Here is a 57,671-nt window from a genome sequence, read left to right on the forward strand (position 1 = left end):
TTTTCTGGTTCGTCTTCTGGCTCCTCTGTCGGGTTTTTTTTCTGTTCTCTCCCCGCCGTGGTGGGGGTCGTTGGGGCCCCGCGCGCTGGGGGGGGCCAGCGCCGCGCTGGCCCCCTCCGGCCCTCCGGGCCACCTCCCCCAGAGGGGGAGGATCTAAGAAGATGAGCCGCCGCAGGCGGCCGAGGGAGCACTCCATGCGCCGTGTCGCGCCGATCCTGCTGGCCGCCGTGATGGCCACGCCCGCCGCCGCCCAGGGGCCGCTGCTGAACGGCCTGTTCGCCGACCATGCGGTGGTGCAGCGCGATCGGCCGCTGCCGGTGTTCGGCCGCGCTAGGCCCGGCGAGGCGGTGACCGTCACGCTCGGCGACAGGACCGCGACCGCCACGGCCGGCGCCGACGGCGCCTGGCGCGCGGACCTGCCGGCGCTGGCGGCGGGCGGGCCCTATACGCTGGAGGCCAAGGCCGCCTCGGGCGCGGCGCAGACGGTCAAGGACGTGCTGGTCGGCGACGTCTGGCTGTGTTCGGGCCAGTCGAACATGGAGCTGCCGGTCGAGCGCGGGAACAACAGCTGGTCGGAGATCCGCTCGGCCAACGACGACGGCCTGCGCCTGGCCTATGTCGACCACGCCGACAGCCGCACGCCCCTGGCCGCCTTTTCCAAGCCCCCCGCCTGGAAGGCGGCCAAGCCCGACGCCGTCGGCTCGTTCTCGGCCGCCTGCTACTACATGGCCCGCGAGCTGCGGAAGACCGACAGGACGCCGCTGGGCCTGGTCCACGCCTCGTGGGGCGGTTCAGCGATCGAGGCCTGGCTGAGCCCGGCCGCCCTGCGCAAGGCCGGCGACTACGAGGACGGCCTGCAGACCCTGGAGCTGTCGCTGAAGGACCGCCCGGCCGCCGACCGCCGCTGGGGCGAGACGATCAAGGCCTGGTGGAGCAAGGGTCATGGCGGAACGGCCGCCGGTCCTTGGGCGGGCTCGGGCGACTGGACGCCCGCGCCGCAGGGCCTGGGCGTCTGGGAAAGCTGGGGCGTGCCGGCCCTGGCCGCCTTCGACGGCGTGGTGTGGTTCGAGACCTCGGTGACGCTCACCGCCGCTCAGGCTAAAGGTGCTGCCAGCCTCGAGATCGGCATGGTCGACGAGGTCGACACCACCTTCGTCAACGGCGTCGGCATCGGCTCGACCTCCGGCGCGGGCACGGCGCGGACCTATCCGTTGGCGGCGGGGTCCTTGAAGGCCGGCGCCAACCGTATCGTCGTCTCGGCCTTCGACACCTACGCCAACGGCGGGATGTACGGCGACGCCGCCCGCGCGCTCTTCCTGGCCGACGGGACGCGGATCCCGCTGACCGCCTGGCGCTATCAGGTCGAGCCCAAGGCGACCGGCGAGCCGCCGCGCGCGCCGTGGGACACGCTGTCGGGCCTGTCGACCCTCTATAACGGCATGCTGGCGCCGATCGGCCCCTACGCCTTCAAGGGCTTCGCCTGGTATCAGGGCGAGAGCAACGCCGGCCGGCCGCAGACCTACCAGGCTCTGCTGACCCAGCTGTTCGCCGAACGCCGCGCGGGCCAGGCCGCCGACATGCCGGCCCTGGTCGTGCAACTGGCCAACTACGGCAAGCCGCAGCTGGCGCCAGAAAACTCCGGCTGGGCGCAACTGCGCGAGGCCCAGCGCGTCGCCGTGGCCAAGGACGGCCACGCGGCCCTGGCCGTGATCACCGACATCGGCGACCCGTCCGACATCCACCCGACCAACAAGCAGGACGTCGGCAAGCGCCTGGCCCGGGGCGCGCGGCGCCTGGCCGGCCAGGCTGTGACAAGCGGCCCGTCGCCAGTTTCGGCCCGCCGCGTAGGCGAGACAGTCGAGGTCAGGTTCGAGCAGGTGGCCGAGCGGCTGGCGGCGCGCGGTTCCGACCACGCCATCGGCTTCGAGCTGTGCGATGCCGTCGCCTGCCGTTTCGCCGACGCCAAGGTCGAGGGCGACAAGGCGGTGGTCGCCGTGCCGGCCGGCCTGACGCCGACCCGCGTGCGGTTCGCCTGGGCCGACGCGCCCACCTTCAACGTCTTCGACCTGTCGGGCTTGCCGCTGGGGCCGTTCGAGATCGCGGTCGCGCCGTGAGCCTGACCGGTCTTCGCGGCGCGGTTTCCGCCCTGGCCCTGGCCGCCGCCGTGGCGGCCGCGGCGGCCCTGGCCGCGCCGACCGCCGCGCGCTCGGCCGAGCCGGCGGCGGTTTCGGAAAAACCCGCGGCTGGCGGCTTTCCGCTGATCGCGGCCGGCCGACCGGCGCAAGTCGAGGCCGACGTCACCGACTGGCCCGGCGTGCTGCGCGCCGTGCAAGGCCTGCGCGGCGACCTCTCCAAGCTTTCCGGCGGCGGCCAGCCGGCCAAGGACGCGCCGCTGGTCATCGTCGGGACCCTGGGCAGGAGCGCGCAGATCGACGCCCTGGTCGCGGCCGGCAAGCTGGACGTCTCGGGCCTGAAGGGCCGCTGGGAAGGCTTCGTCCAGCAGGTGGTGGAGAGCCCGCGTCCGGGCGTCGCGCGCGCCCTGGTCATCGCCGGGGCCGACAAGCGCGGGACGATCTTCGGGGCCTACGACCTGTCCGAACGGGCCGGCGTCTCGCCCTGGACCTGGTGGGCCGACGTGCCCGTGCCGGTGCGCCGCGACCTCTCCGTCGCGCCCGGCGCCAACCTGCAGGCCCCGAAGATCAAGTACCGGGGCATCTTCCTGAACGACGAGAACCCGGCCCTCTACGGCTGGGCCAACGACACCTTCGGCGGCTTCAATCACGGCTTCTACGAGCGGGTCTACGAGCTGATCCTGCGGCTGAAGGGCGACTATCTGTGGCCGGCCATGTGGGGCAAGGCGCTGTATGACGACGACCCGCTGAACGCCGTGCTGGCCGACGAGATGGGCGTGGTGATCGGAACCTCACACCACGAGCCGATGATGCGGGCCCATGTGGAGTGGGAGCGCTACGGCCAGGGGCCGTGGGACTACGCCAAGAACCCCGACGCCCTGCGCCGCTTCTGGCGCGAGGGGATCGCGCGGATGGGTTCGAACGAGAGCCTGGTCACGGTCGGCATGCGCGGCGACGGCGACGAGCCGATGACGCAGGGCACGGCCACCAAGCTGCTGGAGACCATCGTCGCCGACCAGCGCAAGATCATCGGCGAGGTCACGGGCAAGGACCCGTCGGCGACGCCCCAGGTCTGGGCCCTCTACAAGGAGGTGCAGGACTATTACGACGCCGGGATGCGGGTTCCGGACGACGTGACCCTGCTGTTCGCCGACGACAACTGGGGCAACATCCGGCGTCTGCCGAAAGCGGGTGAGGCGCGGCCGGGCGGCTACGGCGTCTATTATCATTTCGACTATGTGGGCGGGCCGCGGAACTACAAGTGGCTCAACACCAACCAGGTCGAGCGCACCTGGGAGCAGATGAAGCGCGCCGACGAGGCGGGCGCCGACCGGCTGTGGATCGTCAATGTCGGCGACCTCAAGCCGATGGAGCTGCCGACCGAGTTCTTCCTCGACATGGCCTGGGACCCCGCCGCCATGCCGGTCGAGAAGCTCTCGACCTATACCCGCGACTGGGCGGGCCAGCAGTTCGGGGCCGAGCACGCGGTCGAGATCGCGGCGCTGCTGGACGGCTACACGCGGCTGAACGCGCGCCGGAAGCCGGAGCTGATCGACGGGGCGACCTTCAGCCTGGTGAACTTCCGCGAGGCCGAGAAGGTGGAAGCCGAGTGGTCCGACCTGGAGCGCAGGGCCGACGTCCTGCGCAAGAGCCTACCGAAAGCCCAGGACGACGCCTTCTTCCAGTTGGTCTGGTTCCCGATCATGGCCGGCGCCAACCACAACCGGCTCTACATCGCCGTCGGGCGCAACCGGCTCTACGCCGAGCAGGGGCGGGCGGCGGCGGGCGTCGAGGCCGAGAAGGCGAAGGCGGCCTTCGCCCGCGACGCCGAACTGACCCGCCAGTTCCACGAGGACCTGGCCGGCGGCAAGTGGCGGCACATGATGAGCCAGACCCACATCGGCTACACCGGCTGGCAGCAGCCGGAGACGAACGTGCTGCCGGACCTCGCGCCGGCTCCGGCGGGCGAAGGCTTCGGCGTCGCCGTGGAAGGGCGTCAGGCGCCGGTTGGCGAGGGCGGGGCCGACCTGCCGGTGCTGCACCGCTGGGGTACGCACAGCCGCTGGATCGACGTCTTTGGGCGCGGCGCGACGCCGTCAGAGTTCACGGTGAAGGCCGACGCGCCCTGGCTGGCGATTGCGCGACCGTCGGGCGCCGGCGACGCGCGGCTGGAGGTCTCGGTCGACTGGACGCGGGCGCCGAAGGGCGAGAGCCGGGTTCCGATCAGCATTTCCGGCGGCGGTCGCGGGGTGGTGGTCACCGCCGTGGTGGTCAATCCCGCCCGCAAGCCGGCCAAGGGCGCCTTCGTCGAGGCCGGCGGGCCGCTGGCCATCGAGGCCGAGCACCATGCCAAGGCCACCGGCGCGGACGGCGTCGTCTGGAAGACCATCCCCAATCTCGGCCGCACCCTGTCGGGCGTGACCAGCTACCCCACCACGGCGCCGGCGAGCGTTCCGGGCCAGGGTCCGGTGCTGGACTATCTCGTCGACTTCGAAAAGGCGGGGCCGATGGACCTGTCGGTGTTCGTCTCGCCGGGGCTGGACGTCACGGGCGGCGGCGGGCCGCGCTTCGCGGTCTCGATCGACGATGGCGCGCCGGTGGTGGTCAACACCATTCCCGACCCGTCGGAGAAGGCCTGGGATAGGGCGGTGGCGGATAATATCCGTATACTGATGATGTCGCTGAGCGTGCCGTCTGCGGGCGCGCATCGGGTGCGGCTGTGGCGGGTGGACCCGGGCGTCGTGTTCCAGCGGCTGGTGATTTCGCGGGGCGCGGTGGCGGGGAGCTATCTGGGGCCGGTGGAGGGGACTAAAGCGCCCTGATCCTTCCACGAAGCGCTCTATTCCAAGACGTCATCGCCCGCTTCATGCGGGCGACCCAAGCTGACTTTGAAAATCCTGACAGGCCGCTTGGGTCGCCCGGACAAGCCGGGCGATGACTTCCTAAAAGGATAGCGGGAGACTCGTCTGTCCGCCGCCCCTAATTCGCCAGCGAAAACTCCACCGGCGCATCCATCTCGATCCTTTCCCCCTTCACCGTGTGCGGCGGCGCCGGGAACGGATCGGACCGCGCGACCATGGCGCGGACCTCGGCGTCGAGCAGGGCGTGGCCGGTGGGGCCGGTCAGGCGGCAGTCCAGCACGTGGCCGGCGCGGTCGATGACGAAGGTCACCTGGGCCACGCCCTGCTGTTTCCGCATCCGGGCGGCCTTGGGATAGGTCTTGTGGGCCTCCAGCCAGGCGCGGACGCGAGCGGCGTAGCTGTTGCTGGAGCCGGCGTGGGCCTGGACGCTGTCGGCGTCGCGCTGGCCGGCGGGCGGCTTGGCGGCAGAGGCCTCCATGGCGCGGGCGGCGGCCGGCACGGCGGCTTGGGCCGCGGCGGGTGGCGTCGGGCGGGACGGGGCTTCCGAAGGTGGCGCAGGGGAGGGCGGCGCGGGCTTCGGCGCGGCCTGGGTCAGCCAGCCGTCGGGACGCGGCGGCAGGGGCTTGGGCGTCGGCTTTTCGGGCTGGGCCGGCTCGGGCGGCGTCGGCTCGGTCTCCGGCGTCGGGGCCGGATCGGCGTCCGGCGAGGCGGCGTTGTCGGTCCGGTCGAGGGCCGGGTCGCCCAGCGAGATCAGCATGGCCGTCTCGTCCATGACGGCGAGGACGGGCTTCTGGTCCCACTGGATCACGGCAAGGCCAAGGGCGCCGTTGATGATCAACGACGCCCCCGTCGCCCAGGCTCGAACGTGCCAGGGCGTTCTCATGATTAGAACGTCTTGCCGAGGGTCAGCTTGAAGGTGCGGCCTTCGGCGTCCAGCGACAGCAGGTGCCGCTGGAAGGTCTTGTCGAACAGGTTGTCTACGCCGGCCTGGACCTCGAGCCCTTGCAGCAGGCCGTCCTGCGGCTTCCAGGTCAGGAACAGGTTGTGGACCGCGTAGCCCGGCGTCGCCAGCGTGCTGGACGTCACATGGGTCTGGTCGTCGGCGAACTCGCCGCGCCAGCCGGCCGTCAGGTTCTGGGCCGGGAAGATGTAGCCCAGGGTCAGGTTCAGGGTGTCGGCTGGGATGGTGTTGAGATAGGCGCCGGTCTGGCGGTTCTCGCCGTCGATCACCGACACCGAACCACGGGCGAAGAAGCGCTTGGCGCCGTATTCGGCCTCGACCTCGACGCCCGAATAGCGCGCCTCGCCGACATTGACGAAGTAGCTCGAGGTCGAGGTGCCGCGCGTGATCAGGTTCTTCACGTCGTTGCGGAAGGCGGTGGTCTTGAAGCGGAACTGGTCGCCTTGGCCAAACAGGTTGCGGAACTGCAGGGTGCCGCCGACCTCGATGTTGTCGGACTCTTCGGGCTTGAGGTTCAGGCTGTAGTTGGTCGAGGCCGTCGCGGTGCGGCTGTAGATCTCGTCCAGCACCGGCATGCGCACGGTGTGGGCGACCGAGCCGAACACCGAGGCCCATTCGGTCAGGCTGTAGAGGGCGGCGATCTTCGGCGAGACGCCGTTGTCCTTGACCACGGTGGTGGTGGTGACGCCTTCGCCCGGCTGCAGCTTGGTCCAGTCGACGCGGACGCCGGGGATCAGGGTCAGCTTGCCGAGGATGACCTCGCCCTGGGCGAACAGGCCGTACTTCTCCATGTCGCCTTCGGGGTGGGTGGCGGCGCCGTGGTTTGTGCCGGTGGCCGTGCGGCGCGGGTTGCGGCGCTCCTGCTTGTAGGCCTGGGCGCCGATCGTCAGGAAGGCCACGTTGTCGCCGCCGAGGCTGAACTCCGAGATGTTCTGGGCGCGGCCCTGCAGGGTCTTGTACGAGAACTCGGACTCCAGAACGCCCGACAGGAAGGTGGTGTCGGTCTGGTTGACCTTGGTGTTGGCGTAGGAGACCTGCGCCGAGACGTCGAGCAGGTCATTGCCGGCGAAGTCGTTGTTGTAGCCGATGACGGCGGTGTCGTCGGTGGTCTTGCGGCGCACCGGCGTCGTGGCCAGGGCTTCGGACTGGTCGTAGATCTGGGTGCTGTCGTTCTTCCAGTTCTGGTACGAGGCCCAGACGTTGTGGCCCTTCTCGCCGCCGATGAAGTAGCGGCCCTTCAGCAGGTAGCTGTCGGAAGTGGCTTCCGAGGCCGGCACGACCACGCCGTCGCCGTTCTCGTAATTGTCGCTGCGGCGCACGGTGTACATGCCCAGCAGTTCGGAATTGGCGGTCGGCTTCACGGCCAGGATGCCCGAGGCCAGGCGGGCGTCGGCGTTGCTTTCCAGGCCGCCGCGCAGGCGCACGGCGAAGCGGTCGTCGCCCTTCAGGAAGTCGCCGGCGTCCTTGCTGGTGAAGTTGACCACGCCGGCCAGGGCGCCCGCGCCGTACAGGGTCGAGGAGGCCGGGCCGCGCAGCACTTCGACGCGCTTGTAGAGCTCGGGATCGCTGAAGAACGAGCCCATCCGGTACTGCTCGTAGAACTTGGTGACGCCGTCGATCTGCATCAGGATGCGGCTGTCGCTGTCGGCCAGGCCCGTGCCCATGCCGCGGATGTTGAAGCCTTGGCCCAGGGCGCCGACGCCGCCCATGGTGTTGACGCCGGGGATGCCGGCCAGCAGGTCGCCGATGGTCGAGGCCTGGGTGTTGTCGATGGCTTCCTGGTCGAGGGTGGTCACGGCCTGGGGCGTGTCGATCGCCACCTTCTCCTGACCGGCCGAGACGACGACCTTGCCCAGCGACAGCTTGCTGGCGGTCACCACTTCGTCGGACGCGTCAGCGGCGGCCGGGGCCTGGGCGTGGGCGAGGCTCACGAGGGCGAGGTTGGCGACGCCGGCCAGCAGCAGGCCGCGCGTACGGTTGGAAAGGCGCATCGAATATCCCCGTTAATAAGCGAATAAGAATCATTCGCACACTATGGGCAGGCGACTCCCGACAGAGCGCCTCGCCGAACGGCGACGCTTCTGGCCGCCTTTTCGCCTAAATGCAAGTGACTCTCAATAACGAGTGATTGCGGCGATGAAAATGTGGGGGGAGGGTGTGTGCGACGGGAACGTCGCCGCCGGCTTCGGGCGCTGCTGGGAATATCCGAGTGGGCGGGCAGTTCGTTACCGATCCACGCCGCTCCGCAGATGTTCAAGCTCTATCGTCCGTTGGGCCGATAGTGGCGCTTTGTCGCCTTTCAGGCCGAGACGGAGGCTTTCGCCCAGCCCTACGGCTCGCCCTTACCCCCACTGAACTTGAAGATCCCCACGCCCAGCGCGATCCCCAGCAGGATGCCGATCGCCATGTTGTGGATGATGGCGCCGAAGATCACGCCGACGATCAGCCCCAGGGGCAGGCCCAGCACACCGGTCTTGTTCATCGCGTATCCTTCGAAGGTCGTTCAGGTCTGCACGCCGGACGCCTAGGCGCCCGTCCATTCGTCGAGCATGTCGGCCAGCACGTCGAGCGGCATGGTGCCGGCGGTCAGGCCCGCGTCGTGGAAGCTCTTGAGGCTGAAGCGCGCGCCCAGGCGCTTTTGCGCGCGGGCGCGGCTGTCGGTCCAGGTGCGCCAGCCGAGCATGTAGCTCGAGGCCTGGCCGGGCTGGACGCAGTAACGCTCGACCTCGCGGGTGACAGAGGTCTCGGCGTCGCCCAGGGTCTGCGACATGTAGGCGATGGCCTGCTCGCGGCTCCAGCGCTTGGCGTGGATGCCGGAATCGAGCACCAGGCGGCTGGCGCGAAACAGCATCGAGGCCACATAGCCCAGCTGGCCCAGCGGATCGCCTTCATGGGCCCCCATCTCGTCGGCCAGCTGCTCGGCATAGAGCGCCCAGCCCTCGGAATAGCCCGAAAAGATCGGCAGGCGGCGCAGGGTGGGGATGCCCGGGGCCTCCATCATCAGGGCGTTCTGCAGGTGGTGGCCGGGGATGGCCTCGTGGAACACCAGGGTCGGCAGGTCGAAGCACGGCTGCTCGGCCGTGTCGCGCAGATTGATCGAGAACAGGCCGGGCCGCGAGCCGTCCAGGCTGGGCGGGCTGTAATAGGCGCCGGGCGCGCCGGCCTCGATCGACGGCGGCACGCGCTGGATCTTCACCCCGGCCTTGGGCAAGCGGCCGAAATAGCCGGGCAGGCGTTCGCGCATGGCCGCGATCTTGGCCTCCAGTTCGGCCAGCAGGGCCGCGCGCCCGGCGTCGTCGTTGGGATAGAGATTGGCCGGGTCGCGGCGCAGGGCGGCGATGCGGGCCCCGACCGAGCCCTCGGTCAGGCCGCGGGCCTTGAGAATGGCGTCGGCGCGGGCGGAGAAGCGGGCGACCAGCTCCAGCCCCAGGCGATGGATCTCGTCGCCGCCAAGGTCGGTGGTCGTCGCCGCGCGCACGGCGAAGCGGTAATAGGCCTCGCCGCCCGGCAGCCGCCAGACGCCGGCGTCGTGGACGGCCGTCGGCAGGGCGGCGGTCAACAGTTCGGCCTGACGGCGCAGGGCCGGATAGACCTCGGCCTCGACGATCTTGGTGGCCCGCGCGTCCCAGTCGCCGGCGATGGCCTTGGCGCCGGTGCGCCGGGTCAGGCCAACGACCAGCTCTGACTGGGCGGGGGTGGGCGCCAGCATGGCGGCGAATTGCGAGAGGGTGGTGCGCAGCACGAAATCGGGCGGCGTCGCGCCCCGGGCGAAGTCGGCGCGGGCGCGGGCCGTCTCCTGGTCGAGCAGCACGGCGAAGGCCGACAGGCGCGACAGATAGGCCTGCGCGTCGGCGGCGTCGTTCACCGGGTGGGTGTCGGCCAGGAAGCTCGGCACGCTGCGATAGGCGCCGGTTAGCTGCGAGATCACATAGGGCGCGGCGACGCCGACATCGGGATTGCCGTACGGCGTGTCGAAGCTCTGCAGGGTGGTGTCGGCCATGTAGGCGGCCGAGCGGTAGTTGACCCGGTCCATGCCGGTCAGGGCCTTGGCGTCGAAGGTCGCCAGGTCCTTGCGCAGGTCTTCGAAGATCTGGCGGGTGCGCAGGAGGCCGGCCGGGGAGCGGTCGTCCAGCTTGCCGCGGGCGGCGGCGTTCGGGCCGGCGTCCAGGCCCGTCAGGGTCATCAGCTGCGGCGAGTCGAGCATCGCCTTCTGGATCAGCCCTTCGAGCACGGCGGAGAGGCGTTCGCCCTCGGTCTCGCGGGCCAAGGCGGGCAGGGGCGCTGCGGCGAGGGCGGCGGCGGACAGCACGAAAGAACGACGGTTTGTCATTCTGTGGTTGTAGCGCGCCTCGCGTTTCGCGCCAGAGGCGGCATTGGGCGCGCGAGAACCTCGCCCTTCGACAGGCTCAGGGTGAGGTTCTCTACTGCGAGGCTCTGCAATGGTCCTCAACCTGAGCTTGTCGAAGGGCGAGGGCCACGCACGACGCTTAAAACTCCGGAGTTTACGGCCGCAGCAGCACCTTGCCGGTCTTGCCCGGGGTCAGCGAGGCCCTCACCGCGTCGGCCACCTGGTCGAGGCCGTAGACGCCGTCGGTCGGCAGCTTCAGCTTGCCGGTCGCCACCTGGGTCAGCAGCTCGCCGATCAGCTTGCGGCGCAGGTCGGGCGCCATGGTCGCCGAGACGGTCGAGCCCCAGAAGCCCTTCACGGTCAACTGCTTGAAGATCACCGTGCCCGAGGAGATCTGCATCGGCTCGCCGGTCATCGAGCCGAACGAGACCAGCAGGCCGTTCTCGCCCAGCAGGTCGGCCATGTCGCCCGAGGCGGTTCCGCCGATGGAGTCGACGGCGGCCTTGATCGGCGCGCCGCCGGTCAGTTCGGCGACCTTGGCCTTCCAGTCCGCGTCGGCGGTGGAGACGGCGTTGTCGATGCCCAGCTCGGCCAGTTCGGCCACGCCGGCGTCGCGGCGCACCAGGTTGATCACGTTGACGCCGCGGGCCTTGGCCAGCATGGCCAGGGTCTTGCCGACCGCGCCGTTGGCGGTGTTCTGGGCGACCCAGTCGCCGGCCTCGACACCGAGCGTCTCGAGCAGGGTGATGGCGCTGAACGGCATGGCGATCAGCTGGGCGGCGGCTTCGTCGGGGATGGCGTCGGGCACGGGCACCAGGCCGGCTGCCGAGGCGATGAAGTATTCGGCCCAGCTGCCGTGCACGCCGGCCACGGCGAAACGCTGGCCGACCAGGGCGGCGTCGACGCCGTCGCCCACGGCGTCGACGATCCCGACCGCCTCGCTGCCGCCGATGGCGGGCAGGGCGGGCTTGTAGCCGTAGTTGCCGCGCACGGTCCAAAGGTCGTGATTGTGGATCGGCGACAGCAGGGTGCGAATGCGCACCTTGCCGGGGCCGGGCTCGGGGATCGGGCTGTCGGCCAGGGCCAGGACTTCGGCCGGGTCGCCGAACACGTCGTGGATCGCGCTGCGCATGGGGTCTTCCTTCTTGTTATCGGGCTTGTTGTCGGGGGAGGGCGGCCTCAGGCGGCCGCGAGCATCTGTTCGGTGGTTCGCAGGGCCTCGCGCAGCGGGCCCTGGTCCTTGGAAAGCTTGGCCAGGATGGCCGCGCCCAGCCACAGGGCGTACATCGCCCGGGCCGTAGCGACCGGGTCGCCGGACCCGGGCAGCGAGCCGTCGTCGCGGCCCTCGACGATGACGGCGGCGATGCGGCGCACCAGGCGCTCGACGCCGGTGTTGAGGATCAGCCGCATGTCTTCGGACAGGTCGGAGATCTCGGCCGCCAGCTTCACCACCAGGCAGCGGTCGGCCATGCCGCAGGCCGCGTCGGTGTCCAGCCAGACGGCCCAGTAGGCCATCAGCTTGTCGCGGCCGCTGGCGCCGGTGTCGAACAGGCCGGCGAGCTTGACGCCGTACTCGGCGCAGTAGTCGTCCAGCAGGGCGCAGCCGAACGCCTCCTTCGAGGCGAAGTAATAATAGAACGAGCCCTTCGGCACGCCGCTGGCGTCCAGCAGCTCCTTCAGCCCCATGCCGCCGAACCCCTGGCGCAGAACCAGCTCGCGACCGGTGGCCAGTATGTGCTCGCGGGTGAGTTCGGACTTCTTGCGGACGGCGGTCATGCGAGGTGTATGGCAAATAATAGACCGGTCGTCTAGTTATGCGGTTTTAATGCGCGCCCCTTCGGCCGTCATCCCGGCCGAAGGGCTGCGCAGCAGGCCGCAGAGCCGGGACCCAGGGTGACTGGGCGCAGCGGTTGGGTTGGCAGGCGGTCGTGGCCGGCGCGTTGCGTGTGGCCCCTGGGTCCCGGCTCTCCGCTGCGCTACGGCCGGGATGACGAATGTTGTGGGGCGGAGCCGGTCTCAGCGCTTACCCCCTCCGGCCCTCCGGGCCACCTCCCCCAGAGGGGGAGGATTTCGAGCCGTAGATGCTCCCCCTCTGGGGGAGCTGTCGCGGAGCGACTGAGGGGGTCTTACACCCCCACCAACCGCAGCATCTCCCGCAGCGTCGGCGTGTCGTCATCCCGCCGCCAGGCCAGGCCCGTCTCCAGCGTCGGTGGATCGCGGACCTCGACATAGGCCACGCCCGCCCGCGCCAGGTTGCGCAGCGAGGCCGGCACCAGCGCGACGCCCAGCCCGGCCGAGACCAGGCTGATGATGGTCTGCATTTGGATGGCCTCCTGCACGATGTGGGCGGGGCGGCCCAGGCGGGCGAAATAGCCGGTGACGAGGTCGTGGAAGGCGGGCGCTACGGTGCGGGGGAAGAGGATCAGCGGGGCGTCGACGATGGTGGCTGGGGCCAGCATCCCGTCCTCGACCGCCAGCCGGCCGTCGGCGATCCAGGCGGCCGGGGCGGCGGCGATCAGGGGCTCGGAGACCAGGCGCTGATAGGCCAGGGGCTCGGGCAGGGCGCGGTCCGACGGCGGGATGATGATGCCGGCATGACGCTCGCCGGCGACGATGGCGGGGATCTGCACGTCGCTGGTGGCCTCGACCAGACCGATCTCGACGTCGGGAAAGGCCCGCGAATAGCGGCTGACCAAGTCGGGCAGGACGCTGTAGTCGGCGGTGCTGACGAAGGACAGCGACAGCAGGCCGGTCTGGCCGTCGCGCAGCCGCCGGGCGGTGGTCGGCAGTTCGTCCACGGCCGCCAGGGCCGCCAGCACCTCGGGCAGCCAGGCCTCGCCTAGCGGGCTGAGCCGCACGCTTCGTTTGGAACGCACGAACAGCGGCGCGCCCAAGGTCTTTTCCAGCGCTATGATCGACTGGCTGAGCGGCGGCTGGGTCATGCCCAGGCGCTCGGCGGCGCGGCCGAAATGCAGGGTCTCGGCGACGGCCGCGAAGTGGCGCAGCGGGCGAACGTCCATATCGATATCCCAGATATATATTTTGGCCGACCTAATATCGCCGTTCTAATATATTTTGAAAGCGCGGGGCAGGGGCGTAATAACCCCACAGCCGACACTGAGATTTTCCCATGCCTCCCTATCGCTCACGCACCTCCACCCACGGCCGCAACATGGCCGGCGCCCGCGGCCTGTGGCGCGCCACCGGCATGAAGGACAGCGACTTCGGCAAGCCGATCATCGCGGTGGCCAACAGCTTCACCCAGTTCGTCCCGGGCCACGTGCACCTGAAGGACCTGGGCCAGCTGGTCGCTCGCGAGATCGAAGCGGCCGGGGGCGTGGCCAAGGAATTCAACACCATCGCCGTCGACGACGGCATCGCCATGGGCCACGGCGGCATGCTGTATTCGCTGCCCAGCCGCGAGCTGATCGCCGACGCGGTCGAGTACATGGTCAACGCCCACTGCGCCGACGCCATCGTCTGCATCTCCAACTGCGACAAGATCACGCCCGGCATGCTGATGGCCGCCATGCGCCTCAACATCCCGGTGGTCTTCGTCTCGGGCGGGCCGATGGAGGCCGGCAAGGTGCAGATCAAGGGTGCGATCCGCTCGCTGGACCTGGTCGACGCCATGGTCGTGGCCGCGGATGACCGCTACACCGACGAGGAAGTCGAGGCGATCGAGAAGGCCGCCTGCCCGACCTGCGGTTCGTGCTCGGGCATGTTCACGGCCAACTCGATGAACTGCCTGACGGAAGCCTTGGGCCTGTCGCTGCCCGGCAACGGGTCGGTCCTGGCCACCCACGCCGATCGCGAGGCCCTGTTCAAGGAAGCTGGCCGGTTGATCGTCGACCTGTGCCAGCGCTGGTACGAGCAGGACGACGCCACGGCCCTGCCGCGCGGCATCGCCACCCGGGCGGCGTTCGAGAACGCCATGAGCCTGGACATCGCCATGGGCGGCTCGACCAACACCGTGCTGCACCTGCTGGCCGCCGCCAGCGAGGGCGAGGTCGAGTTCTCGATGGCCGACATCGACCGACTGTCGCGCCGCGTGCCGTGCCTCTCGAAAGTGGCCCCGGCCAAGAGCGACGTGCACATGGAAGACGTCCACCGCGCCGGCGGCGTGCCGGCCATCCTGGGCGAGCTGGAGAAGGGCGGCCTGATCGACGCCACCCAACCCACCGTCCACGCCGCGACCATGGCCGAGTCCCTGGCCCGCTGGGACATCGGCCGCACCAACAGCGGCACGGCCCAGGAGTTCTTCCGCGCCGCGCCCGGCGGCAAGCCGACCCAGATCGCCTTCAGCCAGGCCGCGCGCTGGGAAGACCTCGATCTCGACCGCGAGAACGGCGTCATCCGCTCGGTCGAGCACCCGTTCTCCAAGGACGGCGGCTTGGCCGTGCTGTTCGGCAACCTGGCCCCGGAAGGCTGCATCGTGAAGACGGCCGGGGTCGACGAGTCGATCCTGACCTTCAAGGGCACGGCGCGGGTGTTCGAGAGCCAGGAAGACGCCGTCAGCGGCATCCTCGGCGGCAAGGTCGTGGCCGGCGAGGTCGTGGTCATCCGCTACGAAGGCCCCAAGGGCGGCCCGGGCATGCAGGAGATGCTGTACCCGACCACCTATCTGAAATCGAAGGGCCTGGGCGCGGCCTGCGCCCTGATCACCGACGGCCGCTTCTCGGGCGGCACCTCGGGCCTGTCGATCGGCCACGTCTCGCCCGAAGCCGGCGAGGGTGGCCTGATCGCCCTGGTCGAGACCGGCGATCCGATCCTGATCGACATCCCCAACCGCGGCATCCACCTAGATTTGCCCGAGGCGGTTCTGGCCGAGCGTCGCGAGGCGCAACTGGCCCGCGGCAAGGACGCCTGGAAGCCGAAGGACCGCAAGCGCCAGGTCTCGCCGGCGCTTCGGGCCTATGCGGCCATGACCACCAACGCCGCGCGCGGCGCGGTGCGGGACGTGAGCCAGGTCGAGCGGGGGTAGGATTGCTGTTGGAATTGGGGGGTGATGGGTCTGAGTCCCATCGCTCCTCAAACACCGAGCATCCCCGCGAAGGCGGGGATCCAAGCGGAGTCCGCGGGTGATCTACGGCCGCGCCGCGTTCTGAAAGTCAGCTTGGATCCCCGCCTCCCCGGGGATTTTTCGGATAATTGAGCGTGGGAGTTGGGGGAGGCGAGTTAGATCGCCACCCGCTTGGCGATCGCGTTACGCCGCGCGTCGGTCTCCTGGCGCGCCTTCTGGACCGCCTCCGTCTCGGTCGCGTGCAGAAGGTGGTCGATAACCCGTTCCAGGTGGTCGCGCATGGCCTGGCGGGCGGCGGCGGGGTCGCGGGCCTTCAGGGCCTCGACCACGCGGCGGTGCTCCTGGATGCGGGGCTCCAGGCCCATGCCGCGGGCGCGGGCCAGGATGTTGCGGGCCAGGGACGAGCGGTTGCGCCAGTCCCACAGGTTCTCGATCGTGGCGATGATCGCGCCGTTGCCGGTGGCCCCGGCGATGACGAGGTGGAACTCGCGGTCGGCGTCCTCGCCCCGGATCTCCTCCTCCTCGTGCATACGCTCGAGCAGGCTTTCCAGCTGGGCGATCTGCTCCTCGGTGATCGAGGTGGCGGCCAGGGCGGCGGCTTCGCCCTCGAACAGGCGGCGGGCCTCGATCAGCTCGAAGGCGCCGATCTCGGTGTCGCGCTCGGCCGGTTGCGGGGCCACCGGGCGGACGTCGCCGGTGACATAGATGCCCAGGCCGTGGCGGGCCTCGATCATGCCCAGCATTTCCAGGGCGATCATCGCCTCGCGCAGGGTCGGACGGGAGACGCCGAACTGTTCGGCCAGTTCGCGCTCGGTCGGCAGGCGGTCGCCCAGCTTGTACTGGCCGGCCTCGATGGCGTCGGCCACGGTGTCCGCGATCTTGCGGTAGAGCTTGACGTTGTCCGACATGGGATCCTGGAATCGAAGGCCCGAACCTAGGGTTCGCCTTCGATAGCATAATCGTTGTCGGACGCTCCGGCTATTTGGTCTGACAAGATGGCCGAATGGTCTTCCGCGTCACCAATCGTGCATCGAGCCGTCTTCGCGGCGCGCAACGGGCAGATAGGCGCGGCTGTAGGGATATTTCGCGGCCAGGACCTCGTCGATATCGACCCCCAGGCCCGGCGCCTCGCCCGGATGCAGCAGGCCGTCGTCGAAGCTGTAGGCGTGCGGGAAGACGGCGTCGGTCTCGGGCGTGTGGCGCATATATTCCTGGATCCCGAAATTGGGGATCGACAGGTCGAAATGCAGGGCCGCGGCCATGCAGACCGGCGACAGGTCGGTGGCCCCATGGCAGCCGGTGCGCACGCCGTAGAGGTCGGCGAAGGCGGCCACGCGGCGCAGGTGGGTGATGCCGCCGGCATGGACCACGGTGGCGCGGATATAGTCGATCAGCTGTTCCTCGATCAGCTGCTTGCAGTCCCAGATCGAGTTGAAGATCTCGCCCACGGCCAGCGGGGTGGTCGTGTGCTGGCGGATCAGGCGGAAGTTGGCCTGGTTCTCGGCCGGGGTGGCGTCTTCCATCCAGAACGGGCGGTAGGGCTCCAGGTCCTTGCCCAGGCGGCCGGCCTCGATGGGCGTGAGGCGGTGGTGCACGTCGTGCAGCAGGTGGACGTCCCAGCCCAGTTTGTCGCGCGCCGCCTCGAACAGCGGCGGCACGCTGCGCAGGTATTTCTCGGTCGACCAGACGCTTTCGCTGGGCAGGTCGGCGTCGGCCGGCTCGTAGAAGAAGCGGTCCTTGGAGACGCCATAGACGGTCTTCAGACCCGGCACGCCCGACTGCAGGCGAATGGCCTTGTAGCCCTGCTCGGCATAGACGGCGGCGTTGTCGAGGGTCTCCTCGATGCTGGCCCCGTTGGCGTGGCCATAGACCATGACGCCGGTGCGGCAGGCGCCGCCCAGCAGCTGGTAGAGCGGCAGGTTGGCCACCTTGGCCTTGATGTCCCACAAGGCCATGTCGACCGCGGCGATCGCCGACATGGTCACCGGCCCGCGCCGCCAATAGGCGCCCTTGTAAAGGAACTGCCAGATGTCCTCGATCTGGTGGGCGTCGCGGCCGATCAGGCATGGGATGACGTGGTCGTTCAGATAGCTGGCCACCGCCAGTTCGCGGCCGTTGAGGGTGGCGTCGCCGATCCCGTAAACGCCGTCGCTGGTCTCGATCTTCAGGGTGACGAAGTTGCGCCCCGGGCAGGTGACGATGACCCTGGCGGCGGTGATCTTCAGCATCGGCGTCTTTCTGCGGCGGCGCCGGTCGGTCGGCGACGAGGTCTTTGACGGACGCGAGCGTCCGCGGCGGTCTTCCCTCTTTTCGTTTAAACGTGGGGCGAAGGTTGTCAATCCATTGGTCAGACCAATAAGGTCGCGGAGACTCGACCACCTTCGGGCCGCGCAGACGGCCGATCCGGAACGACCCTTGGGAGACGCCATGCGACCGCGCCGACTGCTTTACGGGCTCTGCCTGGCCGCCGGCCTGCTGCTGGCGCCGCTGATCGCCCGGGCCGAGGACGGCTACGACCTTTGGCTCCGCTATCGGCCTCTGCCGCAGGCGATGCGCACCGAACCGCGGATCCCGGGTCCACCGTCGATGAGCTCGTCGCCGGCCCTCGATCTTGCTCAGGGAGAACTTCAGCGGGGTCTTTCCGGCTTGAACCCCGACGAGCCCGGTCTGGACGCGCCGACGATCGAGCTGGGCACGCCCAAGAGCTCGGCGCTGGTGGCGGGGCTCAAGCTGCCGCTCAAGGACTTGGGCGACGAGGGCTACCTGATCCGCACGCTGGCGGACGGTAAGACCACGGTCATCGCCGCCAACACCGACATCGGCGTGCTGTACGGCGTCTTCCATTATCTGCGGCTGATGCAGACCGGGGCTAGAACCGACAAGCTCGATGTCCGCTCGGTCCCCAAGGTCCGCTACCGGCTGCTGAACCACTGGGACAATCTGGATCGCAGCGTCGAGCGAGGCTATGCGGGGCAATCGCTGTGGGACTGGTGGCGGCTGCCCGACGTCAAGGATCCGCGCTACCTCGACTACGCCCGCGCCAACGCCTCGATCGGGATCAACGGGGCGGTGCTCAACAACGTCAACGCCAAGTCCGACAGCCTGACCGCGCCCTATATCGCCAAGGCCGCGGCCCTGGCGGATGCGTTCCGGCCCTATGGGATCAAGGTCTATCTGTCGGCCCGGTTCTCCTCGCCGATCGAGATCGGGGGCTTGAAGACCGCCGACCCGCTGGACCCGGCCGTGCGCGCCTTCTGGAAGGCCAAGGCCGACGAGATCTACAAGGCCATTCCCGACTTCGGCGGCTTCCTGGTGAAGGCCAATTCGGAAGGCCAGCCAGGGCCGCAGGACTATGGCCGCACCCATGCCGACGGGGCCAACATGCTGGCGCAGGCCGTCGGGCCGCACGGCGGGATCGTGATGTGGCGGGCCTTCGTCTATTCGCACGAGCAGCCCGACGACCGCGCCAAGCAGGGCTATGCCGAGTTCAAGCCGTTCGACGGCCAGTTCGCCGAAAACGTCATCGTCCAGGTCAAGAACGGGGCCATCGACTTCCAGCCGCGCGAGCCGTTCCACCCGCTGTTCGGGGCGATGCCGAAGACCAATCTCGGGCTCGAGGTGCAGGTCACCAAGGAGTATCTCGGCTTCTCGACCCATCTCGCCTACCTCGGGCCGATGTGGGAGGAGGTGCTGAAGGCCGACACCTTCGCGGCCGGTCCTGGCTCTACCGTGGCCAAGGTGGTCGATGGAAAACTGCATGGCTACAGCCGCACCCTGATGGCCGGCGTCGCCAATATCGGGACCGACCGCGACTGGAGCGGCTCGCAGTTCGACCAGGCCAACTGGTACGCCTTCGGGCGCCTGGCCTGGGATCCGGAGGCCTCCTCGGAGGCCATCGCCCGCGACTGGGCGGCCATGACCTTCTCGCCTGACCGCCGCTTCACCGGCCCGGCCGTGGCGATGATGATGGGCTCGCGCGAGGCCGTGGTCGACTACATGACCCCAATAGGCCTGCACCACCTGATGGGCCGCAGCCACCACTACGGGCCGGGACCGTGGGTGTCCGGCGGCGAGCGGGCCGACTGGACCAGCGTCTACTACCACAAGGCAGACAAGGCCGGGATCGGCTTCGACCGCACGGCCTCGGGCAGCAACGCCGTGGCCCAGTACACGCCGCCGGCAGCGGCCGGCTTCTCCGATCTCTCGAAGATCGACGAGAAGGACCTGCTGTGGTTCCACCACCTGCCGTGGACCTATCCCACGCGCTCGGGCCGGCCGCTTTGGGACGAGCTTGTTACCCGCTATTCGCGCGGCGTTCGCAGTGTCGAGGGGATGCAGGCGAGTTGGGCGACCCTCGCGCCCTATGTCGATCCCGAGCGCCATGCGCAGGTCGCGATCTACCTGGCGATTCAGCGCCGCGAGGCCCAGTGGTGGCGCGACGCCTCGGTCGCGTATTTCCAATCGATCAACGGCCTGCCCCTGCCCAAGGGCGAGGCGCCCCCGCCGCTGCCCCTGGAGGCGTATGAGCGGATGCAATTCCCTTACGCGCCGGGGATCTGAGGCGAGAGGAGAGGTGGTGAGGGCGCCCGCCAAAACGGCGCCCAAATCGATCCCAATAATATCGATACAAAAGCGTTGACATATTATCGGCGCGAACCCCAGCCTTGAGCCACGACCCGCCATCAGAGCGGGCGCGATCATGCATGCACTGGGGACCTGCTATGCGTACCGACCTGAAGATCCTGCTTTCTACGGTGGCGCTCGCCGCCCTGGCCGCGCCGCTGGGGGCCGCCGCTCAAACCGCCGCCGCCACGCCCGCGCCTGACGAGACCGTCGAGGAGATCGTCGTCACCGCGCTGAAGCGCTCGACCACCATCCAGACCACGGCGATGAGCATCAGCGCCGTCACCGGCGACAGCCTGCAGAAGCTGGGCGCCACCGGCCTGCAGGACTATTTCCGCTCGGTGCCGGGCGTGAACCTGACCCAGGGCCAGCTGGGCCAGAGCCGCGTGACCATCCGCGGCGTCCAGGGCTCGGGCGAGGCCACCACCGGTCTCTATTACGACGAGACCTCGGTCACCGGCCCCTCGGGCACCACCCAGGACCCGGCCAACAACGCCGCCGACCTCAACCTGTTCGACGTCGAGCGGGTGGAAGTGCTGCGCGGCCCGCAGGGCACGCTGTACGGCGGCGGCTCAATGGGCGGCACCATTCGGGTGATCTATGCCAAGCCCGACAGCACCCAGTTCGGCGCCTCGGTCGAGGCCCAGGCCAGCAACACAGACGGCGGCTCGCAGGGCTCTTACCTGAAGGCCATGGGCAACATCCCGCTGATCGAGGGCAAGCTGGCCGCCCGCGTCGTCGCCTATACCGAGGACCGTCCCGGCTACATCGACAACGTCAAGACCGGCGCCAAGAACATCAACGACAGCAGCGCGTCGGGCTACCGCGCCATGCTGGGCTTCACCCCGACCGACGACATCTCGCTGGTCCTGACCCGCACGCACCAGAAGTCTCAGGCCGACGACCTGCAGGGCTGGTACGACCGCCTGGGCGACGACAAGACCGACAGCACCGTCAAGCTGCCGCTGTCGACCGAGATGGACCTGACCAGCGTGACGGGCAAATGGTCGAGCCCGATCGGCGAGCTGACGGCGTCGAGCGCCTACTACCGCTACAACATGCTGCGCACGGTCGACTTCACCCCGCAGTACAAGGCCTATATCGGCAACGCCTATGGCGTGATCGGCTACCAGCCGGCCTATCTGGGCGCCTGGAACCACGAGGTGCGGCTGTCGTCTAAGGGCGACGGCCAGCTGCAATGGACCGTCGGCGGCTACATGGAGCTGCGCAAGGATCACATCGACAGCAACACGGTCCTGACCAGCACCGCCACGGGCCTGCCCTACAGCCCGATGCAGTACGTGACGGCCCGCTACATCAACACCAACGTCAAGCAGACGGCCGAGTTCGGCGAGGCGACCTGGTCGCCGCCGCAGGTCGAGGGCCTGAGCCTGACGGTCGGCGCGCGTCACTACGACTACACCAAGACCACCTCGGGCGCCGGCACCCAGCGCAACATGCTGACCGGCGCGGCCCCGGCCGCCTTCTCGTCGCAGACGGCGGAGGCCTCGGGCTGGGTCTACAAGTTCAACGCCAGCTACAAGCTGACCCATGACGCCATGGTCTACGCCACGGCCTCGGAAGGCTTCCGTCCGGGCGGCGCCAACAACATCCCGGGCCTGAACAGCAAGCTGGTGGTCTACAACCCCGACAGCCTGTGGAACTACGAGGCGGGCCTGAAGACGGCCTGGTTCGGCGGCAAGCTGACGGCCAACACCGCCGTCTACCAGATCGACTGGAAGAACCGCCAGACCAGCGCCCTGACCGCCGACGGCCTCTATTCGTTCATCACCAACGCCGGCGCCGCCCGCATCCGGGGCGTCGAGTTCGAGGTGGCGGCCCGTCCGATCACCGGCCTCTCGGTCAACGGCTCGATCGGCTACACCAAGGCCGAGCTGACCGAGGACCAGGCCAACGGCAACATCCTGGTCGACGGCTCGACCGGCAAGAAGGGCGACCGCATCCCCAGCGTGCCCGACTGGACGGCCTCGGCCTCGGCCCAGTACGTCTGGCCGCTGCCGGTGGCTGGCCTCAACGGCCTGGTGCGCGCCGACTACGCCTATACCGGCGACATGGTCTCCACCTTCCGCCCGAACTACGTCTACTATGACAAGTTCGGCGGCTTCAGCACGGTGAACCTGCGTGCCGGGGTCGAGGGAGAAGGCTGGGGCGTCTACGCCTTCGTCTCCAACCTGACCAACGCCGAGGGCATCATGAACAAGAACAGCGGCGTCAACTACCAGGACCTGCAATACGGCCTGACCCCGCGCACCGTCGGCGTCAACGCCCGCCGGAAGTTCTGATTTAATCCGTCATTCCGGACGCCCCGCCAGGGGCGATCCGGGACCCAGGGGCCGGCGCACTGCGGCTGCCTCTGGGTCCCGGCTCTACCGCCCGCCTTCGCGGGCGTCCGGCCGGGATGACGACCGTTTTTGCGTAGAAAGAAGGGCGCGGTCTCCCGCCGCGCGAGCCGCATGACCCCCAAGACCTTCACCCTCGCCGCCGTCCTGGCCCTGCTCGCCGCCCCGGCGATGGCCGCGCCGCTGAACGTCCCGGCGACCAAGGCCGCCGTCGACGCCCAACTCGACCGCGACTACCCGCAGCTGGACGCGCTGTACAAGGACCTCCACGCCCATCCGGAACTGGGCTTCCAGGAGGTCGAGACGGCCAGGAAGCTGGCCGAGCAGATGCGCGCCCTGGGCTTCACCGTCACCGAAGGCGTCGGCAAGACCGGCCTGGTGGCCGTGCTGAAGAACGGCGAAGGTCCCAAGATCCTGGTCCGCACCGAGCTCGACGGCCTGCCGATGGAGGAGAAGACCGGCCTGCCGTACGCCAGCCGGGCCAAGGCGACCTGGAACGGCGCGGAGACCTTCACCGCCCATTCCTGCGGCCACGACATCCACATGGCCGCCTGGATCGGAACCGCCCGCCAGCTGGTCGCCATGAAGGCCAAGTGGAAGGGCACGCTGGTGTTCGTCGCCCAGCCGTCGGAAGAGGCGGTCAACGGCGCCAAGGCCATGCTCGACGACGGCTTCATCGCCAAGTTCGGCAAGCCCGACTACGGTTTCGCCCTGCACGTCGGTCCGGCGCCCGCCGGCCAGGTGCTGTTCAAGCCGGGCGTGCTGACGGCGACCTCGGACTCGCTGGAGCTGACCTTCAACGGCCGCGGCGCCCACGGCTCGATGCCCGCCGCCTCGATCGACCCGGTTATGATGGCCGCCCGCTTCACGGTGGACGTCCAGGCCGTGATCAGCCGCGAGAAGGATCCGGCGGCGTTCGGCGTGGTCACCGTCGGCTCGATCCAGGCCGGCAGCGCCGGCAACATCATCCCCGACAAGGCCAAGGTGCGCGGCACCATCCGCACCTTCGACGAGCCGACGCGCGAGAAGATCCTGGCCGGCGTCACCCGCACCGCCAAGGCCACGGCCGAGATGTCGGCGGCTCCGGCCCCCGACCTGCAGATCATTCCGGGCGGCAAGGCGGTGGTCAACGACGCGGCCCTGACCGAAAAGACCGCCGCGGTGTTCAAGGCCGCCTTCGGCAAGAACGCCATCGCTCAGCCGACCCCGGGCTCGGGCAGCGAGGACTACTCGGAGTTCATCATCGCTGGCGTGCCGTCCGTCTATTTCATGATCGGCGGCTTCGATCCCAAGGCGGTCGAGGAGGCCAAGGCGGCCGGCAAGCCGATGCCCGTCAACCACTCGCCCTTCTTCGCCCCCATACCCGAGCCGACTATCCGGACGGGCGTCGAGGCCATGACCCTGGCGGTGATGAACGTGGTGGGGAAGTAGCCTTCCGGATCCCTCTCCCCTTGCGGGAGAGGGTGGCCTCCCGCAGGGAGGTCGGGTGAGGGGGCTCTCAAAAGCAAGACGCCGCGACAGCCGATCAGCTGTCGCGGCGTTTTTCGTTCGTGCGACCCCTCATCCGTCATCCTTCGGATGACACCTTCTCCCGCAAGGGGAGAAGGGGCGTCTATGCCGCCGTCAGATACCCCTCCAGCACGTCCAGCGCGTGCTGCAACCGGGCCCGGCGCCATTCGGCCGTGGTCATGTCGGTGTCCAGCGTCGCCGACAGCGACCAGCCGTTGGCCAGGTGGAAGCGGCTCATGGCGGCGATGGTGACGTAGATCTGGATCGGGTCGAGGTTTTCGCGGAACAGGCCCTGGGCCTGGCCGCTCTCGATCAGCCGCTCGATGGTGCGGCGCAGGGGAAAGGCCGTCTCGGTGACCTTGCGCGACTGGGCCACGAACCGGCCCTGCAGCAGGTTCTCGTTGCGCAGCAGACCCTCGAAGCGCGGATTCTTCTCGAAATAGTCGAAGGTGAAGCGCTGCAATTCCAGAAAGCCGTCGAGCGGCTTTTCGAAGTCGATCTTCAGCTCGGCTTCGCGGTTGCGCAGGTCCTCATAGGCGCTTTCCAGCACGGCGACGTAGAGGCCCTTCTTGTCGCCGAAGTAGTGGTAGAGCATGCGGATGTTGCACTTGGCGGCCTTGACGATCCGCTCGATGCGCGCGCCGGCGAACCCGGCCTGCGAGAACTCCTTCAGCGCCGCCGACATGATCGCCTTGCGCGTCCGCTCGGCGTTGCGCTTGCGCGGCGCCGGGGCGTCGGAGGCAACCTCGGGATCGGCGTCTGACAAAGGGGCGGTCTCCAGCAGGGTCAGGGCAGTTTGGCCCCGGATTCGATCCAGGCGCCAAGCTTGGCGCGCTCGTCATCGGTCATATGGGTCTCGTTGCCAAGCGGCATGCTCGTGCTGATCACCGCGCGCTCACGGATCTTGGGCGCATAGCGGGCGATGTGCTCGGGGCTGTCGAAGGTCGCGCCGTTGGGCGGCGCCGAGAAACCGCGGTGCGTAGGCGTTGCGCTGTGGCAGGTGACGCAGTGCTTCTGCACGATGGCCTGTGCCTCGAAGAAGCTGACCGGACCCATCACGGCCGGCGTCTTGGGCTTCTGGCTGGCGATGACGCTGACGGCGAACATCAGCATGGCCCCGTAGAACAGGAAGTCGTGCCGGATGATCCCGTGGTGGCGCAGGTTGAAGAAGTGGCGGATCGAGATCCCCGCCACGCCGATCAGCGCCAGCAGCAGCCAGGCCTTGGGATGGCCGGTGATGGCCGGATAGTGGTTGCTGATCATGATGAACAGGATCGGCAGGGTCATGTAGTTGTTGTGCACCGAGCGCTGCTTGCCCGCCGCGCCCAGGCGCGGATCGACCGGCCGGCCCGCCAGCATGTCGGCGACAATCTTGCGCTGGTTGGGGATGATCGTGAGAAAGACGTTGGCCGCCATGGCCGTGCCGATGATGGCGCCGACATGGATGAAGGCCCCGCGGTCGGTGAACAGGTGCTGCAGGGCGTAGGCCGCGCCGATCAGGGCGGCGAACCAGACGATGCCGAACAGGCGAGGGCGCTCCACCAGCGGCGAGCGGCACAGGCCCTCATAGACCGCCAGGCCGCCGAAGATGAACAGCAGGCCCACGCCCACCGCCTGCCAGTGGCTGAAGGCGTGCTTGGCCGGGTCGATCAGATAGACCGGCGCGCCCCAGTAATAGAGCACGAACAGCAAGGCGAAACCCGACAGCCAGGTGGTGTAGGCCTCCCACTTGAACCAGTGCAGGTGGCCCGGCATGTGGGCCGGGGCCGTCATGTACTTCTGCGAATGGTAGAAGCCGCCGCCGTGCACGGCCCACAGCTCGCCCTTCACGCCATCCTTCGGCGGTTCGGGGGCGCGCAGATTGTTGTCGAGCCAGACGAAGTAGAACGAGGCCCCGATCCAGGCGACGCCCGCGATCACGTGCAGCCAGCGGAGCGCCAGGTTCAGCCAGGCGGCGAGATCATAGTCCATACTATTGCGTCACGGCGTCTTGGATGCGGAGCTTGGAGATGAGGCCGATCTGCTGGATCGCCTCGGCGATTTCGGCCTCGCGGTCGTTGGCCAGGCGCGCCTGCATGGCCCGCAGGATCGAGCTCTTGTCGTTCAGCCGCACGGCGATGATGAACGGGAAGCCGAAGGCCTTGCCATAGGCGGCGTTGAGGTCGTGGAAGCGGGCGAACTCCTCGGGCGTCAGCCGGTCCAGGCCCGCGCCGGCCTGTTCGGCCGTGCTCTCGGCGGTCAGGGTCTTGGCGATCGCCGCCTTGCCGGCCAGTTCGGGGTGGGCGCGGATCAGGGCCAGCTTGTCGTCGGTCGAGGCGGCGTTCAGCACGTCCATCATCGCGCCGTGCATCGCCTCGACGGTCGCGAACGGGCGCGCGTCCCAGGCACGCTCGACGACCCAAGGCGACAGCTCGAAGGCGAAGCCCAGGGCGGTGACGAAACCCGTCTGGTTCATGCTGTTGAGCCGGGCCAGGGTGAGGGGCGGGGCGCTCATGCCTTGGCTCCGTATGGATGGGTCGCGATCCAGTGGCGGGCGATGTCGATGCGCTTGGCCACCCAGACCTTGTCGTGGCTCGTCACGTGCTCGAGGAACCGGCGCAGGGCCATGATCCGCGCCGGCTTGCCGACGATGCGGCAGTGCAGGCCGATGCTCATCATCTTCGGCGCCGTCTCGCCCTCCAGATAAAGGGCGTCGAAGGCGTCGCGCAGATAGGCGAAGAACTGGTCGCCGCTGTTGAAGCCCTGGGGGGCGGCAAAGCGCATGTCGTTGGTGTCGAGCGTATAGGGCACGATCAGCTGGGCGCGGCCGTGCTGGTCGTCCCAATAGGGCAGGTCGTCGCTGTAGCTGTCGGCGTCGTAGACGAAGCCGCCTTCCTGGGCGATCAGCCGGGCGGTGTTGGGGCTGGTGCGGCCCTGGTACCAGCCCAGCGGCCGCTCGCCGGTCAGCCGCTTGTGGACTTCGATGGCCTTCTCGATGTGTTCGCGTTCCAGGTCTTCGGGGAAGTGCTGGTAGTCGATCCAGCGGTAGCCGTGGCTGGCGATCTCCCAGCCGGACTTCATCATCGCCTCGACGACGTCCGGATGCCGCTCCATGGCCTGGGCGACGCCATAGACGGTCAGCGGCAGGCGAAACTCCTCGAACAGCCGCCGGATGCGCCAGAAGCCGGCGCGCGAGCCGTATTCGTAGAGGCTCTCCATCGACATGTGCCGCGCGCCGTCGATGGGCTGGGCGCCGACCATTTCCGACAGGAAGTATTCGCTGACGGCGTCGCCATGCAGCACGCTGCGCTCGGCGCCTTCCTCGTAGTTGAGGACGAACTGCACGGCCACGCGGGCGCCGCCCGGCCACCGGGCGTGCGGCGGGTGTTCGCCGTAGCCGACGAGGTCGCGGGGGTAGGTCATGCGCCGCAGGCCCCCTCAGTCGCTCCGCGACAGCTCCCCCAGCGGGGGAGCATCTTGAAGGACGCCGCGCCGGCCGAGATCCTCCCCCTCTGGGGGAGGTGGCCCGGAGGGCCGGAGGGGGTCTTCACCACCATCATCCGAACACCCCCGCCGCTGCATCCACGCCAGCTCCGGCCGGCGCCACGAACCCCTCCCAGCGCAGCACCGCCTCCAGCGCCGCCAGGGTCTGGAGCACCGCGTGCTTGCGGGCGTTCACGCCCATCGTCCCGATCCGCCAGATCTTGCCCGCAAGAGGCCCGAAGGCCGCGCCGATCTCGATCTCGAACTCGGTGCGCATGCGGGCCTTCACCCGGTCGTAGTCGACGCCAGAGGGCGCGATCACGCCGGTGACGTTGGCCATCTTGTGGGCCTGGTCGCCGTAGACGGTCAGGCCCAGGGCTTCGATCCCGGCGGTCATGGCGGCGCCGGCCTGGGCGTGGCGGGCGAAGCGGGCTTCGAGCCCTTCCTCCAGCACGATCCGCGCGCATTCGCGGGCGGCGAACAGCATGCTGGCCGCCTCGGTGTGGTGGTTCAGGCGCTTGTCGGACCAGTAGTCCATGATCATCGCCAGGTCGAAATAGTTGGAGGCGATGCGGCGGCCGACCCCTCCCGCGCCGGGCGTCGCCAGGCCCTTCTCGACATGGCGGCGGGAAAAGATGTGGTCGGCGGCCTTGTCGCTGATGGTGATCGGGGCCGAGCCGGACGGACCGCCCAGGCACTTCTGCAGGCCGGCGGTGACGATGTCGGCCTTCCAGGCGTCGACCGGCACGCTCATGCCGCCCAGGGTGGCGGTGGCGTCGACATACAGAAGGGCGTCGTGGCGGGCGCAGATCTCGCCGATCGCCTCGATCGGCTGGGCGATGGTGGTCGAGGTGTCGCCGTGCACGCAGGCCACCAGGCGCGGCTTCACCCGTGCGACCGCGTCCTCCACCGCCTGCGGATCGACGACCTTGCCCCACTCGCCCTCGACGAAGGTGACATGTGCGTCGCAGCGCTCGGCGATCTCGGCCAATAGCAGGCCAAAGCGTCCGGCGTTGACCACCACGATGTCGTCGCCGGGCACCAGGGTCGAGACCAGGGCCGCCTCGATGCCGGCGCGCGAGGTGCCGTCGATCAGGAAGGTCCACTGGTTCTGGGTCTGGAAGACGTCGCGATAGAGCGCCATCGTCTCGTTCATGTAGCCGGTGAACTCGGGGTCGAACTGGCCCAGCAGCTGCACTGACATGGCCCGCAGCACGCGCGGGTGCACGTTGATGGGTCCAGGGCCCATCAGCAGTCGGGCGGGGTGGTCGAGTTCGCGAAAGGTGTCGGTCATCGGCACTTCGTTCTTGGTCCGCCCTCGTCCTTCGACGGGCTCAGGATGAGGGCTACTGACAGGTCGTTTTTCCACGGCTTCGGCATTCAAGGTCCTCACCCTGAGCCTGTCGAAGGGCGGGGACCTTGTGCCGCCAGTCGCTCGACGAACCCCACCATCGCCTGGGCCGCCAGGGCGCAGTCGGAGTCGGTGACGGCTTCGGCGGGGTTGTGGCTGATCCCGCCCTCGCAGCGGATGAACAGCATGGCGGTGGGGCAGAGGTCGGCGATGACCATGGCGTCGTGACCGGCGCCGCTGGGCAGGCGGCGGGCGGGTCCGCCCTGGTCGGCCACGGCGGCCGACAGCAGGTCGGTCAGGCCCGTGTCGCAGGGACTCTCGGCCAGGGCCTGCATCAGGGTGACCGAAACGGCCAAGCCGCGCCGGGCGGCGATGGCCTCGATCTCGGCGGTCACGGCCTCGACGGCGGCGTCGCGGGTGGCCGAGGTCTCGGCGCGGATGTCCATCGAGAACTCGACGGCGCCGGGAATGACGTTGAAGGCGCCGGGCAGGGCGGTCAGCCGGCCGACCGTGCCGACCAGGCCGTCGGTCCCGGCCAGCGGCCCTTCGCGGCAGACACGTTCCAGGGCCAGCACGGCTTCGGCGGCGGCCGGGCCGGGATCCTTGCGCAGGCCCATCGGCGTGGTGCCCGCATGGCCGGCCATGCCCTTGAACCGAACCATCAGGCGCTTTTGGGCGGCGATGGCGCTGACGACGCCCAGGGCCAGGCCCTCGGCCTCCAGCACCGGACCTTGCTCGATATGGGCTTCGAGGAAGGCGAAGACCTCGCCCGGCTTGCGAGCGGCCTCGGTCAGGCGCGTCGGGTCCAGGCCGAAGGCGGCGAAGGCTTGGGCCAAGCTCGTCCCTTCGGCGTCGGTCATCTCCATGACCTTGGGATCGACCGTGCCGGCCACGGCCCGGCTGCACGCCATCGACGCCGGAAAGCGCGAGCCCTCCTCGTCGCCGAACGCGATGGCCTCGATGGCGAAGTGCAGGCGGCGGCCCTGGCGGTGGAAGGCCTCGATCACGTCGATCGCCAGCATCACCCCCAGCGCTCCGTCGTAGCGGCCGCCGTTGCGGACGCTGTCGATGTGCGAGCCGATCAGCAGGGCCGGGGCGCCCGGCGTCGCGCCCTCGTAGCGGCCGACCAGGTTGCCGGCGGCGTCGAGGCGGGCGCTCATGCCGGCCTCTTCCATCCAGAACTTCAGGGTGTCGAGGGCGGCCTTGTGGGCGGAGGTGAGGAACCGGCGCACGAGCATGTCGTCGGCCTCGCTGAAGGGCGCCGCGCCCATCAGGTCGCAGCGGGCCTTGGCCCTGGCGCCGATCTCGAACCCTTGCGTCACCACGCTCCCCGCCGTTTCGTCGCCCTATCGGTAGCAGGCTGCGCCCGCCCGTCCCCCTCGGCAAGCGCCGGGCGGCTAAGTTGCCGCCCGATTGCTCGCCCAAGCGCCAGCCGGCGAGGCAGGCGCCTGCTTGTAAGTCATAAATCACTTACTTGTTGGGCGTCGAGAGCGGCGATGATCGACGCTCTCCGTAGGGTAGAAGTCTGATCGCCTGTTCTCATAAATTGTGTCAGGCTGAACGGAACGCGTGAGGACTGCGGCGGGGGCGGTGGCATGGCGGAGAGCTCAGGCGAGGCAGGCCCGTCCGAACCACCGGCCAGTGCGCCAATCCCCATCTCTTCCCAGCCCGGCGCCAAACCCGAGGCGTGGCGCCTGGTGTTCGACGCCGCCAAGCACATGTTGTGGGCGGGCATAGCGGCCTATGCCGTCTTCTCCCTTTCCGCGGCCATTCGCGGCGCGGAGCGCGTCGGGCCAGCGCCGCAACAGCCCGCCGTCAGTTCCGAGCGCCTGCGCGACGCCGCCGAGCAGGTCGAGGCGCGGGCCAGGGCGCGCGGGCTCGGACCGAACGCCAAGCTGGACGCGGGCGATGTCTGGGACCTGCTCACGCCATTGGTCGCTAGCGGCAAGGTCGCGCCCGAGACGGCGAGCGAACTGGTCAAGAACCTGATCCAGGGCGGCCGCGAGATCACCGTCGACACCGTCAGCCAGCTTCTGGAGAAGATGCTGCGCGACAAGCCCGCGACGACGACCAGCGCCTCGGGCGAGGCCGTGATCCAGACCTGCGCGCCGACCATGACGGTCGAGGCCCCGCCGCCGGCCGTCCTGCCGGCGCCGCCGACCTGTCCGTCGGACAGGTCGGGCGAGCGAGGCTAACCCGCCTCCGCCAACGCCAGCCGGCGCTTGGGGAAGGCGTCGGGAATTTCGTCGCGCAGGAAGGCCATCATCTTCTCGCGCACCTCGCAGCGCAGGTCGAAGGTGACGGGGGCGTTGCGGGCGCTGACCAGGCAGCGGATCTCCATGACCTCGGCCGTGATGTCGGTGACCTGCAGGTTCACGACCTTGCCGTCCCACAGCGGCGAGGCCTTGGCGATCTCCTCCAGCCTGGCGCGCAGACGATCGACGGGGGCGGCGGGATCGACATAGAGCATGGCCGTGCCGATCAGGGCGGCGTTCTCGCGGGTCCAGTTCTGGAACGGGGTCTGGATGAAATAGCTGAGCGGCAGCACCATCCGTCGCCAGTCCCAGAGGCGCACCACCACGTAGGTGGCGTTGATCTCTTCGATATTGCCCCACTCCTTCTCGACGATGACGGCGTCGTCGATGCGGATCGGCTGGGTGACGGCGATCTGGATGCCTGCGATCAGGTTGGTCAGCAGCGGCTGCAAGGCCAGGCCCACGATCACCGAGGCCGCGCCGCCGGCGGCCAGCAGGCTGACGCCCCACTGCCGCACGCCGGGGATGGTCATCAGCGCCAGGGCCAGGGTGAAGATGCCGACCAGGATCGCCATGGCCCGCCGCAGGATGCGGATCTGGGTGATGTGCTTGCGGGCCAGCAGGTTGTCTTCGACATCGACCTTGAAGCCCCGCAGATAGAGGGCCGAGCCGATGTCGAGGGCGGTCATGGCCATCCAGCCCAGCAGCAGGATGAACAGCACCAGCAGCACGTGCTTGGCGGTCTCGGCCTGGGCGGCGTCGAGCGGAGCGACGGAGACGGCCGCGCCCAGGGCCGCGACGACGAAGGCCATGCGGGTGGGCCGCCGTGTGCGGGCGATCAGGGCCTGCCAGAAGGCGTCGTGCTTGGACAGCGAATGGCGCACGGCCCGCACGACCACGGCGTGGATCGTCCAGGCCAAAACGACAGCTAGGGCGATCACCACGAGGCTGATGATCCAGGGCGGCGCCCAGGCGATCAGCCAGACGGAATCGGTGAGCCAGTCCGGCAGCCAGTCAGGAATGTCCTTCATGACCGGGGCCAACGCTTCGGGCGGGGATTAGGCTCCCGGTTTAGCCTCTCAGGAACTTGCCCGCCGCGCGCACCGAACCGGTAGCCACGCCCGTCGGCGAGCCGCCGATCGGCTCGTCGGTGACGGCCAGCAGGGCGGTGTAGGTGCCTGCGCCGCGCAGGTCCTTGGGCATCGGGATGCGCTTGGGCGCGTTCGTCGGGATCACGCCCAGCGAGATGGCCTTCTGGCCCTCGGGGATGATCCACAGCTCGGCGTCGCGACCTTCCGGCATCTTCATGCCCATCGGCGTCAGCATCACCTGGTCGGTGGCGTGGTCGAGGGTGGCGACGACCATCGGCTTGTTGGTGGCCGGGTCGGCGATGAACGCGATCTCGGCCGCCTGCGGCTTGGCGGGGGTCGGGGCGACGACCGGCGGCGGGGCCGGGCGCGGCAGGACGGCGATGACGACGCTGGCGGCCGCCAGGGCCAGGGCGCCGGCGGTCAGGCCGCGCCACAGGGCCACGTTGCTCCAGGCCGAGGGCTTCAGCGGCTCGACGATCAGGTTCTGGATGCGCGGCCACAGGCCGTCGGACGGAATCACGGACGGGGTGTCGGCGGCCAGGGACGTCAGGCGCTCCTCCCACCAGGCCACCGAGCGGGCGAAGGCGGGTTCGACGGCGATGCGGCGCTGCGCTTCGGCGCGCTCGTCCGCGTCCAGCACGCCCAGCACGTACTCGCCGGCCAGGGGCCGTTCTTCGCCTTCGGGCGGGATGTCGGTCGCGTCGGTCATGCTTCGAGACAGGCCCGCAGGCTGATCAGGCTGCGCCGGATCCAGCTCTTCATCGTGCCCAGCGGCACGCCCACCGCCTGGGCCAGGGCGTCATAGGTCAGGCCCTCGAAGAAGGCCTTGCGCACCGCGCCCGAATGCTTGGGATCGAGCTGGTCCAGGCAGCCGTCGAGGCGGAGGCGGTCCTCGTCGGCCTCGACACGGGCCGAGGCCAGCGGGGCGGAGTCGGGCAGGGCCTCGGCTTCCTCGACGCCGGTCATCACCCGAGAGCCCCGCGAACGCAGCTTGTCGATGGCGCGGTTGCGGGCCAGGCTGACCAGCCAGGTGATGGGGCTGGCCTTGTCCGGATCGAACCGGTCGGCCTTGTTCCACACCGTCAGGTAAACGTCTTGCAGCACGTCCTCGGACTCCTCGCGATCGTTCAAGATACGGAGGACCACGCCCAGCAGTTTCGCCGAGGTGTGCCGATAGACGTATTTGAGGGCGTCATGATCGCGGTTGGCGACACGCGCGAGGGCCCGCGAAAGCAAGGCGCGGCTTGTGTCTGCGTCCAACCGTGGGCCCCCTGGCGCCTGAATCTGCGACGGACGGTCGCACGGGTCCGCGAGGCTGGCAACGGCTAGCGTCCGCCAAGCCGACTGGCGACGAAATAGCCGGCCGAGGCGGCCGCCGTGGTGACGAACGCCCCCCAGGCCATGTCGGCCACGGTGACGACGGTCGACCAGGTTTTCAGCGTCGCCTGGTTGGTCAGGTCGTAGGTGGCGTAGGCGGCGAAGCCGAACAGCGCCGCGCTGGTCAGCAGGCGCTGCCAGCCGCCGTCGGGCCGCAGGGCCGGGAGGATCGCCAAGCCCAGCACCGCGGCGATGTAGATCAGGTAGAAGGCCACGGCGGCGGGGAGGTTGGGCTTGTCGGCCATCAGGGCGCCGATGTGCGGGCGGTAGAGGCGCTCGGCCATCTGGGTCAGCCAGACGGCGTCGAGGGCGAGAAAGACGACGGCGGTCGTCAGGTATCCGGCGGCGTAGCGAAGCATGCTGGGTCCTTGGATCGGGTGTTTCAGGCGACGGGCCGCAGGCGATAGTGGCTGACGCCCCAGTCGCGGCCGCCGCGATGGCCGAACAGGCCGGCCGTGGCCAGGAAGAACAGTCGCCAGCGCCGCCGCCACAGGCCGGCGTGGTCGCCATAGACCTCGACCAGCAGCGGATCGATCACGGCCCGGGCGGCGTCGAACCGCTCCAGCCATTGCCGGGCCGTGCGGGCGTAGTGCGCGCCGCTCCAGCGCCAATCCATGGCCACCTCGAACAGGTCGGGAAACTGCCAGGCCAGATCGTGGCTGGGCATGATGCCGCCGCTGAAGAAGTAGCGGCCGATCCAGTCGTCCGGATCGTCCGCCTCGAAGCGGTAGGGCGTGGTGACGTGGGTGAAGACGTGGATGAACAGCAGGCCGTCGGGCTTAAGCCAGGTCCGCGCCTTGGCCAGCAGGGCCCGCCAGTTGCTCATGTGCTCGAACATCTCGACCGAGACGATGCGGTCGAAGCGCTGGCCGGTGTCGAAGACGTTCATGTCGGCGGTGACGACGGTCAGGTTGGTCAGGCCCCGGGCGGCGGCGCGCGCCTCGATGAAGGCTCGCTGCGGAGCCGAGTTCGACACCGCCGTGATCGTCGAATTGGGAAAGCGCTGCGCCATCCAAAGCGACAGCGAGCCCCAGCCGCAGCCCAGCTCCAGCACGGCCTGGCCGTCGCGCAGGTCGGCGTGTTCCTCGGTCTCGCGCAGGGCGGCGACCTCGCTCTCGGCCAGGGTGTCGGCGCCCGGCGGGTAGAAGCCGCTGGAATATTTCAGGTTCGGCCCCAGCACCGCCTCGAAGAAGGCGGCCGGCAGCTCGTAGTGCTGGGTGTTGGCGTCTTCCACATGGGTGGCGATCGGGCCCTCGCCCATCGCTTCCGCGAAGCGCCGGGTCGCATCGGACGGGGCGTCCTCGAGCGAGCGACGGGCGCTGGACACCAGCCGGTCGATGGCCAGCCGCGAGACGACGTCGGGAACCGGAGCATCCTGGGCCAGACGCACCAGGCTGCGGACCAGGCCCGCCTGGGCGCGCCCGCGCTCGCTCTCTGGAGCCCGCTCGGCCAGCATCGTCGCGTCGGTCATGGTCCCTCCGTCGGATCGCCGCTTCAGGCCATCTTCGAGGAAGCTACGGCGCGGAACGATGGACGGATGCATGCGTCCAAGGGCGACGCCGCTCCGTAGCTGCAAGCATAGCCTTGCCAGGAGCCCGCCTTGTCGCTGTCCAGTCCGTCTCCCCGTCTCTCCGGCCGCCAGCATGTCGCCGTGGTCGGCTCCGGCATTTCGGGCCTGTCGGCGGCCTGGCTGCTGTCCAAGCAGCACGAGGTGACGCTGTACGAGGCCGACGACCGGCTGGGCGGCCACGCCCATACGGTGGAGGTCGGCGGAGCGGCGGTGGACACCGGCTTCATCGTCTATAACGAGCCGAACTATCCCAACCTGACGGCGCTGTTCGCGCACCTGGGCGTCGAGACCGCGGCCAGCGACATGTCGTTCGGCGTGTCGCTCGACGACGGGGCGCTGGAATATTCGTCCACCAAGCTGCTGGCCCAGAAGCGCAACCTGGTGAACCCCCGTTTCCTGCGGATGCTGCTCGACGTCGTGCGGTTCTACCGGTCCGGCACGCGCGACGCCCGCCTCCTGGGCGACGACGGGTTCTGCAGCCTGGCCGACTATCTCGACGCCCAGGGTTTCGGCCGGGCGTTCCAGGAAGACCACCTGCTGCCGCAGGCGGCGGCGATCTGGTCGACCTCGCTGGCCGACATCCGCCAGTTCCCGGCCCGGGCCTTCCTGCGCTTCTTCGACAATCACGGCCTGATGCTGCCGATCGACAAGAGGCCGATCTGGCGCACGGTGGCCGGCGGCAGCAGGCGCTATGTCGAGACCCTGGCGGCCGACACCGACGGCGAGATCCTGCTGTCGCGGCCGGTGCGGCGGATCGAGCGCCACCCCGACCACGTGACCATCGAGGACGGACGCGGCGAGGTTCGCCGCTACGACCAGGTGGTGATCGCCGCCCATGCCGACCAGGCCCTGGCCATGCTGGCCAAGCCCACCACGGAAGAGACGGCTCTGCTGGGCGCCTTCCGCTACAGCCGCAACCGCGCTGTGCTGCATCGCGACCGGGCCCTGATGCCGCGCCGCGCCTCGGCCTGGGCCAGCTGGAACCACGTCGGTCATCGCGGCGGGGAAGGGCGGGGCGGCGTCACCTACTGGATGAACCGCCTCCAGCCGCTGCCGAGCGCGGACCCGTTCTTCCTGTCGCTCAATCCCGACCGCGCGCCGGACGCGGCCCTGCACGACCAGGTCTACGAGCATCCGCTGTTCGACGGTGCGGCCATGGCGGCCCAGGCGGACCTGTGGTCGCTGCAAGGCGTGCGGCGCACCTGGTTCGCCGGGGCCTATTTCGGCTCGGGCTTTCACGAGGACGGGCTTCAGGCCGGCCTGGCGGTGGCCGAGCAGCTGGGCGGCGGGCGCCGGCCCTGGCAGGTCGCCGATCCGTCGGGCCGCATCACCCTGGGCGCGACGGCGCCGGCCGCCCTGGATGAGGAACTGGTCGCATGACCCTGCGCTCGGCCCTCTATTCCGGCCTCGTCGTCCATGACCGCGCCCGGCCGCGCCGCCATCGTCTGAGCTATCGGATCTTCATGCTGCTGCTCGATCTCGACGAGATCGAGGCGGCGGGGCGGCGGCTGCGACTGTTCTCGCACAACGGCCCCAACCTGCTCAGCTATCACGACCGCGACCACGCGGGGCGGCGGCGCGAGCCGGTCAAGCCGCAGATCGAGGCGCTGCTGGAGGCTCACGGCCTGCTCCAGCCCGGCGGCCGCATCGCCGCCCTGTGCATGCCCAGGCTGTTGAACCACGGCTTCAACCCGCTGGCGGTCTATTTCCACCACGACCGCGATGACCGGCTGGCGGCGGTGGTCTATGCAGTCAGCAACACCTTCGGCGAGCGGCGCGACTACGTGCTGCCGGCCGAAGCCCGCGAGGACGGGGTGGTGGTGCAGGGCTGCGACAAGACCTTCTATGTCTCGCCCTTCCTGCCGATGGACTTGCGCTACGCCTTCGCCCTGGTCCCGCCGCGCGAGGCGGTGCGGATCGGCATCGACGTGCATGACGACGAGGGGCGGGTGCTGGCGGCCAGCTTCACCGGCCGGCGCGAGCCGTTGACCGACGCGGCCCTGCTGCGGGCGGCCTTGACCCATCCCTGGCAGGTGATCGGGGTGCTGGCGGCGATCCACTGGGAGGCGGTGCGGATACTGCTGAAGGGCTTCCGCTTCTTTCCCAATCCGCGCCTGGCCCTGAAGAAGGCCAGACGGGAAAGCCCCGCGCCGACCGCCTGAAAAGAACCGGCTGAAAAGAAAAAGGCGGCGCGGGAAGGTCCCGCGCCGCCAGTCGTCGTCCTTCCGGGGAGGAAGAGCGGTCAGAACACGTAGCGGACGCCCATGAAGAACTGGCGGCCCGGGGCGGCGTATTGGGTGACCACCGGATCGTCGGCATAGCCGAAGCGGTTGCTGGTCTCGTTGGTCAGGTTCAGGGCCTCGGCGCTGAACGACAGGTTGCTGGTGAACTTGTAGCTGAACGAGGCGTCGACGTTGGTGGTCGACTCGCTGCCCAGGAAGTCGTTGACCAGCGGAGAGTCGCAGTAGCCCGGATTACAGCTGCCCGAGGCGATCGGGTACTGGGTGTAGTACTTGGCGCGATAGGCGGTGGAGACGCGCGCCGACCACTTGTCGGTCTCGTAGTAGACGGTGACGTTGAACGAGTCCGGCGAGGCCCCGGTGAACGGACCCGGCGCCACGACCTGGGCGCGCCCGGGGGTGGTGACGACGCCCGACGAATTGCGGATCTCCAGCGCGCCCGGATCGATGATGTAGCTGAGTTCCGATTCCAGGTGGGTGTAGTTGGCCTGGACGCCCAGCTTGTCGAGGAACCACGGCAGGAAGGTCAGGTTCTGCTGGTAGCCGATCTCGAAGCCGCGGATATAGCCGCCCGGCGCGTCGCGGTACTGGCGCACGTCGAAGGTCTGGTTGTTGATGTAGGCGACCTGGGCGTTCTTCTGGTCGAGCGTCCCGGTGCCGGCGTTGATGCCGATGATCAAGTCGGCGATCGCCTGGGCCGGTAGCACGTCGGCCAGGGTCGAGGAGCTGACGACGGTCTGCGGGAAGCTGCGGACGTCCTTGTCGAACACCGCGAACGAGATCAGCGACCCCTGGCCGAAGTACCATTCCAGGCTGAGGTCGAGGTTGATGGCGCGGAACGGCTGGAGCTTGGGATTGCCGACCGTCAGCGTGCCGCCGGTGGTCGAGCCCGAGCTGTTGGGCGCGCTGAAGGCGGTGATGCTGGGCGCCAGGTTGGCCAGCAGCGGACGCGCCATCACCTTGGCCGCGCCGAAGCGCAGCAGCAGGCTGTCGGTCAGGTCGTAGGCCATGTTCAGCGACGGCAGGACGTCGGTGTACTTGTTCTCGCCGTAGATCGGGCGGTTCAGGTTGGTGAAGCCGTAGGAGTCGACCTCGGTGATGGCGTAGCGGGTGCCGACGTTGCCGCGCAGTTCCCGGTCCAGGACCAGGGTGCGGTAGTCGAACTGCACGTAGGCGCCGGTGTCGGTTTCATCCACGCCGTAGGTGTTGGCCGGGTTCGACAGGGTCGAGGTCCGCCAGTCGCCCCACTTGTTGATGCACTCGCAATTGAAGTCGAACAACTGCGTGAACTTGTCGAGGTCGGGCGCCAGGAAGGCGGTGGTGGTGCCGGCCGGGACGTCCAGGCCGTTGCCCCAGTTGATCAGGCGGCTGGTGGCCGCCACCGAGCTGCCCGCTTCCTTGAACGACGGGTTCAGGGTCTCGCCCGACGAGCCGCCGGCGCGGCCGGTGCGCGAGGTGAAGAAGCCGTACTTGCGCTGGGTGGCGCCGAACTTGATCGTCAGGTTGTCGTCGGCGTCGTAGGTGAAGTCGAAGCGCGTGCCGGTGTAGCGGTTGTCGGTCAGCGAGCGGTAGATCCGCAGCGACGAATAGCCCTTCACGAAGTCCCAGTTGGCCGGGTTGGTGGCGTCGAAGCCGAAATTGACCAACGGCATCGAGCCGCCGACCCGCTCGTCATAGACGAAGTAGTCGTTGCCGGCCGTACCGTTGCCGGAGTCGAGCTTGAGGTAGTCGGCCAGCAGGCCGGTGCCCTTGTTGTACGAGCGCGACTTGCCCCACAGGGCGGTCATCCGGAACTTGTCGGTGAACTCGTGTTCCAGGGTCAGCGAGCCCTGCTGGAAGAAGGTCGTGTAGTACTGCTGGTCGGCGGCCGAGCGGATGTCGACGTTGCCCAGCTTCAGGTAGCTGGCGTTGGCGCCGCTCTCGCTGAGGGCGGCGTCGATCAGCTTGACGCTGGGACGGCCGATGAACAGGTCGCGCATGGCCAGGCCGTCGGCGCTGGCGATGTAACCCGGCGACAGCGGGTTGTTGTAGTACTCGTAGGGATCGCGGTTGTTGGGGTTGTAGCTGAACTGGTAGCCCGCGAGCGGCGTCAGGCCGTTCAGCGACTGGCCGCAGTCCAGCGGTTGCGACACCAGGGTGTTGTTGGCCCCGGTGCTGCCCTCGGTGTAGTTGCAGCCGGCGTAGAGGCCGCGCTTGACGGTGGGCGTGCTGCTGGCGCCGGCCGTGTTGTAGTTGGCGGTGGTGTTATTGCGGTTCAGGCCGACGGCGCTGATCTGGTAGTTGGTCGAGCTGTTGTAGAAGCGCGAATAGACCCCGTCGAAGGTGATCTTGGTGCGGTCGGTCGGCTGCCATTGCAGGGCGCCGGTGATGCCCAGGCGCTCCTGCTCCAGCTCCTGCTGGTTGATGGTCGGCAGGGCCGGGATGCGGATCAGCGAGCCCGGGGCGGTCGTGGTGGTGACGCCGCCGGCGCGGGTCAGCTGGGCGCCGATCGGGTTGTTGATCAGGGCGTAGGCCGTCGGGTTCGAACCGCGCAGGGCGTTGCAGAGCGCGACGTTGGTGACGTTGACGCCGGGAACGACGCCGTTGTTGCAGGCGGTGCCGGTCGGGGCCGCGAAGCCCTGGCGCTGCAGGATCGACGTGCCGTTGGTGTTTAGCGAGGTGCCGGCGAAGGTGGCGCCGCGATAGGTGTAGTCCGACTGGCCGGCCTGGCGGGCGTAGCTGTCGATGGTGCTGTTGCGCTCGTTGTAGGCCAGCGAGAACAGGGCGCCGAACTGGCCCCAGTTGGTGTCCCAGCGGTCGGAGACCAGGCTGGCGATGCGCGGGTTGTGATGCTTGCCGGCCTCGTAATAGGCGTCCTGCACCGACAGGGCCAGGCGGCGGCCCTTGAAGTCGAGCGGCCGGCCGGTCTGCAGGTCGACCGTGGCGCCCAGCGAGCCTTCGTCGGTCTCGGCCGAGGCGGTCTTCTGGACCTTCAGCGAGTTGAACAGCTCCGAGGCGAAGACGCTGAAATCGAAGCCGCGGGTGCGGTTGCCGCTGGTGCCCGAGTCGTTCGAGCCGGCGGTCGACAGGGCTTCCAGCCCGTTCAGGCGCACGCGGGTGAAGTCGGGACCCAGGCCGCGGACGGTGATGGTGCGGCCTTCGCCGTTGTCGCGGTCGATCGACACGCCCGGCAGGCGTTGCAGCGACTCGGCGAGGTTGGCGTCGGGGAAGTCGGCGATGTCCTCGGCGTTGATGGCGTCGACCATCACGTTCGAGTTGCGTTTGACGCTGAGGGCGCTCTGCAGGGCGGCGCGGTAGCCGGTGACGACCACTTCCTCGACCGTGCTTTCCTCGGTCTGGGCCGGTGCGGCCGGGGTGGTTTGGGCGAAAGCGGCGCCGGCCATCAGCAGGCTGCCGGCGACGGTCAGAGCGCCGAGCGACGCGCGGTCGCATAGCACGCGGGCGCGGCTCCGCCGCGAGGTGACTTGCAACATATTCCCTCCCAGTTCTTCCCAACGGGCAGGCTCTTGGACGGCCACCCGCATCTATTTCTTGTTGGTAACGGTAACCGCCACCGGTGTCATTAAAATAGCTACCGGTGTCATTAAGGCGAAACATGGCGTCGGGATCAAATCGAAATCGATCCGCCGATGTCGATAATGGCAAATATGCGGGCGGGCGTAGCTTCCAGGCAACAAACCAGCGGTTTCCGAAGCGAGGTTGGGACCGCGCGCCGACCAGCGCGCGGTCCGCCGAAAGGGACGGCCCGGTCACCAAAAGAGCCGGGCGGCGGACCGTCCGGCTCTTTCCTGTCGCGCGATCCGCGTGGCTCAGCGGGTGATCTTGCCGGGCAGGCTGAGATCGCCCGAGGCGACGTCGAAGATGTCTGATATGCACAGCAGCGGCGCGTGCAGGTTGGCGTTGACCTTCAGGGCCGAGGTCACGCCGTCGAACTTCACCCCCTCGATCGCGCCGATCACCTCGGCCGGGACCTTCACCTCGACGGTGTCGGTCGCCAGCGTGGTCGGATAGGTGGGGCTGTCGATCAGCAGCGGCACGCCGGGCCAGGTGGCGGGCATCTTGGGCTTGGTCCCGGCGGGGATGTCGCGGACCTTCAGCGCGCCCTTGCCGCAGGCCTCGTCGGGAACCAGCACCACCCAGTGCGGATGCCAGACGTGGCGGTTCACACCGCCATAGGCCGCGTCGTCGAAGTCGGGGTGGAAGGTCACCGCCAGGGCCAGGATCCCCTGGTCGCCCTCGAAGCCGACGCTGCCGCTGTTCAGCGAGGTCGGCCAGACATAGCTCCACACCGCGCTGCCGGAGAACTGGCCGGTGACCTTTGGCTTGAGTTCGCCGGCCTTGCCGCGCACCTGCACGCGGAAGACCACGTCGGGGCCGATGCTTTTCACCTGCGTGCGCACGATGTCGAACGGGGCGAGGATCGCTTCCTTGGCCGGCGACACCACGTCCTGGGCCAGGGCCGGAGCGGTCAGGAGGGCCGTGGTCGCGACGGCGGCGCTGAGAAGGCGGAGCATGGGGCGGTCTCGCGAAAGACGCCGCGACGTTGCGCGGCCGGGAACGCCAAGGTTCCACGGCCGCGCGGTTCCGCCTTGGACGGGGCGGACGCCGTTTTCTTCAAGTCGGGCGAGCGGTCGCTCAGCCGGCGGCCAGCCAGGCCTCCAGGTCCTTCAGGGCCCGCAGGCTCATCAGCCGCTTCTTGGCGCGGCCGCGTTCCTTCAGCGGGATCTTCTTGCCGTCCTCGTCGACCTTGGGGGCCTCCAGCGGCGGCAGCAGGCCGTAGTTGATGTTCATCGGCTGGAACGAGCCACCCCGGGAGCCTTCTTGCTCGCCCTCCAGGTGGCCGCCGGTGATGTGCTCGACCAGGGCGCCCAGGGCCGTCGTGGCCGGCGGGGCCTCAAGCGCGCCGCCCTTGCGCTCGGCGGCGGCGAAGCGGCCGGCCAGCAGGCCGATGGCGGCGCTTTCGACATAGCCCTCGACGCCGGTCACCTGGCCCGCGAAGCGCAGGCGCGGCTGGGCCTTCAGGCGCAGGCCCTTGTCCAGCAGCTTGGGCGAGTTGATGAAGGTGTTGCGGTGCAGGCCGCCCAGGCGCGCGAACTGGGCGTTCTCCAGGCCCGGGATCATCCGGAAGACGTCGGCCTGGGCACCATGCTTCAGCTTGGTCTGGAAGCCGACCATGTTCCACAGGGTGCCCAGGGCGTTGTCCTGGCGCAGCTGGACGATGGCGTAGGACTTGACGGTCGGGTCGCGCGGGTTGGTCAGGCCGACCGGCTTCATCGGGCCGTGGCGCAGGGTCTCGCGGCCGCGCTCGGCCATCACCTCGATCGGCAGGCAGCCGTCGAAATAGGGGACGTGCTCCCACTCCTTGAACTCGGCCTTGGGGCCATCCAGCAGGGCGTCGATGAAGGCCTCGTACTGCTCCTTGTTCATCGGGCAGTTGATGTAGGCGGCCGCGTCGCCGCCGGGGCCTTCCTTGTCGTAGCGCGACTGGCGCCAGGCGACGTCCATGTTGACGGACTCAAGGTGGATGATCGGCGCGATGGCGTCGAAGAACGACAGCTGGCCCTCGCCCGACAGGTCGAGCACCGCCTGGGCCAGGGCCGGCGAGGTCAGCGGGCCGGTGGCGACGACGACGCTGTCCCACTCGGCGGGCGGCAGGCCGGCGATCTCCTCGCGGACGATGGTCACCAGCGGATGGGCTTCCAGGCGACGCGTGACTTCTTGCGAGAAGCCGTCGCGGTCGACCGCCAGGGCGCCGCCGGCCGGCACCTGGTGCTGGTCGGCCGCCGATAGGATGATCGAGTCGCAGCGCCGCATCTCGGCGTGCAGCAGGCCCACGGCGTTGAACTGCCAGTCGTCCGACCGGAATGAGTTGGAGCACACCATCTCGGCCAGTCCGTCGGTCTGGTGGGCGTCGGTGGTGACTTTGCCGGTAGCGTCGTCGCGACGCATTTCGTGCAGGATGACGGGCACGCCGGCCTGGGCGATCTGCCAGGCGGCCTCGGAACCGGCGAGGCCGCCGCCGATCACGTGAATGGGGGAGGTGGTCATGGGCGCCCTCATACCTCCGCCCCGCCCAAGACGGAACCGTCGTTTGGACGGCTTTCGCGTCTCGCGGGGCGACGCGGCGGCCGGGGCGGCGTAGAATCAACCTCCCGCGCGCGCCGACTCGTCGTCTGATGGCTCGGCGCGGGCTAGGATCTTCCCGGCTGACAGGGTTGGAACGAGATGGGCGAGGCAGCGATCGGCGCGACGGCGCGGGCCGGGGTCACCGGGGTGACGCGGGACGTGCCGCGCACCTGGGCGGCCCTGGGCGTGGCCAGCCTGGTCGGCCTGGCGGGCCGCTATGCCGGCGGCGGCTGGGTGCTGCTGGCCGACTTCGTCGCCGCGGCCCTGGCCTATGGCGCGCTCTACCGCGCCGCCTTCGATCGTCCGAGCGGCCTGGCCGGCCTGCGCTGGGGCCGGGAAGAGGCGCTGCTGGCTGGTGTGCAGCTGCTGCTGGGCCTGATCTTCCTGGTGGTCATCGCCGTGCTGCTGGTGGTGGTCGGGGCCGTGGCCCTGGGCGTCGCCCGCGCCGCCGCGCCCGGTTTCGACGCCACCTCCAGCGAGGCCTGGAAGGCGGCGCTGTCTGGCCCCCTGGCCGCCTTCGCCGCGAGTCTGGCGCCGCTGGCCAGCCTGGCGGTCCTGGCCTGGCTGGCCGCGCGGCTGTCGCTGGCCCCTGCCGCCAGCATCGCCGCCGGGCGGCTGCAGGTGCTCAGCGCCTTCGACCTGACCAAGGGTCGGGCCGGGCTGCTGGTGGCCCTGGGCCTGGTCTTCTACCTGCCCAGCGTGCTGATCGCCGCCGGCGGCAAGGCGGCCTTCGACGGCCCCGCCGCCCTGGCGGTGCAGGCCGCCGCGGTGGGCCTCTACTATTTCTGCGTCGCGCCGGCCTGGACGGCGGCGTGCGTCCACGTCTACAGACACGGCCCGAGCTTGGCCGTCGCCGAGCGGACGGAAGCCTGATGATGATCGCCCTGTCGTCCGTCGCCGCCGCCCTCGAAGGGCCGCGCACCATGCGTCGCCACCCCGCGTCCCTGCTGGTCTGGGGCGCGTTCTACTGGGCGGCGCTGATGCTGCTCTGGGTCCTGCTCTACGTGGCCTTCGGGGAAGAGGTCCGCCGCGATCTGGCCCAGACCCACTTCACCGCCGATCCCAAGGAGGTGCTCGACCTGGTCAAGCACCTGGGCGGGGCCATGGCGCTGCTGATCCTGCTGGCGGCCGCCATCTGCGCGGTGCTGGCCGGGGCGATCCTGCGCTCGGTCCTGCATCCCGAGCAGAGCCGGGCGGCCTATCTGCGGCTCGGCGCGGACGAGGTCCGCCTGTTCGTCGTGGCCCTGATCACCTGGCTCGCGGCCCTGTTCGTCACCGCCATCCCCAGCGGCCTGCTGACCCTGCTGACGGCCACCGTGGCCGGCGCCGGGGCTAGCGGCCTGGCCGGCTGGATCGCCTTCATCGGCGGCTTGGCGGTGATCGGCCTGTCGATGTGGGTGGGGGTGCGCCTGTCGCTGCTGTCGCCCCAGACCTTCGCCGAGGGCAGGATCAACCTGCGCGAGGCCTGGGTGCTGACCCACGGCCACTTCTGGGGCCTGCTGGGCATGTTCGTGCTGAACCTGTTCATGGCCGTTGTGCTGACCCCGATCGTCTTCTGGATGTTCGGCGGGCTGCTGACCGGCGCGATCGCCCTGATCGGCGGCGGGTCCAAGCTCTTCGTGCTGCTGGGGCTGCTGGCGAACCTGCTGATCGCGCCGCTGGCCTTCACCGTCCAGACCGTGATCCTGACCGCCGGCCCGGCCCGCGCCTATCGCCAGCTGCACCCGGATATTTGAAGCGCGGGCTCTGTCCCTGACCAACGAAGCTTGTTACGCGTTCCTGCCTGCGACACACAGCGCACAGGGCGAGCAAGACCAAGATGAAGACCTTCTCGGCGACGGACGCGGCGATCTCCGGATTCCGTCTCGTGCGCGAACACCCCAAGGCCATCGGGGTCTGGGTGATCGTCTCGACGATCGTCTCGGCGATCGTCGGCGTGCTCACGGTCGCCGTGTTCGGCGGGCAGCTCGACACCTTCACCGAGCTGAGCAAGGACACCTCGCCCGACCCGACCGAGACCCTGCGGGCCATGGCCAGCATGGGGCCGTTCGTGCTGTTCTCGCTGGTCTACAGCCTCGTCTACTATTCGGTGCTGCTGGCGGGGGTCTATCGCATCGTGTTGCGCCCGGCGGACTCGCGCCGGGCCTATCTGCGCCTGGGGCGCGACGAACTGCGCCAGGCCGGCGTGTCGATCCTGCTCGTGCTGGTGCTGACCGGGATCTATTTCGGCGGGGTCCTGGCCCTGATCCTCGTGGCCGGCGTGCTGTCGGTGGTGTCCAAGCCCCTGGCCGGACTGGCGGGCTTCCTGCTCGTCGTGGCCCTGTGCGCCGGGCTGATCTATGCCAGCGTGCGGCTGTCGCTGGCCAATGTGCTGACCTTCGCCAAGGGCAAGATCGACGTCTTCGGCTCGTGGCGCCTGACCAAGGGCCGCTTCTGGCCGATCTTCGGCGCCTACTTCGTGGCGACCGCCCTGTTCTTCGTCGTCTACCTGCTGCTGGCCCTGTTCGTCGTGCTGCTGGGCGGGGCGTTGAGCGGCTTCGATCTCGACACCCTCAGCGAGCTCCTGAAGTCGTCGCAGGCCACGAACCTTGAGACCCTGCTGAAGCCGACCGGCATACTCAGCCTGGCCGTCGGCGGGCTGATGGCGGTGCTGACCAGCGTGACCATCTACACCCCCTCGGCGGCGATCTATGCCGCCATCGTCGAACCCGACGCCGAGCCGGCCCCCGCCGAAAAGCGCGGCCCGTTCGACGTCTGATCGGGCCAGCCTGATCGAGGAATGCAAAAAGGGCGGCGGGGAAACCCGCCGCCCTTCTCTGTTTCAGGCTTGCAGCTTTCGGCCTGTCGTCAGGCCCGCTTGGTCTTCTTCAGCTCGCCCACCCGCGCCAGGCGGCGCTCCTCGTGGCGGTCGAGCAGTTCCTTGAGGTACTTGCCGGTCCAGCTGGCCTCGACCTTGGCCACGTCCTGGGGCGAGCCCACGGCGACGATCTCGCCGCCGCCGTCGCCGCCCTCGGGGCCAAAGTCCAGCAGCCAGTCGGCGGTCTTCACCACGTCGAGGTTATGCTCGATGACGACCACGGTGTTGCCCTGGTCGACCAGCTCGTGCAGCACCTCCAGCAGCTTCTTGGTGTCCTCGAAGTGCAGGCCGGTGGTCGGCTCGTCGAGAATGTAGAGCGTGCGGCCGGTGGCGCGCTTGGACAGCTCCTTGGACAGCTTCACGCGCTGGGCCTCGCCGCCCGACAGGGTCGTCGCCTGCTGGCCCACCTTGATGTAGCTGAGGCCCACGCGCTTGAGGGTCTCCATCTTGTCGCGGATCGGCGGCACGGCCTTGAAGAAGTCGGCGGCCTCCTCGACCGTCATGTCCAGCACGTCGGCGATGGTCTTGCCCTTGAACAGCACGTCCAGGGTTTCGCGGTTGTAGCGCTTGCCCTTGCAGATATCGCAGGTGACGTAGACGTCGGGCAGGAAGTGCATCTCGATCTTGATGACGCCGTCGCCCTGGCAGGCCTCGCAGCGGCCGCCCTTGACGTTGAAGCTGAAGCGGCCGGGGCCGTAGCCGCGGGCCTTGCTCTCCGGCAGCTGGGCGAACCAGTCGCGGATCGGGCCGAAGGCGCCGGTATAGGTCGCCGGGTTCGAGCGCGGAGTGCGGCCGATCGGGCTCTGGTCGATGTCGATGACCTTGTCGAAATTCTCCAGGCCCTCGATGCGCTCGTGCGCCGCCGGGGCGTCGCTGGCGTTGTTCAGGCGGCGCGCGGCGGCCTTGTAGAGGGTCTCGATCGTGAAGGTCGACTTGCCGCCGCCCGAGACGCCGGTGATGCAGGTGAAGGTGCCGACCGGAATCGCGCCCGTGACCTCCTTCAGGTTATTCCCGCGCGCGCCGATGACCTTCAGCATCTTCTTCTTGTTGATCGGCCGGCGCTCTTCCGGCACCGCGATCTCGCGCGCGCCGGTCAGGTACTGGCCGGTGACGCTGTTGGGGTTGGCCATGATCTCGGCGGGCTTGCCCTCGGCGACGATCTCGCCGCCGTGCACGCCGGCGGCCGGACCCATGTCGATCACATAGTCGGCGGTGAGGATCGCCTCCTCGTCGTGCTCGACGACCAGCACCGAATTGCCCAGGTCGCGCAGGCCCTGGAGCGACTGCAGCAGGCGGGTGTTGTCGCGCTGGTGCAGGCCGATCGACGGCTCGTCCAGCACGTAGAGCACGCCGGTCAGGCCGCTGCCGATCTGGCTGGCCAGGCGGATGCGCTGGCTCTCGCCGCCCGACAGCGTGCCCGAGCCGCGCGACAGGTTGAGATAGTCGAGGCCGACATCGACCAGGAACCGCAGGCGATCATTGATCTCCTTCAGGATCCGCCGGGCGATCTCCATCTGCTTGTCGGAGAGGTGGCCTTCGAGGGCTGTGAACCAGTCGCGGGCCGGACGGATGGCCAGGCCCGAGACGGCCGCGATGTCCATGCCGTGAACCTTGACGGCCAGGGCCTCGGGCTTCAGGCGCTTGCCGCCGCAGGCCTCGCAGGGGGTGTCGGACTGGTAGCGGCCCAGTTCCTCGCGCACCCAGCTGCTGTCGGTCTCGCGCCAGCGGCGCTCCAGGTTCGGCAGCACGCCCTCGAAAGGCTTGTCGACCTCGTACTTGCGGGCGTTGTCGTCGTAGGTGAACTTGATCTTCTCGCCCTTGGAGCCGTCCAGCACCACGGCGCGGGCCTTTTCCGGCAGCTTGTACCAGGGCTCGTCCATCGAGAAGCCGTAGTGCCGCGCCAGGGCCTGCAGGGTCTGGGTGTAGAGCGGCGAAGGACCCTTCGCCCAAGGCGCGACGGCGCCCTTGTGCAGGCTCTTGTCCTTGTCCGGGATGATCAGGTCGGCGTCGAAGGCCAGCTTCGCGCCCAGGCCGTCGCAGGTGGGGCAGGCGCCCGCCGGATTGTTGAACGAGAACAGGCGCGGCTCGATCTCGGCGATGGTGAAGCCGCTGACCGGGCAGGCGAAGCGCTCGGAGAAGAGGAGGCGCTTGGGCTCCTTCTCGCCCTCGTCGATCGTCGCCCATTCGGCCACGGCCAGGCCATCAGCCAGGCGCAGGGCCTGCTCCAGGCTGTCGGCCAGGCGCTGCTCCATGCCGGCCTTGGTCACCACGCGGTCCACGACCACGTCGATGTCGTGCTTGAACTTCTTGTCGAGGGCCGGGGCGTCCTCGATCGGATAGTATTCGCCGTCGATCTTCAGTCGCTGGAAGCCGGCCTTCTGCCACTCGGCGATCTCCTTGCGGTACTCGCCCTTGCGGTCGCGCACGACGGGGGCCAGCAGATAGAGGCGCGTGCCCTCGGGCAGGGCGGTGATCTTGTCGACCATCTGGCTGATGGTCTGGCTCTCGATCGGCAGGCCGGTGGCCGGCGAGTAGGGAACCCCGACCCGCGCCCACAGCAGGCGCATGTAGTCGTGGATCTCGGTGACCGTGCCGACGGTCGAGCGCGGGTTGCGCGAGGTCGTCTTCTGCTCGATCGAGATGGCTGGCGACAGGCCCTCGATCAGGTCAACGTCCGGCTTGCTCATCAGTTCCAGGAACTGGCGGGCATAGGCCGACAGGCTCTCGACGTAGCGGCGCTGACCCTCGGCGTAGATGGTGTCGAAGGCCAGCGAGCTCTTGCCCGAGCCCGAGAGGCCGGTCAGCACGACCAGCTCGCCACGCGGGATGTCGACGCTGACGTCCTTGAGATTGTGCTCGCGGGCGCCGCGGACGCGGATGAAGTTCAGTTGCTCGGCCATGGTGTCCGGAACGCTCGAAGGCGGATTGGGAGCCGCGGATGCTCGCGGCGAAGCGGCTATATGTAGGGTTCTGCCGCGCCATTAACACAAGAACAAGATGCGAACAAACGCCGCAGCCAACCTGCTGCCATTCCTGCTGACACCAGATGTCAGCAGAAGGGGCGCCAGAGGCCGCCGCACGGAGCGCAAAGCGGCCCCTGAAGCGTCGCAATTCCGACGCCATCGGAGCGGGAGTTGTCGGGATGCAGCAATCCTTGGTGGCGGGTCATGGGGCGGGCGAGGCGATGGGCGGTGGCGGTCCCGGCAGGCGTGGCGGCCAACCTCCTGCTGATCGGCCTGCTGTCGCTGGTCGAGCGCGCGTCGCCGCCGGTCGAACCGCCGGTGATGCAGGTCGAGCTGGATCGGATCGAGGACGAGTCTCCGCATCCGGCGTCGACGCCTAGACGGCAAAAGGCCGGCGCCTCGCCCGCTCGGCCGTCTGTGTCGTCCGCGACCTCTCCAGTCGGCGAACCGGGCGCCTCCGAAGGCGAAGGGCCGTCGGCTTCCGGCGTGAGCGGCCCCGCCGCTCCGGCGATCGACCCCGCCTGGCGCGTCGATCCCAAGGCGGTCGAGCGCTGGAAGCTGACCGAAGGCAATCCCGACTATCGCTGGGGCCGCTATCACCGGGCCTGCCAGGGCCTCAGCAACGAGCACCTGACCGACGAGGAGAAGGATCGCTGCTATGGCGGGTTCGCGGCCAAGGCGCCGTCGCCGCAGATGGGACCCGTGGGCCGCCGGGCCCCGCCGCCAGCGAAGTTCGTCCCTCGCGGCCTGCCGCCGCCGCCTTCGCCCTTCGCCGAGGAGGCCCGCAAACAGGCCCGCTGCGGCGCCTACCGCTCCGGCCGCGCTTCTCAGCCCCGGCTGCGCGACGGAATCTGCTGACAGGGCCGCTCAGCTTGCCGACCGGCGTTCGCGGGCGTAGAAGCCCGGCTCCACCCCCTGATGGAGGCCGCCATGATCAGCAAGACGGAAGACCGCTTCGTCCTTCCCGTTTCCCTGTTCGTGGTTTCCCATGCCCGCCTTCATCACACTGGACTCCGTTTCCGCCGCCGCCCCTGACGGCCGCGTCCTCTTCGACACCCTGAACCTGTCGGTCGGCGCCGAGCGCGTCGGCCTGGTCGGTCGCAACGGCGCGGGCAAGTCGACCCTGCTGGCGCTGATCGCCGGCGCGCGTGGGCCCCTGGCCGGGACCATCGCCCGCACCGGCACGATCGGCGTGCTCGACCAGACACCGGAGCTTGCGCCGGATGCGATCCTCGCCGACCGCCTGGGCGTCGGCGCGGCCTGGCGGCGTCTCGCGCGCATCGAGGCGGGGCAGGGCGACGAGGCCGACTTCGCCGAGGCCGACTGGACCCTGCCGGCCCGGCTGGACGAGGCCTTGGCGGAGGTCGGCCTGACGGGCCTGGATCCCGACCGCCCCGCAAGCGCGCTCAGCGGCGGCCAGCAGACCCGCGCCGGTCTCGCCGCCCTGCTGGTAGCCGCACCCGACCTGATCCTGCTCGACGAACCGACCAACCACCTCGACGCCCAGGCCCGCGATCTGGTGGCGCAGGTGCTGGCGCGCTGGAAGGGCGGGGCCATCGTCGCCAGCCACGACCGCACCCTGCTACGCGGCATGGACCGCATCGTCGAGCTCTCAAGCCTCGGCGCGGCCAGCTACGGCGGCGGCTACGACCTCTATGCCGAGCGCAAGGCGGCTGAGCGGGACGCCGCCGGCCGGGCGCTGGATACCGCCGAGCGCGACGAGCGCCGCGCCGCCCGCGACGCCCAGGCCGCGCTGGAGCGCAAGGCTCGCCGCGACGCCGCCGGCAAGCGTTTCGCCGCCAAGGGATCGGAGCCCAAGATCCTGCTCGGGGCCCGGGCCGAGCGGGCCGAGAACACCGGCGGCAAGGAGCGCCGTCTGGCCGAGCGGCTGCAAGGCGACGCCCGCGAGGCGGTCGAGAGCGCCGAAAGGCGGGTCGAGCGGGCGCGGACCCTGGGCTTCGACCTGCCGCCGACCGGCCTGCCAACGGGGCGGCTGGTGCTGTCTATGGAGGACGTCGCCTTCGCCTGGCCCGGCCGGCCGCCGGTGCTGGAGGGCGTGAGCCTGCGCCTCGCAGGCCCCGAGCGCGTCGCCGTGCGCGGTTCCAACGGCGCGGGCAAGTCGACCCTGCTGAACCTCGCCGCCGGGGTGCTGGCGCCGACCGTCGGCGCGATCACGCGCGGCGTTCCGGCGGTGATGCTCGACCAGTCGCTGGCGATTCTGCGGCCGGACGAGACCCTGCTTCAGGCCTTCCTGCGTCTGCACCCCGCCGCCGATCGCAACGCCGCCCAGGCCGCCCTGGCCCGCTTCCTGTTCCGCAACAGCGCCGCCGACCGGACGGCGGGGTCACTGAGCGGCGGCGAACGCCTGCGCGCGGCCCTGGCTTGCGTGCTGGCCGGGCCGACGCCGCCGCAACTGCTGATCCTGGACGAGCCGACCAACCACCTGGACCTGGACTCGGTGGCGGCCGTGGAGGCGGCGCTGGCAGGGTATGATGGGGCGTTGCTTGTCGTCAGCCACGACGCGGATTTCCTCGATGCGCTCGGGGTGGAGCGGGAGATAGACCTCTGATCCCTCTCCCCTTGCGGGAGAGGGTGGCCTCCGAAGGAGGTCGGGTGAGGGGTCTCTCAGAACTTTGCGGAGAGGCCTTTCGCCCCCTCATCCGTCGGCTTCGCCGCCACCTTCTCCCGCAAGGGGAGAAGGGACCTATTTGGCGTCCCGAGCGATTACGCGGTCCGGCGGGTGACATCGTCGCCCAGAAACCGCCCGGTCCCCAAATAGGCCAGCACCTGATCGCCCACCCGGGGATTGAAGATCATCAGCGTATGGGTCACCGGCAGCACCACGTGGTCGCTCATGCCGGCGATGCGGGTCGCGGCCACCGAGACCTTGCCGTCGTGCGGATGGGGCAGGATCAGCCGAGGCAGGATCGGGTCGAGGGCGCGGTCGCCCGCGATGATCCCGAGCTCGAAATCGACGGGACCGAGCAGGGCTTCGTCGTCAGCGGATCGCGCCGTCAGCATCTGCGGCGCCATCGCCCCCAGCGCCAGGCGGTTCAGCCGCAGGCGGGAGAGCGCGTCGGCCCATTCGCTGCCGCCGTTGGGCGGGGCCAGCATGACCACCCGGCCCAGGGGCTGGGGTCGCTGCCGCACCACGAGCGCGCGGGCGACCAGGCTTCCCAGCGAGTGGGCGACGATGTGCAATGGGCCGGCGAAGGTCCGCTTGAAGGCGGCCAGCTCCGGCAGCAATCGGTCGACCACCTGAGGCAGGGGTGCGCGGAAGGAATAGGTCGGCGCCCAGGTCCGGAAGCCGGCGGCTTGCAGCCGGGCGCTCAGCTTGCCCATCGACCGCCCCGTACGGCTGTGGCCATGCAGGAGCAGCACGCCCTGCTCGGCGCGGTCGTCCAGGGTCTTGGCCAGGGTCTCGGGATGAGCCAGGGTCATGTGGTGTTGGGGCGGGTAGTGGCGGTGAGAGAGGGATTTCACTTAGTCATACGCTAGAACTCACCATTGTTCGAATCCATACGATAAGTCACGGTATAATCAAAAGAAAATCACCTTCATTCAAAGCCTGTCTTGAAAATCTTGTGTGAGATGAGACACTTCACGCTGCGGGGGTTGCGGGGGTCAGTGCGGGGGTTGGCTCCGCTGGATCGACTGGTGAAGTGCTATGGCGAAAGTGACGGGAAAGCTGAATCCTAAGACCGTCGCCGGTGCTTTGAAGCCCGGCTATCACGGCGACGGCGGCAACCTTTATCTGGTCGTGAAGAAGTCCGGGTCGAAGGCCTGGGCATTCATCTACCGCTGGCACGGTCGCGAGATCGAAAAGGGGTTTGGCCGGTTGCAGGATGTATCGCTTGCGCAGGCGCGAGAGCGAGCCGCTGCAGCGCGCACTAAGTTGGCGCAAGGCGACGACCCATTTGCTCGAGATCTTCCAATGGAAATACCGACGTTCGGCGATTTCGCGGACGAGGTGGCCGCTACCCTGTCGACCGGCTTCAGGAACGCGAAGCATCGTGAGCAATGGAAGATGTCGCTGACGAAGCACGCCCGGAAGCTCCGCGAAATGCCTATCGACCAGGTCGACGCCCAGGATGTCGTCACCGTGCTAAAGCCCATCTGGACCAAGACGCCTGAGGCGGCCGACCGGACCCGGCTCCGGATCGAGCGTGTGCTAGATGCTGCCGCCGCGCGGGGCTTTCGAAATAGGGATCAAATCAACCCGGCGTCTTGGAAGGGTAACCTAAAACACCTGCTTCCGGCGCGGCAGAAGCTGAGCCGAGGTCACCATGTTGCGATGGCGCATGCGTCGGTGGGTCAGTTCGTGGCGGACCTTAGAATGCGGGGAACGATCCCCGCCCTGGCGCTGGAATTTTTGATTTTGACCGCGGCGCGTTCCGGAGAGGTCTTCGGCGCGACATGGGGCGAAATCCATGACGATGTCTGGGTGGTGCCGCGCGAGCGTATGAAGGCCGGACGCGAACACCGCGTACCATTGAGTGCAGCGGCGCTCGATGTGCTTGAGCGGGTTGGAGGAGCCGCCCGCAAGCCCAGCGCTTTGATTTTCGCGAACGGGCGACGCTATCGCGATAAGGCTGGGGCACGACCGCTGGGGATCAATTCGCTTTCGAACCTTATGGGGCGAATGACGGATCACCACTTCCTGATTGGGGGCAAGCGGCGGGCTGCAACGCCACATGGATTTCGATCGAGCTTTAGAGATTGGGCCGGCTCAGAAACTGAGTATCCGCGTGAGATCGCCGAAGAAGCGCTTGCCCATTTGGTCGGCAATGCAGTTGAGCGCGCCTATCGCCGGAATGATGCGCTTAAGCGGCGTCGCGTCATGATGGAGGACTGGGCAGCCTACATTGGAGGATCGCCGCGCGGAAGTGAGGGGAGCTCTGATCTCAAGGCAGCTTAAGGCGCCGGCGACGCTATTGAGGACTTTCGCTGCGCCTGCTCTCTGGCGACCGATGACCAGGCAACGACTTCCGGTTTTAGTCCGAGGGTGACGCCTCCTGGCTATCGTTTATCCGGCTTGCGATAACCACATTTCCGCACTTCGCATTAACCGGCTCGGCGCACGAGACGCCGATGTCCGCCGATCTCGCCAGCTTCATCGCCGCCGCACACGCGGCAGGCCTTGGAAGACGTCTCGCCGTGCTGGCAGAGGACGTCGACAGGGCGATCACAGAGTACCCGGCGGGCCGAGACACTGCCTATCTCAAGCGGCTTACAGGGCAGCGGCGCCGGCTGCTGAGCCCTGATCTCGACTTGGTCGGCGCGGTGGCCGCGGACATCTGCGCGAGCGACCCCAAAGCTCGAGCGACGCTCGCGCCGATGGCCCGGTCTCTGGCCCACCGTTTCCCCGCGCTGACGCCTGTCGCACGTTTTGAATCCGTCGCCGGGGGAAATGCTTGAACGATAGCGAGGGCTCAGGTCACGTAACGGAACGTCAGTCCCATCCCGCGCAACAATCGCCGATAGCCAAGCGAGGTTTTGTCGGCCGGAAAGTGGGCCTCTTCGCTCGGTTCGAGCGGTAGTTCCTCCGGGGTCTGACGCTCCACCACGGCCGCGTCCTCGGCGAAGATCTGGGCGTTGAAGGCATAGACGTCCTCCACGTCGCCGGTGGTGTCGAAGTTGCGGACAAGCGGCACGAAGAGGCGCGTCTTCCGCGCCGAGACCGGGCTGGGTAGGTTGAGGATGCTGAGACGCTGCTCGCCGGGGAAGAAGATGGTCAGGTGGGCTGCGAAGGGGGGCTGGATCTCGAACCGGCGCAACCAGCGAAAGTCCGGCGGCGCCAGGTGACGCAGGTGGCGTGGATAGTTGCTGACGCTGCTCCAGTAGTCGGTCCGCAGGCCCGTGTCGGTGACCTTGGTGTCATAGATCGGAACCACAGGGTCTTCGCGATCGGCGAAAGCCTCGTGGTGAACCCAGGCGAAGTGGGCGACATCGACGAAGCCCTCCATCTGACGGGCGGCCGAGCCGGCGATGTCGACGAAAGGCGTCACGATCTGCTGGAAGCCGTCGGCGTCCCACAGCGGGAAGCTGGGGATAGCGGCGGTCTCGTCGCTGGGGTCAAGGCAGGTCCACACCAGACCGTAGCGCTCGACGGCGGGGAACATGCCGACCTTCAGGCGGCGGGAGGGCTCAAGGTCCGGGTGGGCGGGGATCTTGCGGCACTGACCGTCGGGACCGTACCGAAGGCCGTGATAGGCGCAGACGATCTCCTCGCCCTCGACCCAGCCCATGCTCAAAGGCAAGCCCCGGTGCGGGCAGAGGTCGCGCGCCACCCGCACAGTGTCGCCGGCGCGATAGACCACCAGCGGCAGGTCGAGCAGGGTGACGGCCTGCGGTTTGTCGGCAAGATCGGCGAGGCGGGCGACGGGGAACCACTGGCGCGCCAGGATGGCCCAGTCCGTCGGGTCGAACGTGCAGTCTCGCGGCAGGAAGCCCGGCGGCAAGGGACCAGCGGATGCCTGAGCGCGGGCGTCGAAGGCTTGGGTGACGGCGGTCATGGCGTCAGCTCCTGAAAGAACTGACCCCATGAAAATGTAATAAGAAAATTACTTACAAGCGTCCTGGACGAGTTGGGGTCGGATTTCGTCTGGCGCCGAAAAAATGGTCATCGACAGCGGCTTCACGCCTGTGCCGAAGTCCGGGGAAGGCCGTCAGGCTTCCCGGGTGGCGCTTCGGCCCGACCCGATTGGGATCGGACCGAAGGCAAGGTGAGAAACAACCCTTTGCGGGCACAGCTCGGCGCCGCTTGGTCACCCGGCGCGATTGATCCTGAATGCGTGGCCTTCAGGGTCGCGGAGAACCGACTGGTACCAGCCGTAGTAGGTCTCGAAAGGCGCTTTGACCTGGGTCGCGCCCTGCAAAAGGGCCTTGGCCGTGAGCGCATCGACGGCTGCGCGATCGGGGACCTCGAACGTCAACAGCGCCTGGTCGCCGAGGGCGTCGGTCGCCTGTTCGAGGCCGAGGAGCGCATAGGCGTCGTGAGCGCTGAAGCCGATCGAGGCGGCGCCAGTGCGAGCTCCGCGGAACATCGGCGAGCGGCTCTCGACGATCTCCTCCAGGTCGAACAGGCCCTGGTAGAAGCCGAACATGGCCTCGATGTCGGTGCAGAAGAGGTTCACATAAGACAGGGCGACCTTCGTGCTCATGCCGCGCGCCCGTAGGTCTTGGCGTACATGTTGGCGATGTGCTGACCCACCGTGGTCTCTGCGAACAGAGGCTCGCCGCTCTGGGGCATGCAGGTCGGCACGCATTTGACCTGGTAGTGATAGTCCGGGTCGAAGAAGGTCGGACACGAGTAGCGGTCTCGGCCGCTGCTGTTGTTGAGGACCCGGTGCGGGGTCGAGTGGTAGAGCCCGTTGGTCAGGACCGGCATCATCTCGCCCAGATTTATGATGAAAGCGTCCTGGACGTAGGGCGCCTTAAGCCAGTCGCCGGCCGCGTTCTCGATTTCCAGCCCGCCCACGTCGTCCTGCAGCAGCAGCGTCAGCATGCCCCAGTCGGTGTGGGCGCCGGCGCCCAGCTGGTTGAAGGCGGCGTTGGCCGGATGCGGCGGATAGTGGAGCATGCGGCCGATATAGAGCGGGTCGACAAGGCCCTCGTCGAAATAGGACTCGGGCAATTCCAGCGACAGCGCGATGCAGCGCATCAGGTGTGAGCCGAGCCGCACCATGTGCCCCATATATTCGTTGAACTGACGCTTGAAGTGCGCGGGCGTGGTCGGCCACTGGTTGGGGCCGGTGTTGGGCACGCCGTTGACGACGTCCGGATGATCCTCGGGCCGGTCGACGCCCATCAGGAAACCTTCCTTCAGGTCCGGCGGGGAGCCCTCGTCCAGGGTCTGGGCCGCCATCGCTTCGAAGCCGCGCGTACACTTGGACTTGGCGACTTCGACCTCGGCCTTGACCGCTGGCGGCAGGCTGAAGAATTCCCGCGCCAGCGTCAGGTGCCGCGCCATGACCTCTGGCGGCACGCCGTGGTTCTTGATGTAGAAGAACCCGGTGTCGCGGCAGGCCTTATGGATCTCCCAGGCGACGGCCTTGCGGTCCTCGATGTCGAGGGAAAAGCTTGGGCCCAGGTCGATCACCGGAATGAACTCGGCGGGCTTGGGGGGCGTGTAGAGTTTCATGGCGGCCTCCTAGTTGGTCGCTTCGGCGAATTTGGGCGTGTCGTTCATCTTGGCCATCTTGGACTGCAGATGAGCGTTGGCCGTGGTGACGGGATATTTCGGCGCCTGGGCGGTGCAGGTCGGGATGCACGCGATCCGCGCGTCGTAATTGGGCTGGTGGAAGAAGACGAGCGACTGGCGGCGGCTGCCGACGGCCTTGTCGCGCGGCGGATTGACCACCCTGTGCATGGTCGAGACCCACTCGTCGTTGGTCCAGTAGGCCATCAGGTCGCCGAGGTTGATGATGAAGGCGTCGGCCACGATCGGCACGGCCTCCCAGCGACCATCAGCCGTCTGCACCTCCAGGCCGCCGGGCTTGTCCTCGGTCTTGAGGATCGTCAGGCTGCCGTAGTCGGTGTGGGCGCCGGCCCGCAGCTGGC

At 68.7% G+C, this 57,671-nt stretch carries 45 protein-coding genes (1 of these 45 running past the window's edge); 16 read left to right on the plus strand and 29 right to left on the minus strand.

Annotation, left to right across the window (positions count from 1 at the left end; all coding sequences use genetic code 11):
- The first annotated feature begins 194 nt into the window (after positions 1-194).
- The gene (locus I4Q42_RS26425) at positions 195-2,114 is read left to right on the plus strand and encodes a sialate O-acetylesterase (protein ID WP_198577015.1); all 1,920 of its coding nucleotides are present in this window, start codon (positions 195-197) and stop codon (positions 2,112-2,114) included.
- On the plus strand, positions 2,111-4,954 hold the full coding sequence (locus I4Q42_RS15620) for a glycosyl hydrolase 115 family protein (RefSeq protein ID WP_332873089.1): 2,844 nt from the start codon (positions 2,111-2,113) through the stop codon (positions 4,952-4,954). The genes I4Q42_RS26425 and I4Q42_RS15620 overlap by 4 nt, the downstream gene beginning before the upstream one ends.
- Positions 4,955-5,111: 157 nt before the next feature.
- Here the strand turns inward: I4Q42_RS15620 and I4Q42_RS15625 are convergent, their stop codons facing one another.
- The 7 genes from I4Q42_RS15625 to I4Q42_RS15655 all read right to left on the minus strand — a co-directional run bounded on the left by I4Q42_RS15625 (position 5,112) and on the right by I4Q42_RS15655 (position 13,322).
- Complete coding sequence (locus I4Q42_RS15625) at positions 5,112-5,831, minus strand: energy transducer TonB (RefSeq protein ID WP_198577016.1); 720 nt, start codon at positions 5,829-5,831, stop codon at positions 5,112-5,114.
- A 47-nt stretch (positions 5,832-5,878) separates the two neighbouring features.
- Positions 5,879-7,945: a TonB-dependent receptor domain-containing protein gene (locus tag I4Q42_RS15630; RefSeq protein WP_198577017.1), complete on the minus strand. Its 2,067-nt coding sequence runs from the start codon at positions 7,943-7,945 to the stop codon at positions 5,879-5,881.
- A gap of 338 nt (positions 7,946-8,283) precedes the next feature.
- The gene (locus tag I4Q42_RS15635; RefSeq protein WP_198577018.1) at positions 8,284-8,436 is read right to left on the minus strand and encodes a hypothetical protein; all 153 of its coding nucleotides are present in this window, start codon (positions 8,434-8,436) and stop codon (positions 8,284-8,286) included.
- A gap of 42 nt (positions 8,437-8,478) precedes the next feature.
- Positions 8,479-10,263, minus strand: coding sequence for a DUF885 domain-containing protein (locus tag I4Q42_RS15640; protein ID WP_332873090.1), 1,785 nt, complete (start codon positions 10,261-10,263; stop codon positions 8,479-8,481).
- A 193-nt stretch (positions 10,264-10,456) separates the two neighbouring features.
- The gene (locus I4Q42_RS15645; RefSeq protein ID WP_198577020.1) at positions 10,457-11,434 is read right to left on the minus strand and encodes a zinc-binding dehydrogenase; all 978 of its coding nucleotides are present in this window, start codon (positions 11,432-11,434) and stop codon (positions 10,457-10,459) included.
- Between the two features lie 47 nt (positions 11,435-11,481).
- On the minus strand, positions 11,482-12,078 hold the full coding sequence (locus tag I4Q42_RS15650; protein ID WP_198577021.1) for a TetR/AcrR family transcriptional regulator: 597 nt from the start codon (positions 12,076-12,078) through the stop codon (positions 11,482-11,484).
- Between the two features lie 350 nt (positions 12,079-12,428).
- On the minus strand, positions 12,429-13,322 hold the full coding sequence (locus tag I4Q42_RS15655; RefSeq protein ID WP_198577022.1) for a LysR family transcriptional regulator: 894 nt from the start codon (positions 13,320-13,322) through the stop codon (positions 12,429-12,431).
- A gap of 110 nt (positions 13,323-13,432) precedes the next feature.
- Between I4Q42_RS15655 and ilvD the strand changes: the two genes are divergently transcribed.
- Positions 13,433-15,286, plus strand: a complete 1,854-nt coding sequence (ilvD, locus tag I4Q42_RS15660; RefSeq protein WP_198577023.1) for a dihydroxy-acid dehydratase — start codon at positions 13,433-13,435, stop codon at positions 15,284-15,286.
- A 194-nt stretch (positions 15,287-15,480) separates the two neighbouring features.
- Here the strand turns inward: ilvD and I4Q42_RS15665 are convergent, their stop codons facing one another.
- Both I4Q42_RS15665 and manD read right to left on the minus strand, forming a co-directional pair.
- Complete coding sequence (locus I4Q42_RS15665; protein WP_198577024.1) at positions 15,481-16,233, minus strand: FadR/GntR family transcriptional regulator; 753 nt, start codon at positions 16,231-16,233, stop codon at positions 15,481-15,483.
- 108 nt (positions 16,234-16,341) lie between these two features.
- Positions 16,342-17,553 (minus strand): D-mannonate dehydratase ManD, encoded by a 1,212-nt coding sequence (gene manD, locus I4Q42_RS15670; RefSeq protein WP_198577025.1) that lies wholly within the window; start codon positions 17,551-17,553, stop codon positions 16,342-16,344.
- A gap of 199 nt (positions 17,554-17,752) precedes the next feature.
- Here manD and I4Q42_RS15675 point away from each other — a divergent pair, with 199 nt between their 5' ends.
- From I4Q42_RS15675 to I4Q42_RS15685, 3 genes are all read left to right on the plus strand, one after another.
- Positions 17,753-19,885, plus strand: a complete 2,133-nt coding sequence (locus I4Q42_RS15675; protein WP_198577026.1) for an alpha-glucuronidase family glycosyl hydrolase — start codon at positions 17,753-17,755, stop codon at positions 19,883-19,885.
- 161 nt (positions 19,886-20,046) lie between these two features.
- Positions 20,047-22,251: a TonB-dependent receptor gene (locus I4Q42_RS15680; RefSeq protein WP_198577027.1), complete on the plus strand. Its 2,205-nt coding sequence runs from the start codon at positions 20,047-20,049 to the stop codon at positions 22,249-22,251.
- A gap of 171 nt (positions 22,252-22,422) precedes the next feature.
- On the plus strand, positions 22,423-23,739 hold the full coding sequence (locus I4Q42_RS15685) for an amidohydrolase (protein WP_198577028.1): 1,317 nt from the start codon (positions 22,423-22,425) through the stop codon (positions 23,737-23,739).
- A gap of 181 nt (positions 23,740-23,920) precedes the next feature.
- Here the strand turns inward: I4Q42_RS15685 and I4Q42_RS15690 are convergent, their stop codons facing one another.
- The 6 genes from I4Q42_RS15690 to I4Q42_RS15715 all read right to left on the minus strand — a co-directional run bounded on the left by I4Q42_RS15690 (position 23,921) and on the right by I4Q42_RS15715 (position 29,952).
- The gene (locus I4Q42_RS15690) at positions 23,921-24,601 is read right to left on the minus strand and encodes a TetR family transcriptional regulator (RefSeq protein WP_232793200.1); all 681 of its coding nucleotides are present in this window, start codon (positions 24,599-24,601) and stop codon (positions 23,921-23,923) included.
- Positions 24,602-24,603: 2 nt separating this feature from the next.
- Positions 24,604-25,788, minus strand: a complete 1,185-nt coding sequence (locus tag I4Q42_RS15695; RefSeq protein WP_198577029.1) for a urate hydroxylase PuuD — start codon at positions 25,786-25,788, stop codon at positions 24,604-24,606.
- A 1-nt stretch (position 25,789) separates the two neighbouring features.
- Positions 25,790-26,311, minus strand: a complete 522-nt coding sequence (gene uraD, locus I4Q42_RS15700) for a 2-oxo-4-hydroxy-4-carboxy-5-ureidoimidazoline decarboxylase (protein ID WP_198577030.1) — start codon at positions 26,309-26,311, stop codon at positions 25,790-25,792.
- Entirely contained in the window at positions 26,308-27,219 is a 912-nt protein-coding gene (gene puuE / locus I4Q42_RS15705) for an allantoinase PuuE (RefSeq protein ID WP_198577031.1), read from the minus strand. Before puuE ends, uraD begins: the two co-directional genes overlap by 4 nt.
- A 133-nt stretch (positions 27,220-27,352) precedes the next feature.
- Complete coding sequence (locus I4Q42_RS15710; protein ID WP_198577032.1) at positions 27,353-28,573, minus strand: pyridoxal-phosphate-dependent aminotransferase family protein; 1,221 nt, start codon at positions 28,571-28,573, stop codon at positions 27,353-27,355.
- Positions 28,574-28,668: 95 nt separating this feature from the next.
- Positions 28,669-29,952, minus strand: a complete 1,284-nt coding sequence (locus I4Q42_RS15715; protein ID WP_198577033.1) for an allantoate amidohydrolase — start codon at positions 29,950-29,952, stop codon at positions 28,669-28,671.
- A 375-nt stretch (positions 29,953-30,327) separates the two neighbouring features.
- Between I4Q42_RS15715 and I4Q42_RS15720 the strand changes: the two genes are divergently transcribed.
- A complete protein-coding gene (locus I4Q42_RS15720; RefSeq protein WP_198577034.1) occupies positions 30,328-30,825 on the plus strand; it encodes a hypothetical protein in 498 nt (165 codons plus the stop codon).
- Here the strand turns inward: I4Q42_RS15720 and I4Q42_RS15725 are convergent.
- The 5 genes from I4Q42_RS15725 to I4Q42_RS15745 all read right to left on the minus strand — a co-directional run bounded on the left by I4Q42_RS15725 (position 30,822) and on the right by I4Q42_RS15745 (position 34,824).
- Entirely contained in the window at positions 30,822-31,916 is a 1,095-nt protein-coding gene (locus I4Q42_RS15725) for a mechanosensitive ion channel family protein (RefSeq protein WP_198577035.1), read from the minus strand. The genes I4Q42_RS15720 and I4Q42_RS15725 overlap by 4 nt on opposite strands.
- A 40-nt stretch (positions 31,917-31,956) precedes the next feature.
- A complete protein-coding gene (locus I4Q42_RS15730) occupies positions 31,957-32,685 on the minus strand; it encodes an anti-sigma factor (protein WP_198577036.1) in 729 nt (242 codons plus the stop codon).
- Complete coding sequence (locus I4Q42_RS15735) at positions 32,682-33,236, minus strand: sigma-70 family RNA polymerase sigma factor (protein WP_198577037.1); 555 nt, start codon at positions 33,234-33,236, stop codon at positions 32,682-32,684. Before I4Q42_RS15735 ends, I4Q42_RS15730 begins: the two co-directional genes overlap by 4 nt.
- A gap of 65 nt (positions 33,237-33,301) precedes the next feature.
- A complete protein-coding gene (locus I4Q42_RS15740) occupies positions 33,302-33,712 on the minus strand; it encodes a DUF2177 family protein (RefSeq protein ID WP_198577038.1) in 411 nt (136 codons plus the stop codon).
- A 23-nt stretch (positions 33,713-33,735) separates the two neighbouring features.
- Positions 33,736-34,824 (minus strand): SAM-dependent methyltransferase, encoded by a 1,089-nt coding sequence (locus I4Q42_RS15745; protein ID WP_408611078.1) that lies wholly within the window; start codon positions 34,822-34,824, stop codon positions 33,736-33,738.
- A 129-nt stretch (positions 34,825-34,953) separates the two neighbouring features.
- Between I4Q42_RS15745 and I4Q42_RS15750 the strand changes: the two genes are divergently transcribed.
- On the plus strand, positions 34,954-36,303 hold the full coding sequence (locus I4Q42_RS15750; RefSeq protein WP_198577039.1) for an NAD(P)/FAD-dependent oxidoreductase: 1,350 nt from the start codon (positions 34,954-34,956) through the stop codon (positions 36,301-36,303).
- Entirely contained in the window at positions 36,300-37,085 is a 786-nt protein-coding gene (locus I4Q42_RS15755) for a DUF1365 domain-containing protein (protein ID WP_198577040.1), read from the plus strand. The genes I4Q42_RS15750 and I4Q42_RS15755 overlap by 4 nt, the downstream gene beginning before the upstream one ends.
- 80 nt (positions 37,086-37,165) lie before the next feature.
- Here the strand turns inward: I4Q42_RS15755 and I4Q42_RS15760 are convergent, their stop codons facing one another.
- From I4Q42_RS15760 to trmFO, 3 genes are all read right to left on the minus strand, one after another.
- The gene (locus I4Q42_RS15760; RefSeq protein WP_232793190.1) at positions 37,166-40,636 is read right to left on the minus strand and encodes a TonB-dependent receptor; all 3,471 of its coding nucleotides are present in this window, start codon (positions 40,634-40,636) and stop codon (positions 37,166-37,168) included.
- Positions 40,637-40,972: 336 nt separating this feature from the next.
- On the minus strand, positions 40,973-41,677 hold the full coding sequence (locus I4Q42_RS15765; RefSeq protein WP_198577041.1) for a hypothetical protein: 705 nt from the start codon (positions 41,675-41,677) through the stop codon (positions 40,973-40,975).
- Between the two features lie 121 nt (positions 41,678-41,798).
- Positions 41,799-43,223: a methylenetetrahydrofolate--tRNA-(uracil(54)-C(5))-methyltransferase (FADH(2)-oxidizing) TrmFO gene (gene trmFO / locus I4Q42_RS15770; RefSeq protein WP_198577042.1), complete on the minus strand. Its 1,425-nt coding sequence runs from the start codon at positions 43,221-43,223 to the stop codon at positions 41,799-41,801.
- A gap of 165 nt (positions 43,224-43,388) precedes the next feature.
- On the opposite strand from trmFO, the gene I4Q42_RS15775 reads away from it, so the two are divergent.
- The 3 genes from I4Q42_RS15775 (at position 43,389) to I4Q42_RS15785 (ending at position 46,047) form a co-directional block, all read left to right on the plus strand.
- Positions 43,389-44,162, plus strand: a complete 774-nt coding sequence (locus tag I4Q42_RS15775; RefSeq protein WP_198577043.1) for a hypothetical protein — start codon at positions 43,389-43,391, stop codon at positions 44,160-44,162.
- Positions 44,162-45,025 carry a hypothetical protein gene (locus I4Q42_RS15780; protein ID WP_232793191.1) on the plus strand — a complete coding sequence of 288 codons (864 nt, stop codon included), beginning with the start codon at positions 44,162-44,164 and terminating at the stop codon, positions 45,023-45,025. Before I4Q42_RS15775 ends, I4Q42_RS15780 begins: the two co-directional genes overlap by 1 nt.
- Before the next feature lie 83 nt (positions 45,026-45,108).
- A complete protein-coding gene (locus tag I4Q42_RS15785) occupies positions 45,109-46,047 on the plus strand; it encodes a hypothetical protein (RefSeq protein ID WP_198577044.1) in 939 nt (312 codons plus the stop codon).
- An 89-nt stretch (positions 46,048-46,136) separates the two neighbouring features.
- Here the strand turns inward: I4Q42_RS15785 and uvrA are convergent, their stop codons facing one another.
- Positions 46,137-49,046 (minus strand): excinuclease ABC subunit UvrA, encoded by a 2,910-nt coding sequence (gene uvrA / locus I4Q42_RS15790; RefSeq protein ID WP_198577045.1) that lies wholly within the window; start codon positions 49,044-49,046, stop codon positions 46,137-46,139.
- 291 nt (positions 49,047-49,337) lie between these two features.
- Between uvrA and I4Q42_RS15795 the strand changes: the two genes are divergently transcribed.
- Positions 49,338-49,967, plus strand: coding sequence for a hypothetical protein (locus I4Q42_RS15795; protein WP_198577046.1), 630 nt, complete (start codon positions 49,338-49,340; stop codon positions 49,965-49,967).
- A 130-nt stretch (positions 49,968-50,097) separates the two neighbouring features.
- Positions 50,098-51,678 carry an ABC-F family ATP-binding cassette domain-containing protein gene (locus I4Q42_RS15805; RefSeq protein ID WP_198577048.1) on the plus strand — a complete coding sequence of 527 codons (1,581 nt, stop codon included), beginning with the start codon at positions 50,098-50,100 and terminating at the stop codon, positions 51,676-51,678.
- Between the two features lie 155 nt (positions 51,679-51,833).
- On the opposite strand, the gene I4Q42_RS15810 is transcribed toward I4Q42_RS15805, so the two are convergent.
- A complete protein-coding gene (locus I4Q42_RS15810) occupies positions 51,834-52,550 on the minus strand; it encodes an esterase/lipase family protein (RefSeq protein ID WP_198577049.1) in 717 nt (238 codons plus the stop codon).
- 226 nt (positions 52,551-52,776) lie between these two features.
- Between I4Q42_RS15810 and I4Q42_RS15815 the strand changes: the two genes are divergently transcribed.
- The gene (locus I4Q42_RS15815) at positions 52,777-54,027 is read left to right on the plus strand and encodes a tyrosine-type recombinase/integrase (RefSeq protein WP_198577050.1); all 1,251 of its coding nucleotides are present in this window, start codon (positions 52,777-52,779) and stop codon (positions 54,025-54,027) included.
- A 173-nt stretch (positions 54,028-54,200) separates the two neighbouring features.
- On the plus strand, positions 54,201-54,527 hold the full coding sequence (locus I4Q42_RS15820; protein WP_198577051.1) for a hypothetical protein: 327 nt from the start codon (positions 54,201-54,203) through the stop codon (positions 54,525-54,527).
- A gap of 14 nt (positions 54,528-54,541) precedes the next feature.
- Here the strand turns inward: I4Q42_RS15820 and I4Q42_RS15825 are convergent, their stop codons facing one another.
- The 4 genes from I4Q42_RS15825 to I4Q42_RS15840 all read right to left on the minus strand — a co-directional run.
- Positions 54,542-55,624, minus strand: coding sequence for a Rieske 2Fe-2S domain-containing protein (locus tag I4Q42_RS15825; protein ID WP_198577052.1), 1,083 nt, complete (start codon positions 55,622-55,624; stop codon positions 54,542-54,544).
- Positions 55,625-55,876: 252 nt separating this feature from the next.
- Positions 55,877-56,272, minus strand: coding sequence for a VOC family protein (locus tag I4Q42_RS15830; RefSeq protein WP_198577053.1), 396 nt, complete (start codon positions 56,270-56,272; stop codon positions 55,877-55,879).
- Positions 56,269-57,252: an isopenicillin N synthase family dioxygenase gene (locus tag I4Q42_RS15835; protein ID WP_198577054.1), complete on the minus strand. Its 984-nt coding sequence runs from the start codon at positions 57,250-57,252 to the stop codon at positions 56,269-56,271. Before I4Q42_RS15835 ends, I4Q42_RS15830 begins: the two co-directional genes overlap by 4 nt.
- 9 nt (positions 57,253-57,261) lie before the next feature.
- On the minus strand, positions 57,262-57,671 hold the final stretch of the coding sequence (locus I4Q42_RS15840) for an isopenicillin N synthase family dioxygenase (RefSeq protein ID WP_198577055.1). It continues 604 nt past the right edge of the window; only the last 410 of its 1,014 coding nucleotides appear in the window; its start codon lies off the right edge, out of view; its stop codon occupies positions 57,262-57,264.

This window comes from Caulobacter hibisci (assembly GCF_016135805.1).
Taxonomy (GTDB): Bacteria; Pseudomonadota; Alphaproteobacteria; order Caulobacterales; family Caulobacteraceae; genus Caulobacter; species Caulobacter hibisci.

Excerpts from the sequence above, each read along its gene's own strand:
- I4Q42_RS26425 (WP_198577015.1), top strand. The coding sequence starts at position 195 with ATGCGCCGTGTCGCGCCGATCCTGCTGGCCGCCGTGATGGCCACGCCC.
- I4Q42_RS15630 (WP_198577017.1), bottom strand. The coding sequence starts at position 7,945 with ATGCGCCTTTCCAACCGTACGCGCGGCCTGCTGCTGGCCGGCGTCGCC.
- I4Q42_RS15635 (WP_198577018.1), bottom strand. The coding sequence starts at position 8,436 with ATGAACAAGACCGGTGTGCTGGGCCTGCCCCTGGGGCTGATCGTCGGC.
- I4Q42_RS15645 (WP_198577020.1), bottom strand. The coding sequence starts at position 11,434 with ATGCGCAGCGCGATCCACGACGTGTTCGGCGACCCGGCCGAAGTCCTG.
- I4Q42_RS15650 (WP_198577021.1), bottom strand. The coding sequence starts at position 12,078 with ATGACCGCCGTCCGCAAGAAGTCCGAACTCACCCGCGAGCACATACTG.
- I4Q42_RS15655 (WP_198577022.1), bottom strand. The coding sequence starts at position 13,322 with ATGGACGTTCGCCCGCTGCGCCACTTCGCGGCCGTCGCCGAGACCCTG.
- ilvD (WP_198577023.1), top strand. The coding sequence starts at position 13,433 with ATGCCTCCCTATCGCTCACGCACCTCCACCCACGGCCGCAACATGGCC.
- I4Q42_RS15665 (WP_198577024.1), bottom strand. The coding sequence starts at position 16,233 with ATGTCGGACAACGTCAAGCTCTACCGCAAGATCGCGGACACCGTGGCC.
- manD (WP_198577025.1), bottom strand. The coding sequence starts at position 17,553 with ATGCTGAAGATCACCGCCGCCAGGGTCATCGTCACCTGCCCGGGGCGC.
- I4Q42_RS15675 (WP_198577026.1), top strand. The coding sequence starts at position 17,753 with ATGCGACCGCGCCGACTGCTTTACGGGCTCTGCCTGGCCGCCGGCCTG.
- I4Q42_RS15680 (WP_198577027.1), top strand. The coding sequence starts at position 20,047 with ATGCGTACCGACCTGAAGATCCTGCTTTCTACGGTGGCGCTCGCCGCC.
- I4Q42_RS15685 (WP_198577028.1), top strand. The coding sequence starts at position 22,423 with ATGACCCCCAAGACCTTCACCCTCGCCGCCGTCCTGGCCCTGCTCGCC.
- I4Q42_RS15695 (WP_198577029.1), bottom strand. The coding sequence starts at position 25,788 with ATGGACTATGATCTCGCCGCCTGGCTGAACCTGGCGCTCCGCTGGCTG.
- uraD (WP_198577030.1), bottom strand. The coding sequence starts at position 26,311 with ATGAGCGCCCCGCCCCTCACCCTGGCCCGGCTCAACAGCATGAACCAG.
- puuE (WP_198577031.1), bottom strand. The coding sequence starts at position 27,219 with ATGACCTACCCCCGCGACCTCGTCGGCTACGGCGAACACCCGCCGCAC.
- I4Q42_RS15710 (WP_198577032.1), bottom strand. The coding sequence starts at position 28,573 with ATGACCGACACCTTTCGCGAACTCGACCACCCCGCCCGACTGCTGATG.
- I4Q42_RS15725 (WP_198577035.1), bottom strand. The coding sequence starts at position 31,916 with ATGAAGGACATTCCTGACTGGCTGCCGGACTGGCTCACCGATTCCGTC.
- I4Q42_RS15730 (WP_198577036.1), bottom strand. The coding sequence starts at position 32,685 with ATGACCGACGCGACCGACATCCCGCCCGAAGGCGAAGAACGGCCCCTG.
- I4Q42_RS15740 (WP_198577038.1), bottom strand. The coding sequence starts at position 33,712 with ATGCTTCGCTACGCCGCCGGATACCTGACGACCGCCGTCGTCTTTCTC.
- I4Q42_RS15745 (WP_408611078.1), bottom strand. The coding sequence starts at position 34,824 with ATGACCGACGCGACGATGCTGGCCGAGCGGGCTCCAGAGAGCGAGCGC.
- I4Q42_RS15755 (WP_198577040.1), top strand. The coding sequence starts at position 36,300 with ATGACCCTGCGCTCGGCCCTCTATTCCGGCCTCGTCGTCCATGACCGC.
- I4Q42_RS15760 (WP_232793190.1), bottom strand. The coding sequence starts at position 40,636 with ATGTTGCAAGTCACCTCGCGGCGGAGCCGCGCCCGCGTGCTATGCGAC.
- I4Q42_RS15765 (WP_198577041.1), bottom strand. The coding sequence starts at position 41,677 with ATGCTCCGCCTTCTCAGCGCCGCCGTCGCGACCACGGCCCTCCTGACC.
- trmFO (WP_198577042.1), bottom strand. The coding sequence starts at position 43,223 with ATGAGGGCGCCCATGACCACCTCCCCCATTCACGTGATCGGCGGCGGC.
- I4Q42_RS15775 (WP_198577043.1), top strand. The coding sequence starts at position 43,389 with ATGGGCGAGGCAGCGATCGGCGCGACGGCGCGGGCCGGGGTCACCGGG.
- I4Q42_RS15780 (WP_232793191.1), top strand. The coding sequence starts at position 44,162 with ATGATGATCGCCCTGTCGTCCGTCGCCGCCGCCCTCGAAGGGCCGCGC.
- I4Q42_RS15785 (WP_198577044.1), top strand. The coding sequence starts at position 45,109 with ATGAAGACCTTCTCGGCGACGGACGCGGCGATCTCCGGATTCCGTCTC.
- uvrA (WP_198577045.1), bottom strand. The coding sequence starts at position 49,046 with ATGGCCGAGCAACTGAACTTCATCCGCGTCCGCGGCGCCCGCGAGCAC.
- I4Q42_RS15805 (WP_198577048.1), top strand. The coding sequence starts at position 50,098 with ATGCCCGCCTTCATCACACTGGACTCCGTTTCCGCCGCCGCCCCTGAC.
- I4Q42_RS15810 (WP_198577049.1), bottom strand. The coding sequence starts at position 52,550 with ATGACCCTGGCTCATCCCGAGACCCTGGCCAAGACCCTGGACGACCGC.
- I4Q42_RS15815 (WP_198577050.1), top strand. The coding sequence starts at position 52,777 with ATGGCGAAAGTGACGGGAAAGCTGAATCCTAAGACCGTCGCCGGTGCT.
- I4Q42_RS15820 (WP_198577051.1), top strand. The coding sequence starts at position 54,201 with ATGTCCGCCGATCTCGCCAGCTTCATCGCCGCCGCACACGCGGCAGGC.
- I4Q42_RS15825 (WP_198577052.1), bottom strand. The coding sequence starts at position 55,624 with ATGACCGCCGTCACCCAAGCCTTCGACGCCCGCGCTCAGGCATCCGCT.
- I4Q42_RS15830 (WP_198577053.1), bottom strand. The coding sequence starts at position 56,272 with ATGAGCACGAAGGTCGCCCTGTCTTATGTGAACCTCTTCTGCACCGAC.
- I4Q42_RS15835 (WP_198577054.1), bottom strand. The coding sequence starts at position 57,252 with ATGAAACTCTACACGCCCCCCAAGCCCGCCGAGTTCATTCCGGTGATC.